At 64.8% G+C, this 43,329-nt stretch carries 42 protein-coding genes; 32 read left to right on the top strand and 10 right to left on the bottom strand.

Annotated elements, in window-relative coordinates:
• The first annotated feature begins 210 nt into the window (after positions 1-210).
• Positions 211-1,398 carry a TPM domain-containing protein gene (locus ACTNBU_RS06660; RefSeq protein ID WP_441031982.1) on the top strand — a complete coding sequence of 396 codons (1,188 nt, stop codon included), beginning with the start codon at positions 211-213 and terminating at the stop codon, positions 1,396-1,398.
• 1,025 nt (positions 1,399-2,423) lie between these two features.
• Here ACTNBU_RS06660 and ACTNBU_RS06655 read toward each other — a convergent pair.
• From ACTNBU_RS06655 to ACTNBU_RS06640, 4 genes are all read right to left on the bottom strand, one after another.
• On the bottom strand, positions 2,424-2,666 hold the full coding sequence (locus ACTNBU_RS06655; protein WP_441031980.1) for a hypothetical protein: 243 nt from the start codon (positions 2,664-2,666) through the stop codon (positions 2,424-2,426).
• Entirely contained in the window at positions 2,656-3,057 is a 402-nt protein-coding gene (cdd, locus tag ACTNBU_RS06650) for a cytidine deaminase (protein ID WP_441031979.1), read from the bottom strand. The genes ACTNBU_RS06655 and cdd overlap by 11 nt, the downstream gene beginning before the upstream one ends.
• A gap of 46 nt (positions 3,058-3,103) precedes the next feature.
• Entirely contained in the window at positions 3,104-4,339 is a 1,236-nt protein-coding gene (locus tag ACTNBU_RS06645; protein WP_441031978.1) for a polysaccharide deacetylase family protein, read from the bottom strand.
• Positions 4,340-4,414: 75 nt separating this feature from the next.
• The gene (locus ACTNBU_RS06640; RefSeq protein ID WP_441031976.1) at positions 4,415-4,801 is read right to left on the bottom strand and encodes a hypothetical protein; all 387 of its coding nucleotides are present in this window, start codon (positions 4,799-4,801) and stop codon (positions 4,415-4,417) included.
• Between ACTNBU_RS06640 and ACTNBU_RS06635 the strand changes: the two genes are divergently transcribed.
• The 5 genes from ACTNBU_RS06635 to ACTNBU_RS06615 all read left to right on the top strand — a co-directional run bounded on the left by ACTNBU_RS06635 (position 4,800) and on the right by ACTNBU_RS06615 (position 8,083).
• Entirely contained in the window at positions 4,800-5,351 is a 552-nt protein-coding gene (locus ACTNBU_RS06635; protein ID WP_441031975.1) for a DUF2975 domain-containing protein, read from the top strand. The two genes, ACTNBU_RS06640 and ACTNBU_RS06635, sit on opposite strands and share 2 nt — an antisense overlap.
• Positions 5,352-5,361: 10 nt before the next feature.
• Positions 5,362-5,589, top strand: coding sequence for a helix-turn-helix domain-containing protein (locus tag ACTNBU_RS06630; RefSeq protein WP_441031973.1), 228 nt, complete (start codon positions 5,362-5,364; stop codon positions 5,587-5,589).
• Position 5,590: 1 nt separating this feature from the next.
• Positions 5,591-5,881: a hypothetical protein gene (locus tag ACTNBU_RS06625; RefSeq protein ID WP_441031971.1), complete on the top strand. Its 291-nt coding sequence runs from the start codon at positions 5,591-5,593 to the stop codon at positions 5,879-5,881.
• A 61-nt stretch (positions 5,882-5,942) separates the two neighbouring features.
• Positions 5,943-7,496 (top strand): DUF4153 domain-containing protein, encoded by a 1,554-nt coding sequence (locus tag ACTNBU_RS06620; RefSeq protein WP_441031969.1) that lies wholly within the window; start codon positions 5,943-5,945, stop codon positions 7,494-7,496.
• Between the two features lie 134 nt (positions 7,497-7,630).
• Complete coding sequence (locus ACTNBU_RS06615; RefSeq protein ID WP_441031967.1) at positions 7,631-8,083, top strand: hypothetical protein; 453 nt, start codon at positions 7,631-7,633, stop codon at positions 8,081-8,083.
• Positions 8,084-8,377: 294 nt separating this feature from the next.
• On the opposite strand, the gene ACTNBU_RS06610 is transcribed toward ACTNBU_RS06615, so the two are convergent.
• Entirely contained in the window at positions 8,378-9,100 is a 723-nt protein-coding gene (locus ACTNBU_RS06610) for a hypothetical protein (protein WP_441031966.1), read from the bottom strand.
• Between the two features lie 114 nt (positions 9,101-9,214).
• The gene (locus ACTNBU_RS06605) at positions 9,215-10,489 is read right to left on the bottom strand and encodes a glycosyl hydrolase family 18 protein (protein WP_441031965.1); all 1,275 of its coding nucleotides are present in this window, start codon (positions 10,487-10,489) and stop codon (positions 9,215-9,217) included.
• A gap of 389 nt (positions 10,490-10,878) precedes the next feature.
• Here ACTNBU_RS06605 and ACTNBU_RS06600 point away from each other — a divergent pair, with 389 nt between their 5' ends.
• The 13 genes from ACTNBU_RS06600 to ACTNBU_RS06540 all read left to right on the top strand — a co-directional run bounded on the left by ACTNBU_RS06600 (position 10,879) and on the right by ACTNBU_RS06540 (position 23,974).
• Positions 10,879-11,349, top strand: coding sequence for a Na+/H+ antiporter subunit E (locus ACTNBU_RS06600; protein ID WP_441031963.1), 471 nt, complete (start codon positions 10,879-10,881; stop codon positions 11,347-11,349).
• Between the two features lie 31 nt (positions 11,350-11,380).
• Positions 11,381-11,698: a monovalent cation/H+ antiporter complex subunit F gene (locus ACTNBU_RS06595; RefSeq protein WP_441031961.1), complete on the top strand. Its 318-nt coding sequence runs from the start codon at positions 11,381-11,383 to the stop codon at positions 11,696-11,698.
• Positions 11,688-12,011, top strand: a complete 324-nt coding sequence (locus ACTNBU_RS06590) for a cation:proton antiporter (protein ID WP_441031959.1) — start codon at positions 11,688-11,690, stop codon at positions 12,009-12,011. The genes ACTNBU_RS06595 and ACTNBU_RS06590 overlap by 11 nt, the downstream gene beginning before the upstream one ends.
• Positions 12,008-12,259: a hydrogenase subunit MbhD domain-containing protein gene (locus ACTNBU_RS06585; RefSeq protein WP_441031957.1), complete on the top strand. Its 252-nt coding sequence runs from the start codon at positions 12,008-12,010 to the stop codon at positions 12,257-12,259. The genes ACTNBU_RS06590 and ACTNBU_RS06585 overlap by 4 nt, the downstream gene beginning before the upstream one ends.
• On the top strand, positions 12,252-13,145 hold the full coding sequence (gene mbhE / locus ACTNBU_RS06580; RefSeq protein ID WP_441031955.1) for a hydrogen gas-evolving membrane-bound hydrogenase subunit E: 894 nt from the start codon (positions 12,252-12,254) through the stop codon (positions 13,143-13,145). Before ACTNBU_RS06585 ends, mbhE begins: the two co-directional genes overlap by 8 nt.
• 46 nt (positions 13,146-13,191) lie before the next feature.
• Positions 13,192-13,563 carry a sodium:proton antiporter gene (locus ACTNBU_RS06575; protein ID WP_441031953.1) on the top strand — a complete coding sequence of 124 codons (372 nt, stop codon included), beginning with the start codon at positions 13,192-13,194 and terminating at the stop codon, positions 13,561-13,563.
• A complete protein-coding gene (locus ACTNBU_RS06570) occupies positions 13,563-15,080 on the top strand; it encodes a complex I subunit 5 family protein (RefSeq protein ID WP_441031951.1) in 1,518 nt (505 codons plus the stop codon). Before ACTNBU_RS06575 ends, ACTNBU_RS06570 begins: the two co-directional genes overlap by 1 nt.
• A 36-nt stretch (positions 15,081-15,116) precedes the next feature.
• On the top strand, positions 15,117-16,568 hold the full coding sequence (locus tag ACTNBU_RS06565) for a complex I subunit 5 family protein (RefSeq protein ID WP_441031949.1): 1,452 nt from the start codon (positions 15,117-15,119) through the stop codon (positions 16,566-16,568).
• A gap of 45 nt (positions 16,569-16,613) precedes the next feature.
• Positions 16,614-18,101, top strand: a complete 1,488-nt coding sequence (locus ACTNBU_RS06560) for a complex I subunit 5 family protein (protein ID WP_441031947.1) — start codon at positions 16,614-16,616, stop codon at positions 18,099-18,101.
• A gap of 12 nt (positions 18,102-18,113) precedes the next feature.
• Complete coding sequence (locus ACTNBU_RS06555; protein WP_441031945.1) at positions 18,114-20,066, top strand: complex I subunit 5 family protein; 1,953 nt, start codon at positions 18,114-18,116, stop codon at positions 20,064-20,066.
• 141 nt (positions 20,067-20,207) lie between these two features.
• Positions 20,208-20,978 carry a ZIP family metal transporter gene (locus ACTNBU_RS06550; RefSeq protein WP_441031944.1) on the top strand — a complete coding sequence of 257 codons (771 nt, stop codon included), beginning with the start codon at positions 20,208-20,210 and terminating at the stop codon, positions 20,976-20,978.
• Between the two features lie 230 nt (positions 20,979-21,208).
• Entirely contained in the window at positions 21,209-22,018 is an 810-nt protein-coding gene (locus ACTNBU_RS06545) for a transketolase (RefSeq protein ID WP_441031942.1), read from the top strand.
• Between the two features lie 1,029 nt (positions 22,019-23,047).
• Positions 23,048-23,974 carry a transketolase family protein gene (locus ACTNBU_RS06540; RefSeq protein ID WP_441031940.1) on the top strand — a complete coding sequence of 309 codons (927 nt, stop codon included), beginning with the start codon at positions 23,048-23,050 and terminating at the stop codon, positions 23,972-23,974.
• Positions 23,975-24,216: 242 nt separating this feature from the next.
• Here the strand turns inward: ACTNBU_RS06540 and ACTNBU_RS06535 are convergent, their stop codons facing one another.
• The 4 genes from ACTNBU_RS06535 to ACTNBU_RS06520 form a co-directional block, all read right to left on the bottom strand.
• Complete coding sequence (locus tag ACTNBU_RS06535; RefSeq protein ID WP_441031938.1) at positions 24,217-25,845, bottom strand: gamma-glutamyltransferase family protein; 1,629 nt, start codon at positions 25,843-25,845, stop codon at positions 24,217-24,219.
• 344 nt (positions 25,846-26,189) lie between these two features.
• The gene (locus ACTNBU_RS06530) at positions 26,190-28,193 is read right to left on the bottom strand and encodes a TRAP transporter permease (RefSeq protein ID WP_441031936.1); all 2,004 of its coding nucleotides are present in this window, start codon (positions 28,191-28,193) and stop codon (positions 26,190-26,192) included.
• Positions 28,186-28,692 (bottom strand): DUF1850 domain-containing protein, encoded by a 507-nt coding sequence (locus ACTNBU_RS06525; RefSeq protein WP_441031934.1) that lies wholly within the window; start codon positions 28,690-28,692, stop codon positions 28,186-28,188. Before ACTNBU_RS06525 ends, ACTNBU_RS06530 begins: the two co-directional genes overlap by 8 nt.
• Positions 28,693-28,783: 91 nt before the next feature.
• The gene (locus ACTNBU_RS06520) at positions 28,784-29,842 is read right to left on the bottom strand and encodes a TAXI family TRAP transporter solute-binding subunit (protein ID WP_441031932.1); all 1,059 of its coding nucleotides are present in this window, start codon (positions 29,840-29,842) and stop codon (positions 28,784-28,786) included.
• A 273-nt stretch (positions 29,843-30,115) separates the two neighbouring features.
• Here ACTNBU_RS06520 and ACTNBU_RS06515 point away from each other — a divergent pair, with 273 nt between their 5' ends.
• The 13 genes from ACTNBU_RS06515 (at position 30,116) to ACTNBU_RS06455 (ending at position 42,972) form a co-directional block, all read left to right on the top strand.
• Positions 30,116-31,819 (top strand): LytS/YhcK type 5TM receptor domain-containing protein, encoded by a 1,704-nt coding sequence (locus ACTNBU_RS06515; protein ID WP_441031930.1) that lies wholly within the window; start codon positions 30,116-30,118, stop codon positions 31,817-31,819.
• 3 nt (positions 31,820-31,822) lie between these two features.
• Positions 31,823-32,542: a LytR/AlgR family response regulator transcription factor gene (locus ACTNBU_RS06510; RefSeq protein ID WP_441031928.1), complete on the top strand. Its 720-nt coding sequence runs from the start codon at positions 31,823-31,825 to the stop codon at positions 32,540-32,542.
• 214 nt (positions 32,543-32,756) lie between these two features.
• Positions 32,757-34,070: a circularly permuted type 2 ATP-grasp protein gene (locus tag ACTNBU_RS06505; RefSeq protein ID WP_441031926.1), complete on the top strand. Its 1,314-nt coding sequence runs from the start codon at positions 32,757-32,759 to the stop codon at positions 34,068-34,070.
• Positions 34,052-34,723 (top strand): alpha-E domain-containing protein, encoded by a 672-nt coding sequence (locus ACTNBU_RS06500; RefSeq protein WP_441031925.1) that lies wholly within the window; start codon positions 34,052-34,054, stop codon positions 34,721-34,723. Before ACTNBU_RS06505 ends, ACTNBU_RS06500 begins: the two co-directional genes overlap by 19 nt.
• Positions 34,720-35,493, top strand: a complete 774-nt coding sequence (locus tag ACTNBU_RS06495) for a transglutaminase family protein (protein WP_441031923.1) — start codon at positions 34,720-34,722, stop codon at positions 35,491-35,493. The genes ACTNBU_RS06500 and ACTNBU_RS06495 overlap by 4 nt, the downstream gene beginning before the upstream one ends.
• 79 nt (positions 35,494-35,572) lie before the next feature.
• Positions 35,573-36,493: a M14 family metallopeptidase gene (locus tag ACTNBU_RS06490; protein ID WP_441031921.1), complete on the top strand. Its 921-nt coding sequence runs from the start codon at positions 35,573-35,575 to the stop codon at positions 36,491-36,493.
• A complete protein-coding gene (locus ACTNBU_RS06485) occupies positions 36,490-37,425 on the top strand; it encodes a M14 family metallopeptidase (protein ID WP_441031919.1) in 936 nt (311 codons plus the stop codon). The genes ACTNBU_RS06490 and ACTNBU_RS06485 overlap by 4 nt, the downstream gene beginning before the upstream one ends.
• 248 nt (positions 37,426-37,673) lie before the next feature.
• Positions 37,674-37,919, top strand: coding sequence for a hypothetical protein (locus tag ACTNBU_RS06480; RefSeq protein WP_441031917.1), 246 nt, complete (start codon positions 37,674-37,676; stop codon positions 37,917-37,919).
• 93 nt (positions 37,920-38,012) lie between these two features.
• Positions 38,013-39,224: an ABC transporter substrate-binding protein gene (locus ACTNBU_RS06475; protein WP_441031915.1), complete on the top strand. Its 1,212-nt coding sequence runs from the start codon at positions 38,013-38,015 to the stop codon at positions 39,222-39,224.
• A 195-nt stretch (positions 39,225-39,419) separates the two neighbouring features.
• Positions 39,420-40,346, top strand: coding sequence for a branched-chain amino acid ABC transporter permease (locus tag ACTNBU_RS06470; protein ID WP_441031913.1), 927 nt, complete (start codon positions 39,420-39,422; stop codon positions 40,344-40,346).
• Between the two features lie 10 nt (positions 40,347-40,356).
• Positions 40,357-41,424 (top strand): branched-chain amino acid ABC transporter permease, encoded by a 1,068-nt coding sequence (locus tag ACTNBU_RS06465; protein ID WP_441031911.1) that lies wholly within the window; start codon positions 40,357-40,359, stop codon positions 41,422-41,424.
• A 1-nt stretch (position 41,425) separates the two neighbouring features.
• A complete protein-coding gene (locus ACTNBU_RS06460) occupies positions 41,426-42,259 on the top strand; it encodes an ABC transporter ATP-binding protein (protein WP_441031909.1) in 834 nt (277 codons plus the stop codon).
• 11 nt (positions 42,260-42,270) lie between these two features.
• A complete protein-coding gene (locus tag ACTNBU_RS06455; protein WP_441031983.1) occupies positions 42,271-42,972 on the top strand; it encodes an ABC transporter ATP-binding protein in 702 nt (233 codons plus the stop codon).
• The last annotated feature ends 357 nt before the right edge of the window (positions 42,973-43,329 follow it).

Genomic DNA, 43,329 nt, shown 5'->3' with positions numbered 1-43,329 from the left:
CGGAATGCCGCCGCCAAGCCTTTTTCTCTTGACACCATCAAAAAGCGCTTTCTCTTTTTCCACGGAAAAAGAGAAAGGGGGTTTTGAAGCTGCCGGGCTTCCCCGGCACCCGCCCGCGCCCCGGGACGGGGCGCACCCCCGCACTCCCGCAAGGGACCCAAAAAAGCCCGTCCCGCCAGGGACATCCCCATCCTCCCGGAGGTATCCAACATGAAAATCTTCCAAAAGCGCCCTGTGGCGGCCGTGGTCCTGATCCTGGCCATTGTGGTCAGCATCGGCATCGGCCAGGCGAAGAAACCGGCGGACACCGGCCCCGCCTCCACCGCCATCCAGGGCAGCTATACGTATGTCTACGACGACCAGGGCGTCCTGTCGGACAAGACCTGTTCCCACATCGACGCCATCAACGAATCCCTCTTCGTCCAGACCGGCGCCCAGATCGCCGTGGAGGTCATCTCCAACACCGGCAGTCAGGACATCGCCACTTACGCGGACAACGAGTTCAACCGCCTGGGCGTTGGCTCGGCGGAGCGGAACAACGGCGTCCTGCTGTTCCTGGCCCTGGACAACTACTACAACGGCCAGCCCGGCGGCGACTACTACATCATCTGGGGCGCCGGCTTCTCCGACAGCGAGGGCCGCTCCATCAACACCATCGTCAACAACAACCTGGAGGATGACTTCGTGGCCGGGGAATACGACGCCGGCGTCCGGGCCGCTTTCGACGCGGTGACGGACTATCTGGCCGACGGCTACGGCGTCACGGTGAAGGAGGGCTACATCCCCGCCATGCGGGAGAATTACTCCACGCCCAATGGCCAGTACTCCACCTACACCACCGGCACGGTGGAACTGGCCGCTGGGGCCATCTTCTCCCGGTTCCTGACGCTGCTGATCGTCCTGCTGGTGATCTGGGTGATCCTGGACGCCATGCGCTGGTCCCGGTACCGGCGGCGGTATCTCCGCCCCGGCATGGGCATCCCCACCCGGCGGTACTATCCCATCTTCTGGGGCCGCAGCTGGTGGCGGCCCCGGCCCCCCAGAAGACCGCCCCCGCCTCCCGGCGGTCCCGGCGGCACCCCCAGAGGCAGAGGACCCGGCAGCACGCCGCCCCGTCCCCCCAGAAGCGGCGGCTTCGGAGGTTCCAGCGGCGGCGGACGTTCCGGCGGCTTCGGCGGCTCCTTCGGCGGCGGCCGCTCCGGTGGCGGCGGCGGACGTTCCGGCGGCAGTTTCGGCAGTTCCTTTGGCGGCGGCTTCTCCGGTGGCGGCGGCGGTCGCTCCGGCGGCTTCGGCGGCTCTTTCGGCGGCGGCTTCTCCGGCAGAGGCGGCGGTCGTTCCAGCGGCTTCGGCGGCTCTTTCGGCGGCGGACGCTCCGGTGGCGGCGGCGGTCGCCGGTAAAAGCAGATCCATACGAACAACATCCCCCGGCGGGCGGCAGTGCCCAGTCGGGGGATGCTTTTTTTGCCGGCGGGTTTTGTGAGGGGCCCCTTTGCAGGGGACTGGGGGGTGCGCCCCGTCCCGGGGCGCGGGGAAGTGCGGCGAAGGCTGCGGGGCTTCCCCCCCCCTTTCGTCGTCGGGTCAAACTGCGCTATATTCGGGACGCCCCGCGGGAGAGGGCATCCCTCATACCGCTCCGTTGCCCCCTTGCACACCGTCGCGGCATTGCGATTCCCGGCCCCTTCGGGTCCGCCAATCGCGCCGCTTCCTCGAAACCGGCTCGCTTTTTCCGCCGCTGGCGGCGCTTCGCCGCTTTCCTCTTCCCCACAAAACCCGCTTCGCTGGGCTTTTGTGGGGGCCCCTATCGGTTGCGCCGAAAAGAGAAAGCGCTTTTTGATGGTGTCAAGAGAAAAGACGCTGGCGGCGGCATTCCGGGCTTCGCCCGGAACGCCTTTTTCCGCCTTTTACGGGGGGTATTGGGGTGCGGACCTGTCGGCTTGCGTCCACTCAACCGTGCATAGCGGTCCCGTAAGTTGGGGGCGCTCCCGGATACTTCCTGCTTCTGTTTTCGCTGCCGCAGTCCGGTGGTTGCGGAAGATTGACAAAGGCGTTTCCGGAGACTTCCGCAACTGCCAGGGTGCGGCAGCGAAAAGAGAACGGCAGAGCATCCCTGAATTCCCCCAGCTTTCGCAGCTGCCATATTCAGTTGAGTGGGCAAAACCATCGAGTCCCACCAGGCCAAACCCCCGTAACAGGCGGAAAAAGGCGTTCCGGACGAAGTCCGGAATGCCGCCGCCCAAGCCTTTTTCTCTTACACCATCAAAAGGCGCATTCTCTTTTTCCTCGGAAAAAGAGAATGGGGGTTTTGAAGCCGCCGGGCTTCCCCGGCACCCCCGTCCTGACGGGAAAAAGTCCCGCCCCGCGAGGGACCTCGCAAAGCCCCCGGCCTTCGCCGCACCCCCGCACTCCCGCGGGGGGTGGAACCCCTATCCCCCCAATTCCTCCATGCGGAACAGCACGCCCTCCGCCAGCCCCAGCCGGTCCGCCGCGTCCGCAGGGACCTCCAGGGACTTCTCCCGTCCGTCGGCGGTGACGGCCAGCAGCCACACCATCTCCGGCGCGTCGTCGGGGCGCTCCTCGCAGCCGTAGTCCGCCTCCCCCATCCGGAGGACGGCGGCGTCATGTCGTTCATCGGCCCGCAGACGGGCCAGCAGCGCCTCAGTGTTCATCCGGCAGCCACCTCCCGTCGAAGCCGTAGGGCAGCAGCTCCTTCAGGGTGAAGGTCTTCGCCTCCCCCGCGCCGTTGAGACAGATGACCTCCAGCTCCGGCGCGAATTCCTGCATCACCTGACGGCAGATGCCGCAGGGCACGCAGTAGTCCTTACTCCGCCCGGCGATGACGATGCGGACGAAGTCCGTGTGGCCCTCCGCCGCGGCGTGGAACATGGCGTTCCGCTCGGCGCAGATGCCCGCCGGATACACCGCGTTCTCCACGTTGCAGCCGGTGTACACGGAGCCGTCGGCGCACTCCACCGCCGCCCCCACCGGGAAGTGGGAGTAGGGACAGTAGGCCCGGTCCAGCATGGCCACGGCCGCCTGCTTCAGTTCCTCCAATGTCATGGAAAGACCTCCTTTTACCGTCTCATGGTATCCATATGTATGCCCGTCAGGTCCATTTGATCTCCCGCTGGGGCCGGACGTCCACGTCCATGATATCCTTCGCGTCGTAGAACTGCAAGTACCGGTCCCGGGAATAGCGCAGGGTGGTGCCGTCGGGATGGAGCCGGTCGCAGATGACGGCGCAGATGTCCTTCTTGATATAGCTGAAGCTCTCGATGCCCACAGAGCAGAACACCCGGAAGCCCTGGCTCTGGAGGTACTGGAACACGGGGCCGGTCTGCTTCCAGTCGTTGCCGTCGGGCCGCTCGCCGTGGGGATAGAACAGGATGCTGGTCTCCCCCACCAGACTGCCCACCTCGTCCAGCCACCGCTGGGTGTCGGCCTGGATGTCCTCCAGGGGCTTGGAGCCCAGGCGGATGTGGCCCCAGGTGTGGGACCCGAAGGTCCATCCGGTGCGCTTCAGCTCCGCCACGATGGGCCGCACCGCCTCCCGCTCCTGCTGCCGGACAGTCTCCTGCTCCGCCGTCCAGCCGGTGGTGGTGGTCTGGGTGCGGTAGCCCAGGATGCCCTCATACCCCGTCAGGGACAGACAGCCCTTGGCCCCGAAGGGGGAGAAGTCCGGATGCTCCTCCACGAACTTGTCCAGAATGGGGATGGCGTCCAGATCCCGGCTGGTGACCTCGTTCCCCTGTGGGTCCAATCCCCAGGACCAGATCTTTCCGTCCTCGCCGATGATCAGCTTGTAGGTAAAGCCGTTGTCCAGCATGTAGGGATAGTAGTTGGTGTCGTCGTAGGACAGGATCAGGGGTTTCTTTCCCTCCGGGAGGTACAGGGTGTTTCGGACCATTTTGGGCTGGCCGTCCTCGCCGGTGGTCTCGCTCCACACGTCGCCGATGTCCACCAGCACGTAGCCCTTGTCGTAGACGCTCTGCAAAATTTTCCGGTACTCGTCCGCGGTGACCATGTAGTCGTCGATGCCGTTGGCCTGCTTGTCGCCGTCGAAGGCCAACTCCGGATAGGCCACCACCGGGTGGAAGAACAGATGCTCCACCACGCCGTCATACGCGGCGTAGGGCACGCCGTCCCGCGCGCCGCCCTCGGGCATCACCGTGGGATCGGAGATCTCATAGGGCTCCGGCTCCGGCGGCGTCTCCGTCTCCGGTTCCGGCTCCTGTGAGGACCCGGCGGAGGAGGATGCGGAAACGCCGGCCAAATTGCCGTCTCCGTCTTTGGGCGGGCCGCCGGAGGGCTGATGCCCGCAGGCGGCGAGGGATGCGGCCATCAAAACGGCCAGAAAAAGCGCGGTGAATTTATGCATGATAACAGACCCTTTCTGTCGGTTTTTGTCTGACAGGCATTATACCGCATTCCATTCCGGAAATAGAAACAAAAGAGTGACAAAGCGGCAAAATTTTAATAAAGCGTGAACGAAATCCGAACGGTTGTAAACAAATTGTGAAGGTTCCGGAAAAGCCGTTGACTTTTTTTCAGCCTCCCGGTATATTGAACTCACCAAGCAGCGATGCTTGTTTGCAACAGATACATGATTTTCCCTCTCCTTTCTCTCATTTACAGGAAAGCGGGGGGCGGTACAGGCCGCCGCGTTGCTGGGGTTTTCCCCCCCTGCCCCCGTCCCGCGCGCCGCATCGTCCCTCAATATGATTTTATTGTTTTTCGATAAATTATCGTTGACAAACGATATTCCCTGTGATACGATGCGGATAGATAAAGGAGGAACTGCCATGCAAGAGACATCCGTACAAAAGATCGCGGGGCTTCTGAAGGTGCTGGTGAACATCACCCTCGTGTGCAACCTCGTTGCCCTGCCCGTCGTGCCGCCGCTGGTGTACTGGCGGGAGAATCCCTTTCTGCTGGCGGGAAAGCTGAGCCTGACCGGGGACCTGTTCTCCTTCTGGCTGGAGGGCGTCAGCAAGGTCTGGAGCGCGCCGTACACGCTGATGCTGGCCCTGTTTCTGCTGTTCTCCGGCTGCTGCACCGCCGTGGTGCTGTGGCAGGGACGGCGGGTGCTGAACACCATTCTCCGGGGAGAGCCCTTCTCCATGGAAAACGCCGTCAGCCTGAAGCGGGCCGCCGTCTGCGCCTTCTGCATTGCGGCCGCCGCGCTGGTGCGGGTGGTGTTCAGCGTCTGCCTCTCCGGCTCCCCCGCGCCCCTGCTGACCTACAACGCCCTGTTCGTGCCCATCTTCGCCATGGCGGGACTGCTGTGCCTCATCATGTCGGCCCTGTTCCGTCAGGCGGCGGAGATCAAGGCCGAGAACGACCTGACCATTTGAGGAGGCCGCCATGATCGTCGTGAATCTGGATGTGATGATGGCAAAGCGGAAGATGACCCTCAGCGAGCTGGCGGCGAAGGTGGACATCACCCTGGCCAACCTGTCCATTCTGAAGAACAACAAGGCCCGGGCCGTCCGGTTCTCCACCCTGGAGGCCATCTGCGCCGCCCTGGACTGCCAGCCCGGGGACATTCTGGAGTTCGTCCCGGACGGTGTCGAATCGGAAGGAGGCCGCTGAGATGTACAGCCTGCTGAACCTGGCCAGTCTGCTCCTGGGCCTGACGGCGTGGGGACTGCCCGTCTGGCTCCTGGCCCGCCCGGAGCGGCGGAAGCGCCGCCTGGGCCCCGTCCTGACGGCCAGCGGTCTGACCTGCGGGCTGGCCCTGCTGTGCCAGCTGGCCTACGGGTCCCATCTGGTGGCCGCGGGAGACTGGACGGCCCTGATGGACACCGCCCCGGCGGTGACGGCGGCGGCCGCCGTGCTGGTGGCGGTGACGGCCCTGCTGAACGCTCTGGCCTCCGCCGTCTGACCGCCCCCACCTCAACCATTTCTGTCCGCGTTTGACGGACAGTTCGTAAGGAGAATCGCATATGGAGAACGTGAAAAACGCCCCGCAGGCGCCGGGGCTGGTTCAGTGCGCCAAAAATCCGGAGAAGACCTGGGAGACCGCCCCCCGGGACCGGGTCTTCCTGCTGCTGACGTTTGGATTTTGTCTTCTGATGGTGGACAGCGTGCTGTTTCACCAGCCGGGACTGGGGGTCACGCTGCTGGTGTTCTGCTGGCACGGTCTGTCCCTGGCCTACGGGGGCCGGGGCCTGCTGCGCACCCGGGAGAGCCGGGTCCTGCTGGGGGCGGACCTGTTTCTGGCCCTGACCTTCGCCCTGACCTCCAACTGGTGGTTCCGGCTGTGGGATCTGGGGGCGCTGCTGGTGCTGACGCCCCTCCAGGCCCTGTCCGCCCAGGGGACGCTGCCCTGGTGGCGGCCCGCCATGCTCCGGGAGCGGCTGGCCCTGCTGCTCCGGGGACTGCTGGGCAGTCTGGGGGCCGCCCCCGCCGCCCTGCGCCGGAGGGACGGACAGGGCGGCGGCAGAGTCGCCGCCGTGCTGGCGGGGACGGCGGTGTCCCTGGGACTGCTGGCGGTGCTGCTGCCGGTGCTGGCGGACGCCGACGCGCTGTTCGCCGCCGTGACGTGGGACTTCCTGACCTTCTTCCGGGACCACTTTACCACAGGACTGTGGAAGCTGTGTCTGGCCCTGGCGGCGACGCCCTTCGTCTTCGGCTTTCTGTACCGGCTGGGCCGTCCGGAGCCGCTGAACAAACTCCCGGCGGACCGGTCCGGCAACCGGGACGGTCTGGGGTACGCCCTTGTGCTGTGGAGCCTGTGCGGGCTGTATCTGCTGTTCCTGGCGGTCCAGCTCCGGGGACTGGCCGGCGGGGCGGCGTATCTGGCGGAGAAGGGCATCTCCTACGCGGAGTGGGCCCGCAGCGGCTTTTTCCAGATGGTGGGCGTCACGGCGGTGAATCTGGCGGCGGCGCTGACCGCCCTGACCCGCAGCCGCCGGACGGGACGGTGCTGGCGCCTGGTGCGGGGACTGTGCGTCCTGCTGGCGGCGGAGAGTCTGGCGCTTCTGGCCTCCGCCTGCTGCCGGATGACGCTGTACGTGTCCGTCTACGGCCTCAGCTTCAAGCGGCTGATGACCTACTGGGGCATGGGGATGATGGCGGTGTTTCTGGCGCTGGCCCTGTGGAAGTCCCTGCGCCCGGACTTCCGGTTCTGCCGGACGGCCTTCCCGGCGGCGCTGGCGGGCTGGCTGGCCGTCAACTGCGTCCCGGCGGACTACCTGGTGGCGAAGGACCAGGTGGACCGGTATCTCAGCGGACAGAGCGCCGCCATGGACGTGGAGTATCTGGCCTTTGGCCTGTCCTTCGACGCCCTGGGCCAGCTGGAGCGGCTGGACCCGGCCATGGGCAGCGGCCGCTGGGTGCCGGAGCTGACGGAGGACGTGGGCTACACCCTCCGGGAGGAGACGGTGGGCGAGATCCTGGCAAACCGGCGGCAGGACGCGGCCCGGGCGTGCGGACAGTGGGAGAGCTGGAACCTGTCCGCCCGACTGGCCGCCGGAGGGACCGGTTCCCCCGGTTGACAAATTCCCAGCCGCCCCATCGGTTTTCCACATTATTCACCAAGTTTTCCACAATTCTGTTCACATAATCCACACAGTGCCCAACCGGACGGCCCTGCCGCCCCCAAACGGCCCGGAAACGGGAGGTTATACCCATGAAAAAGCGAATCCGATGGCTCCCGGCAGTGCTAGCCGTCCTGCTTCTGCTGCTTCTGACGGACCCGGCATACCGGCTCAATGTCCGGCGGCTGGACCGGGCGGTGGAAAGTGCGGAGGGCGATACCGTGTCCCTCAGCCAGTTGGTCCCCTTCCGGTGGGACACGGCGTACACCTTCTCCCCATACGCCAGCCGGAAGGAGATGGCCGCCGCCATGGGCGTCCTGGAAAGCCGCCGCATCCCGGAGACGGTCAGTGAGGGCATGACCCAGCTCATCTTTCTCCGGGACGGCCGGGTGGTCTGTGCCGTCTGCGGCTATCCCGATTCTCTGGGCTGGCGGATGGAGTTCACCCATTGGGACGGCGGCGCCGCCTGCGTCACTTACCGGGAAAACGCGCGGTTCTCTGTAAAGCGGGACGGCGGCGTGGTGACGCTGACGCAGCTGGAATAACAGCGGAAATACGGACCGGGCCGGACTTTCGTCCGGCCCGCAGGCTGTCGGAAAAGTCAGAGACTTTTCCGACAGCCTGCCTAATGTCTCGATTTTCGGACCGCGCAGCGGACCGAAAATCTGCCGCTGCGCGGCGCAAACGCCTGCTGGCGCAGGCTTTTTGCAGACATTCGATTCCATACGAAGGGGCTCCCGCCCCCTCGTACTCCCCCTGCAAAAAAGAACTTCTTTCCTTCAAACAGGGGATTTTCGACAAGCTGCGGGCCGGACTTTCGTCCGGCCCGGTTTTTCGCATCATTCCTTCTTCTCTGGCTTCTCACCCCAGAGGTACTTCACCACCAGCCAGCCCAGGCCCAGCACGATGAAGCAGAAGACGTACACGGCGTTGATCTCGGCGGAGCCGATGCCGGGAGAGGGGTAGTCCTGATCCACCGCCAGATAGTCCGCCGCATCCAGCTGCTCCCCCCGGGCGTCAAAGAGCCAGAGGGCCGGAAAATAGTCCTTGTCCGTCTCATGGACGTGGAAGAACCGGGGCCCCGTCACGTCCCCCTCCGCCATGAGGCTGCCGGGGTTCCGCAGGTCGGCCTGCACCTTGTAATGGGCGATCTCCGGCGGACAGTCCACGGCGTACACCACCCGGATGTCCCGGTCCCTCACCGATGCGCTCCGGATCACCGGCCCCACGGCGTAGGACGCGCTGAGGGGCTGCCAGCCGCCCAGGACCCCCCGGCGGAACTGGATCTCCCCCAGCAATCCCTCTATCTCGCTGTCGCTGAACACCAGAATGCGGCGGTCCCGGATGGTCTCGTCGAACTCCACCACCGGATGGAGGACGGCCCGCAGGGAGTCCGTGTCCTCCGGATCGGCGGAGGCGTAGTCCACGATGGCCCGCACCCGCTGTTCGCCGGTGCCCAGGGGGATGAAATCCTGCCGGTACACCAGATACGCCAGCGCGGCGAACAGCAGGGCCACGCCCACGGCGGCCGCCCGCCGGGCGCTCCATTTCACGGTCTTCACAGGCATTCTCCTTTCGGCGCTGCGGTTTGGTCTTTTACCCTATCATACAACACCGAACCGGAAAACCCACGAAAAATTTTTCAGAGACCGCGCTCCGCCGGGGCCTCCCGGCTTCTACAGGATGTCGTACAGGCTGGCCAGGGTCAGCCAGGTCTGGGAGAAGGGCCGCATGAGGTTCCAGAACCCGGCCCCCAGGAAGCCGTACTCCGCCACAAGGGACAGCTTGGCCCGCATGCTCCGGGCGTCCTCGAACCAGACCTCGTGAATAACGCCGTCCTCCCCGGTGTAGCGGAAGAAGGGAGACTGGGCAGTCTCGTCGTACTGGATGTCCGCACCGTAGTGAACGGCCAGCCGGATGGCCTCCTGGTTGGAGATGGACTGTGCCCGGGTGGTGCCCTGGACGAAGGGCAGGGGCCAGTCGTAGCCGTAGTTGGGCACGCCCAGCAGGATCTTGGCGGCGGGGATCTCGGTGACGGCGTAGTCCAGCACCGCCCGGACGTTGGGCAGCGGCGCCACCGCCATGGGCGGGCCGTAGGTATAGCCCCACTCATAGGTCATCAGCAGCACGGCGTCCACGGCGGCGCCCACCTTGGCGTAATTGTGGCCCTCGTAGAGCAGCCCCGGCTGGCCAGCGGAGGTCTTGGGGGCCAGCGCCGCCCAGACGAACCAGCCCTGGGCCCCCAGCAGCCGCCGGAGCCGTCCCAGGAAGGCGGCGTAGGCGTCCGCCAGCGTCCCCGGCAGATACTCGAAGTCCACGTCCAGCCCGGCGAAGCCCTTCCGGGCCATGGTGGCCTGGATCTCCCCGATGAGGGCGGTCTGGACCGCCTGGTCCGTCAGCACCAGCTCCGCCCGCTCCACGTCGAACCGGTCGTCCTCCGTGTAGGTGGACAGGTGCATCACCGGCTTCGCGCCGTGGGCCCGGGCGGCGGCCAGCAGGGCGTCATCGTCCAGGGGCAGCAGGCCGCCGGAGGCGCTGATGCCGTAGGTGAAGGGCGTCAGGGCGCTCTGATAGGGCGCCACCGCGTTCAGCAGCGCCCGGTCGATGAAGGGATAGGCGTAGCCGTTGAAGACCCCCTGTCCCAGTTTTTCGTCAAAATAGGAGATCACCAGCACCTGCCTCGGCTCCAGCGACGTGCCGCCGCCCAGCGCCCAGTTGTTCTGCCACAGCTGCCGCACCGGGATCCCGTAGTCCCGGGCGATGGTGTACAGCGTCTCCCCCGGCTCCACGGCGTGGACCTGCCGTGGGAACCGGATCACCAGCGTCTGGCCCACCGCCAGAGCGCCGTCCGGCGGCACGTCGTTGTCGCTCATCACTCTCGCCGGGTCCACGCCGTATCCCGCGGCGATGGCGGACACGGTCTCCCCTCTCTGCACAACATGGATGGTCATTGCGCGTCCCCTCCTGTCATCGGTTTGGAATTTGGAATTCACAGCCGGGACCCGGCCCGCGGCGGACAGGGCCCCGGCTGTATCGTGAAAACTTATGCAGAAAAGGCGGCGTTCAGAACACCGGAAAACGGCGTTTTTCCCCCTGCGAACCCCCTGTATTTCCAGTATTTTTCCGTGTAAATATGGCATATTACACGAAAATTATCTGGAAATTTTGTATTAATTTACTTTCTCTGCGGAGCCGTTTTTATTTTTGGAACGGTTGACATCTTTTTTTGAATTCTTTACAATATCTTTACGAGGTTGCCGGCGGAGATGGACGCGCGGATGTCCGTCCACGGCGCCTTTTCTTTTTTCATTTTTATCCGCCGCGTGGGAGGGAGACCGCCTTGTTTCTGCTGTTCTTTCTGATCTGGATCCTGCTGTCCGGCGAGCTGACCGGATGGGTCTGCCTGTCCGGCGCTGTGGTCTCCCTGGCGCTGTACGCCTTCGGCGTGAAGCTGCTGGGCTACGCCCCCCGGTATGACCTGCTGGCCCTCCGGAAGCTGGGGAAGGGCCTGCGCTATCTGAGCTATCTCATCGCGGAGATGCTGAAGGCGGGCTTTGTGGTGATGAAGCTGATCTACACCCGGGGCCGCCGGATGGAGCCGCTGCTGGTGCGGTTCGACACGGGGCTGACAAGTCCCGCCGCCCGGGCCATCCTGGGGGATTCCATCACCCTCACCGCCGGCACCATCACCGTGGAGGACCAGGACGGACATCTGTACGTCCACGCCCTGGACCGCTCCCTGGCGGAGGGCATTGAAAACAGTGAGTTCCAGCGGCTTCTGCTGGAGCTGGAGGAGCCGGACGCCCCCTGAGAGAGGCGCGGACAGAAGGGAGGGATCGCCCATGGAACAAGTGAAACACGTGGTCCTGATGGCCGGCGCCGTGGTGCTGGTCCTGCTGCTCTTCGCGGCGCTGGTGCGGGCGGTGCTGGGCCCCCGGTTCACGGACCGCATCATTGCCATCAACGTGGTGAACACCATCGTGGTGGCCATCATCACGCTGCTGTCGGTGTATCTGGAGGAGGACTTTCTGGTGGACGTGGCCCTGGTCTACGCCCTGCTGAGCTTCCTGACGGTGGTGGTCCTGTCCCGGATGGTGACGTTCCGCCAGAAACGGCGGAAGCTGAAGTCCGGAGAGAGGAGCGAACGGCATGGTACATAACATCGTCACGGCCCTGGGCCTGGCCTTTTTCCTGTTCGGCCTGTTCGTGTTCTTCACGGCGGTGCTGGGCCTGTTCCACTTCGACTACGTGCTGAACCGGATGCACGCCGCCGCCGTGGGCGACGCCCTGGGCATCTTCTGCATCCTCATCGGGCTGATCCTGTTCCACGGCTGGTCCCTGTCCGCCGCCAAGACGCTGCTGATCCTGGTGTTTCTGTGGCTGACCAGCCCCGTGGCCAGCCATCTCATCGCGGAGATGGAGATCTGGACCATTTCCGACATCCATTCTGAGTGCAGGGAGGAGAGACGATGATCATTCTGGAGGGCATCCTGCTGGCGGGCCTCATCGTCACCGCCGTGGCGGCGGCGCTGTGTAAGCGGCTGCTGAACACGGTGATCGTCTACATGGCCTTCTCCCTGATCATGGCGGTGCTGTGGAGCCTGCTGCAAAGCCCCGATCTGGCCATCACGGAGGCCGCCGTGGGCGCCGGCATCAGCAGCATTCTGTTTTTCCTGACGCTGAAGAAGATCCATGGCCTGAAGGGGACGCGGGATGAATAAGACAGAAAAAAACTGGAAGAGCCAGTTCGTCTCCTGGGTCAACGGCGAGCGGGAGCCCAAGGACCGGACGCTGTTCGTCATGGAGCGGCGTCACATCGCTCCGCCCCGGCCCACACCGGAGGAGCAGGACCGCCGTGAGCGGCACCGCCTGTACCGTTTTCTCCACGGCTATCCCCTGGCGGCGCTGATCATCTGCGCCGTGCTGGTGTGCGTCCTGCTGACGGCGGTGGCCGCCATGCCGGACTTCGGCGACCCGGACAACCCCACCAACAACGAGGTGGCGGAGCACTATCTGGAGTACTCCTACGAGGAGACCGGCGCGGCCAACGTGGTCACCGGCATGATCCTCAGCTACCGCGGCTTCGACACTCTGGGCGAGAGCTGCGTGCTGTTCCTGGCGGTGTCCTGCGTGACGCTGCTGCTCCGCCGGGAGCCGGGCTGTGACGAGGAGGACCCGGATGAACTGCGCCGCCGCCGTCAGGAGGACGAGCTGCGCCGCCGGAATCCCGACGTGATCCTGACCCAGGCGGCCAAGCTGCTGATCCCCTGCATCTTCCTGTTCGCCGTCTACGTACTGCTCCACGGCGAGGAGTCGCCGGGCGGCGGCTTCTCCGGCGGCACCATCCTGGGCTGCGGCCTGATCCTCTGCTCCTCCGCCTACGGCCCGGAGAACGTCCGCCGCTTTTTCAACAGCCGGGTGTTCAGCGCCGTGCGGACCTTCGGCCTGCTGCTCTACGCCGGGCTGTACGGCTTCTACATCTTCATGGGCGCCAACGGCCTGGAGTACGGCGCGTCCTTCACCATGGCCATCGATCTGGCGGTGGGCCTGGTGGTGGCCTGCACCGTCTACGGCTTTTTCGCCCTGTTCTCCCGCGGGGAGATCTGATCCCCTTTTCCACAAATCATGTTCTGACCGCAGAGAGGAGGCCGCCATGCTGGATCTCATCGTCACCAACCGCTTCGCCATCACCGCCGTGGTCCTGTTCGGCATCGGCCTTCTGAACGTGATGGTCCAGAAGAATCTCATCAAAAAAGTGGTGGGCTTCAACATCATGGACTCCGCCGTGTTCCTGCTGCTGGCCTCCCTGGGCTACGTGGACGGCGGCACCGCCCCCATCGTGGGGGATGTGGGCTTCCACCCCCTGTACATCAACCCCATCCCCAGCGGCCTGGTGCTCACCGGCATCGTGGTGTCCGTCAGCATCACCGCCTTCGCCCTGGCGCTGATCCAGCGGGTCTACCGGCGCTACGGCACCATCGAGCTGGACGAGCTGCTGGAGCGGGCGAAGAAGGAGGCGGACTGATGCGGCCCATTGCTGAGAACTTTCCCTTTTTCTGCATCTTCCTGGCTCTGACGGCGGGCATCGTTTCCGCCGTGCTGCCCAGCGGACGGGCCGCCTGGCGGCTGACGCTGGGGGTCTGCGCCGCCAGCTTCCTGCTGTCCATGGGCGTGCTGGCCTACACCTTCGGCGGCAACCTGAGCTTCACCTATACCATGGGCCGGTTCCCGGCCCCCTACGGCAACGCCCTTCAGGCCGGCCCCTGGCAGGCGCTGATGGCCGTTGTCTTTTCCGGTGTCATGGGACTGTCGCTGCTGGGCGGCGCCCGGGATCTGTTCCGGGATGTAAAGCCCTCCCGGCAGCCCCTGTACTTCACCATGGCGGACATGACCCTGGCGTCCCTGCTGGCCCTGACCTACACCACCGACGTGTTCACCGGCTACGTGTTCATCGAGATCAGCACCATCGCCGCCTGCGCCCTGGTGATGGCCAAGGACTCCGGCCCCAACCTCATCGCCACGCTGCGGTATCTCTTCATGAGCCTTCTGGGCTCCGGCATGTTCCTGCTGGGCCTGGTGTTCCTCAACAGCATCACCGGCCACCTGCTGATGACGCCCCTGTCCGGGGCCGTGGCCGCGCTGTGCGCCAGCGGCGGCTATCACACCACGCTGGTCATCGCCATGGGCCTGATGACCGTGGGCCTGGGCGTGAAAAGCGCCATGTTCCCCTTCCACATGTGGCTGCCGGACGCCCACGGCGGCGCCACCACCGCCTCCTCCGCCATCCTCTCGGGCCTGGTGCTGAAGGGCTACATCGCCCTGATGATCGTGCTGATGGTGCGGGTGTTCTCCCTGGAGCTGACCATGGAGGTGGGCATCTCCAACATTCTGCTGCTGTTCGGCCTGCTGGGCATGGTGATGGGGTCCCTGTCCGCCATGCGGGAGCACCACGTCAAGCGGATGCTGGCCTACTCCTCCGTGGCCCAGATCGGCTACATCTTCATGGGCCTGGGCCTGGGCACCACGGCGGGACTGAAGGCCTCCTGCTTCCACATTCTGGTCCACGCCTGCTGCAAGCCCCTGCTGTTCCTCTGCGCCGGACGGCTCAGCACCGTCAGCGCCCATCACCACAGCCTGCGGAACCTCCGGGGCAGCGGCTACCGGGACGTGGTGGCCGGCGTGGGCTTTACGGTAGGCGCCCTGTCCATGATCGGCATTCCCCTGTTCGGTGGCTTCGTGTCCAAGCTGTACTTCGCCACCGCCTCCCTCTACACGGGACAGATGGCTGCGGTGCTGGTGGTCATCGCCCTGTCCACCCTGCTGAACGCCCTGTACTACGTCCCGGCGGTGCTGTCCATTTGGGGCATCGCCCCGGACGAGCTGAAGGAGGACGTCCGGCTCCACACCGCCCCGGAGGACCGTGCCTTCGATGGCCGCTTCACCCTGGCCGCGGCGGCGCTGGTCCTGGGCGTGCTGGCCCTGGGCACGCTGTACCACCCCGTCATGGACGTGCTGGACGCCGGCCTCAATCTGCTGAAATAACCACCTGCTGAAATCCCCACAGGAAGGAGGGCCGTCATGCTTCTGCTGCTGCCCGTTCTGGTGCCCATCGCCGGCGGTCTCACCCTGACCCGCCTGAAAACTGAACAGGACCGGAACCGGACCGCCCTGTGGACCGCCATCGTCACCGCCGCGCTGGCGCTGATCGTCTGCCTGCTGCCGGAGAGGACGGTGAACCTGCTGACCATCCAGGGCTCCCTGCGCCTGTGCCTCCAGAACGACGGTCTGGCCCGGTTCTTCATGGTGCTGATCGCCGTCATCTGGATCCCCGTGTGCGTGTTCTCCTTCCCCTATCTGAAGCACGCCGGGGAGGAACGGCGGTTCCTCTCCGTGTTCACCATGACCCAGGGCATTCTGATGGGTCTGGTGCTGTCCCGGAACTTCGTCACCATGTACATGTTCTTCGAGATGATGTCCATGCTGACCATGCTGCTGGTGCTGCACAACAGCACCACCGCCGCCCGGCGGGCCAGCTTCCAGTACCTGGGCTACTCCGTCTTCGGCGCGGGCATGGCCCTGGCGGGCTTCTTCGTCCTGTCCCGGTTCCAGGCGCTGCCCAACTTCACTCCCGGCGGCGCGCTGAATCCGGCGCTGGCCGCCCAGCACCGTCCCCTGCTGGTGGCGGTGTGGTTTTTGATGGTGGTGGGCTTCGGCGCCAAGGCGGGCATGATGCCCATGCAGGCCTGGCTCCCCGCCGCCCATCCCGTGGCCCCGGCCCCCGCCTCGGCGGTGCTGTCCGGCGTCATCACCAAGGGCGGCGTGCTGGCCATCATCCGGGTGACGTACTACATGTTCGGCGCGGACTTCGTGGCCGGGTCCTGGGCCCAGAAGGCCCTGATGATCCTGGCCCTGTGCACCATCTTCACCGGTTCCATGCTGGCGCTGCGGGAGCGGCAGCTGAAAAAGCGGCTGGCCTACTCCACGGTGAGCCAGGTGTCCTATGTGCTGTTCGGCCTGCTGCTGCTGACGCCGGAGGGCGTCCAGGGCGCCCTGATGCAGCTGGTGTTCCACGCCGTGGCCAAGGACACGCTGTTCCTGGCCGCCGGCGCCATCATCATGTCCACCAGCTTCAGTCAGGTGGACCAGCTCCGGGGCATCGGCCGCCGGATGCCCCGCACCGCCTGGTGCTTCACCCTGGCGTCATTGTCCCTTATCGGCATCCCGCCCATGAGCGGCTTTGTCAGCAAGTGGTTCCTGGCCTCCGCCGCCCTGGAGAGCACCGTCCCCTGGGCGGGCGCCGCCGGTGTGACGGCCCTGATCGTCTCCGCCCTGCTGACGGCGGGCTATCTGCTGCCCATCGTGGCGGACGGCTTCTTCCCCGGCGCGGACTTCATCGCCGAGGTGAAGGAGGTGGGCCGGGGCATGACCGGGCCCATGCTGTTCCTGGCCGTGCTGTCCCTGGTGCTGGGACTGTTCCCCGGCCCGCTGATGGCCGTCACGGAGGCGCTGAGCCGCGCCCTGTTCCTCTGACCGTCCCCCCGTCCAACGCCATTCCGCTGTAGAGGAGGTGCCGCCGTGCATCAAATTCTGTCCCTGCCCATTCTGTTTCCCATTCTGGCCGGTGCGGTTATGCTGATCCTCCGGCCCACTAGCCGGCGGCTGCGCAATCTGCTGCTGATGGCGTCGGTGCTGCTGACCACCGCCTTTGCTCTGACGGGCATCCTCCTGTCCTACCGTCTGGGCGGCGATGCCCTGTCCTGCGTGCTGGTGAGCTTCAGCACGTGGCTGTCCATCTCCCTGAAGATCGACGGCCTGTCCATGATCTACGGCACCATCGTGGCGGTGCTGTGGCCCCTGATCACCGTGTACTCCATCAAGTACATGGAGCATGAGGGACAGGAGAGCCGGTTCTTCGGCTTCTGGCTCATCGCCTTCGGCGTGGTGAACGGCATCGCCTTCTCCCAGGACTTTCTGTCGCTGTACTTCTTCTACGAGCTGCTGACCCTGTCCACCCTGCCCCTGGTGATGCACGCCATGGACGAGAAGGCCCAGTACGCCGGACGGAAGTATCTGATCTACTCCATCTCCGGCGCGGCCTGCGCCTTCATCGGCATCGTGTTCCTGCTGTACTACTCCAGCTCTCTGGACTTCACCTACGGCGGCCTGTTACAGGACGTCACCGGCGACCGGGCCAGGACCACGCTGCTGGCGGCCTTCGTCTGCGCCTTCTTCGGCTTCGGCGTCAAGGCGGCCATCTTCCCCTTCCACGGCTGGCTGCCCGACGCCTCCGTGGCCCCCACGCCGGTCAGCGCCCTGCTCCACGCCGTGGCGGTGGTGAAGGCGGGCGCCTTCGCCGTGGCCCGGCTGATCTACTACGGCTTCGGCGCCGGGTTCCTCCGGGGCACCCACGCCCAGACCATCGTCATGGCGGCCACCATCGTCACCATCGTCTACGGCTCCGCCCGGGCGCTGCGGACGCCCCATCTGAAGCGCCGTCTGGCCTTCTCCACCGTCAGCAACCTGTCCTACATCCTGTTCTCCCTGACGCTGATGACCTCCGGCGGCCTCACCGGTGCCCTGACCCACATGGTCTACCACGCCGTGGTGAAGATCACCCTGTTCGCCTGCGCCGGCGCCATCATCGTCCACAGCCACCGGGAGTACGTCTACGAGCTGGAGGGCATGGGCAGCCGGATGCCGGTGGTGTTCGGCACGTTCACCATCTCCTCCCTGGCCCTCATCGGCCTGCCGCCCCTGGGGGGCTTTGCCGGAAAGTGGATGATCTCCGGCGCCGCCGTGGACACGGGCGATCCCCTGGCCTACGTGGGCATCGCCGCCCTGATCCTGTCCACGCTGCTGACCACCCTGTATCTCATGACCGTCATCGTCCGGGCCTACTTCCCGGTGGGCCAGCCGGACCAGGAGGCCCTGGCCGCCGTCCATGAACCGGGCCGGATGATGACCGTGCCGCTGATCCTGCTGACCGTCCTGGGCGTCGTTCTGGCGCTGTGCTCCGACCCCATCATCCGGTTCCTGGAGCTGGTGGGCGGCGGCTATCTGTAAGGGAGGGACCGCATGAGTCAATTTCTGATCCTGCTGCTGGTGTTTCTCCCCATTCTGGGCAGCTATCCCATCTATCCCCTCCGCGCCCGGGACCGGGACTGGCGGGACGTCTACATCCGGACGCTGCCCGCCGTGGAGCTGGCGGCGGCGGTGCTGCTGACGGTCTTTCCCGGCCATCTGACGCTGCCGGGCCTGTGCGGCCTGGGGCTGTCCTTCTCCGCCGGCAGCTTCCACAGTCTGCTGGCCCTCATCGCCGCCTTCCTGTGGATGATGACGGCCCTGCCCTCCCCGGTGTACTTCTCCGGCACGGAGCACGTCAACCGGTTCTACTTCTTTTGGCTGCTGACCCTGGGGGCCCTCATGGGCGTCTTCCTGGCGGACGACTTCTTCACCCTGTTCGTCTTCTTCGAGATCATGAGCTTCACCTCCTACGTGTGGGTGGCCTGGCCGGAGACTCCCGGCGCCCTGCGGGCGTCCCAGACGTATCTGGCCGTGGCGGTCTTCGGCGGCATGATCCTGCTGGTGGGCCTGTTCCTGCTGTGGCAGATGTTCGGCACCCTGCAATTCGACGCCCTGGCCGCCCTGGCATCGGCCCTGCCGGAGGGATCCCGTCCCCGGCTGCTGGCGGCGGGACTGTGCTGTCTCACCGGCTTCGGTGCCAAGGCGGGCATGTTCCCCCTCCACATCTGGCTGCCCAAGGCCCATCCCGTGGCCCCCGCCCCCGCCTCTGCCCTGCTGTCCGGCATCCTGACCAAGAGCGGCGTGTTCGGCGTGCTGGCGGTGTCCCGGTATCTGCTGTGGGCCGACGGGGACTGGAACGCCGTGATCCTGACCCTGGGCACCGTCACCATGGTGCTGGGCGCGGTGCTGGCGGTGTTCTCCATCGACCTGAAGCGGACCCTGGCCTGCTCCTCCATGTCCCAGATCGGCTTCATCCTCATCGGCGCGGCCATGCAGGGCTATCTGGGGGAGGAGAACGCCCTGGCCGCCTGGGGCACGGTGCTGCACATGCTGAACCACTCCCTCATCAAGCTGGTGCTGTTCGTGTCCGCCGGCGTGGTGTACCTGGGCAACCACCACTCCCTGGATCTCAACGAGATCCGCGGCTGGGGCCGGAACAAGCCCTGGCTGAAGATCGTGTTCTTCATCGGCGCGGCCTCCATCGCCGGTGTGCCGGGCTTCTCCGGCTACGTCAGCAAGACCCTGCTCCACGAGGGCATCGTGGAGTACACCCACGAGCTGGAGCATCTGGGCGTCTCCGCCGCCCCCTTCCGGGCGGTGGAATGGCTGTTCCTGATCTCCGGCGGCCTGACGGCGGCGTACATGACCAAGCTCTTCGTGTGCATCTTCATGGAGCCCCGTCCGGCGGGCCATCTCATCGGCGTTCAGGAGTACATGTCCCGCCCCACCCGGACGGCCCTGACCATCACCGCCATCGTCATGGCCCTGCTGGGCGTGACCCCCAACCTGACCATGGAGCCGCTGGCCGCCTGGGCCGGGGAGTTCCTCCGGGCGGGCCACGGCCACGCCGTCCACTACTTCGCCTGGGCCAATCTGAAGGGCTCCTGCATCTCCCTGTCCATCGGCGCCGCCGTGTACCTGCTGGTGATCCGCACCGCCCTGCGGCGGTACACCCCCGAGGAGGGCATCGTGTATCCCGACCGCTGGCCCCGCCGCCTGGATCTGGAGGATCTGGTCTACCGCCCCGCCCTGCGGGCCCTGTCCTTCCTGGGGGCCATGTGCGCCCGGTTCGCCGCCTCCCTGGGGGAGTGGCTGATCCTGCTGGGGGAAAAGATCCTCTTCACCCGGGCCCCGGGCATCTTCGAGCCCAAGCGGGCGGAGAACTTCGGCGACTACGCCCGGGAGCCCCGGCGTCTGCTGGTGATGGAGACCTTCTCCTTCGACCTGCTGGTGGCGGGCGTGGGACTGCTGGTGATGCTGCTGTACATCCTGTCCAACACCTGAGCGTCCTGAAAAGCCAAGCCGGCGCGCCTTCGCGGCGCGCCGGCTTTTCACATGTGCTTTTTCAGGACGCCGCCGCATACACTTTCCCAGTATGGCGCGCCCGTGGCTTTCCGGCGGGCCGGGAGAGGACGGTGGACGCCTTTGCTCTGGAGAGCCGTATTCATCACCGCCCTGGCCGGGGTGGGCGGCACGGGAATGGGGGGCGCCCTGTCCTGCCTGTTCCGCCGGGACTCGGGCAAGACCGTCAGCCTTCTGCTGAGCTTCGCCGCGGGGGTCATGACCGGCGTGGTGTGCTTCGACCTGCTCAGCGACGCCGTCCGCCCGGAAAACGCCGCGGTCCGGATCTCTCCCCTGCTGGTGGCCGCCGGGGTCCTGTTGGGCTACGGCGTCATCGCCGTGCTGAACGCCCTCATCGACCGGGGCGGCGTCCGCGGTCCGGGCCGCGCCCGCCGCAGCAGTCTGTTTGTGGCGGGGCTGGTGATGGCCGCCGCCATCGCCCTCCACAATGTGCCGGAGGGCATGGTCATCGGGGCCTCCTTCGCCCGGTCCGCCGGAACCGGCGTCCTGGACCGCAGCGGTCTGGTGATGGCCGCCGTCATCGGCCTTCACGACATCCCGGAGGGCATGGCCGTGGCGGTTCCCCTGATCTCCGGCGGCATGAGCCGGGGAAGGGCCGTCCTCGTCACTCTCTCCACCGGTGTCCCCACCGCCCTGGGCGGCCTGCTGGGCTACTGTCTGGGGGTCATGGGGCCGCTGTCATTGTCCCTGAGTCTCAGCTTCGCCTCCGGCGCCATGCTGTACGTGGTGTTCGGGGAGCTGCTGCCGGAGGCCGCCCGGATGTGGCGCTCCAGACTGCCCGCCCTGGCGGCCATCGCGGGCATTCTGACGGGCCTCCTCATCGTCTACTGGTGACGTTCCCGCCCTCTCCGGACAGTCCGGGGAGGGCGTCTTTTTACCCCCCGGGCGACCGCCGTCCGGGGGGTGTTTTTCCGTTTCCTCATAGAGAACTCTTTTTCTGATTTTTCGTACAATCGGTTTCTTGACAGTAAACGGCGGCTATGATACCTTTTGTAAAGAATAGCAGACCTTCCCCAACAGGAGCCATGCTTTCACCTGAAACTGAACGATATGGAGGAAACGATATGACGATACAAGAGCTTGCCGGCGTCTGCAAAGAAGTCCGCCGTGATATCATCAACATGACGGCCAACGCAGGCAGCGGCCATCCCGGCGGTTCCCTGTCCGCCGTGGAGATGATGACCGGTATCTTTTACACCCAGATGCGGGTGGACCCCAAGAACCCCAAGTGGGAGGACCGGGACCGCTTTGTCCTGTCCAAGGGCCACGCCGCCCCCTGCTACTACGCGGTCCTGGCGGAAAAGGGCTTCTTCTCCAAGGATGAGTTCCAGAACTTCCGTCAGCTCCACAGCATCCTGCAGGGCCACCCCGACGCCAAGAAGGTGCCCGGCGTGGACGCCTCCACCGGTTCTCTGGGTCAGGGCGTCTCCATCGCCGTGGGCATGGCGCTGGGTGCCAAGCAGCTGAAGAAGGACACGAAGGTGTTCGTCATGTGCGGCGACGGCGAGTGCCAGGAGGGTCAGATCTGGGAGGCGCTGATGTCCGCCGCCCACTACAAGCTGGACAACCTGACGGTGGTCATCGACAACAACGGCCTGCAGATCGACGGCTCCAACGACGAGGTCATGTCTCTGGGCGATCTGGCCGCCAAGACCCGGGCCTTCGGTCTGGAGACCATCGAGGTGGCGGACGGCAACGACCTGGAGCAGGTCCTGGCCGCTCTGAACGCCGAGACCCCCGCCGGTAAGCCCAAATGCATCATCTCCCACACCGTCAAGGGCAAGGGCGTCTCCTTCATGGAGAACCAGGTGGGCTGGCACGGCAAGGCCCCCAATGCCGAGCAGCGGGAGCAGGCGCTGAAGGAACTGGCGTAAAATTTGGGTTCTTTTCCCGTAAGGACGGGGGTGCCGGGGAAGCCCGGCGGCTTTGCGGCTCCGCCGCGGGGCAAAACCCCCTTTCTCTTTTTCCGTGGAAAAAGAGAAAGCGCTTTTTGATGGTGTCAAGAGAAAAAGGCTTGGCGGCGGCATTCCGGGCTTCGCCCAGAACGCTCGCAGCGCCTGTTACGGGGGTTTTGGCCCGGCTGTCGTCGGGAGCTTTGCCTCCTGTACTTTCTCTTGACCGAAACGATAGTCCGGGTCCCGCCCGGATGCTCTGCCCTCCTCTTTTTGCTGCCGCACCCTGGCAGTTTGAGAGGGCCTGGCGGCGGGTCCCGCCCGGATGCTCCGCCCTTCTCTTTTCGCTGCCGCACCCTGGCAGTTTGAGAGGGCCTGGCGCCCACATTTCCGGTCTTCCGCAGCCACCAAACTGCGTCAGCAAAACAGAAGCAGGGGGCATCCGGGAGCGCCCCCAACTTCCGAAACCGCCATGCGTGGTTGAGTGGTCCAAGCCCTCGAATCAGCACCCAAACAACCCCCGTAAAAGGCGGGAAAAGGCATTTCAAACAGAGTTTGAAATGCCGCCGCCAGCGTCTTTTCTCTTGACACCATCAAAAGGCGCTTTCTCTTTTCGGCGAAACCAAATGGGGCACCCCACAAAAGCCCAGCGAAGCGGGTTTTGTGGGGAAGAGGAAAGCGGCGAAGCGCCGCCAGCGGCGGAAAAAGCGAGCCGGTTTCGAGGAAGCGGCGCGATTGGCGGACCCGAAGGGGCCGGGAATCGCAATGCCGCGGCGGTGTGCAAGGGGGCAACGGAGCGGTATGAGGGATGCCCTCTCCCGCGGGGCGTCCCGAATATAGCGCAGTTTGCCCCGACGACGGATGGGGGTTTTGAAGCTGCCGGGCTTCCCCGGCACCCCGTGCCAACGGGAAAAGGTTCTGAACCCGCCGGGCGCACCCCGGCACCACCCCCGCGCCCGGGAAACAATAAACATCTCGCGGAGCCGCGGGCTCCGCTGAAAGGACGATATTATGGCAGATAAAATTGCGACCCGTGAAGCCTACGGCAAAGCGCTGGTAGAGCTGGGTGAAAAGAACGACAAGGTAGTGGTGCTGGACGCCGACCTGGCGGGCGCCACCATGACCAAATACTTCAAGGCGGCCTATCCCGACCGCTTCTACGACATGGGCATCGCCGAGGCCAACATGGTGGATACCGCCGCGGGCCTGTCCACCATGGGCCTGATCCCCTTCTGCTCCACCTTCGCCATGTTCGGCGCGGGCCGCGCCTATGAGCAGGTGCGCAACTCCATCGCCTATCCCAAGTTCAACGTGAAGCTGTGCATGTCCCACGCCGGCGTGTCCGTGGGCGAGGACGGCGGCAGCCATCAGGCCATCGAGGACATCGCCCTCATGCGGGTCATCCCCGGCATGACCGTCATCGTCCCCGCCGACGCCAACGAGACCCGGAAGGCCGTGTTCGCCCTGGCGGATTTCCAGGGCCCCGCCTATCTGCGTCTGGCCCGTCTGGCCACCCCCGTCTTTGAGGAGGACCAGCCCTTCGAGATCGGCAAGGCCAACGTCCTGCGGGACGGCACCGACGTGGCCATCTTCGCCTGCGGCCTGATGGTCAACGAGTCCCTGGAGGCCGCCAAGCTGCTGGCCGCCGACGGTATCGACGCCGCCGTCATCAACATCCACACCATCAAGCCCATCGACCGGGAGTGCGTCATCCACTATGCCCAGCGGTGCAGCAAGGTCTTCACCGTGGAGGAGCACAGCACCATCGGCGGCCTGGGCGACGCCGTGGCGGACGTCCTCATGGGCGTTGTGAACTGCGGCTTCCACAAGATCGGCGTGCCCGACCAGTTCGGCCAGTCCGGCAAGGCCGCCGACGTTCTGAAGGAGTACGGCCTCACCGCCCCCCAGATCGCCGCCAACATCAAGGCCAAGCTGTAATACTGTTCTTGATAAAAAGGTTTGAAAAACCTTTTTATTGCGGCGTTACACGCCGCTGCGCCCATAGCGCCAAGAAAAGTATTGACAACATTCTTGCGGCTACGCCGCCGGGCCACATTCTGTGGCCCCGATAAAACGGATAAACCGTTTTATTAAGAATTCGTATAATCCTGATTTTCCCCATAAAACGCACTCCCCCGGACGCCGCGAAGCGTCCGGGGGAGTTTTTTCGGTATCCGGCGTCACCACGCCGCCGCCATGCCGTCGCAGCGGGGCTCGGTGCCGCCCACCAGCAGGCCGTTTTCCGTCCGCCAGATGATCTGGCCCCGGCCCATGCTGAGGTTGGAGTTCAGCACCTCCACCTCGTGGCCCATGGCCGCCAGGGCCTGTCCGGCGTGGGCGGGGATCTCCCGCTCCAGCTGGATGTGCTTGCCGCCTGTCCACTGGACCCGGGGGGCGTCCAGGGCCTCCTGGGGGTTCATGTGGTAGTCGATGGTGTTCACCAGCACCTGGACGTGGCCCTGGGGCTGCATGAAAGCGCCCATGACGCCGAAGGGCCCCACGGCCTCGCCGTCCTTCAGCAAAAAGCCGGGGATGATGGTGTGGTAGGACTTCTTCCCTCCCGCCAGACAGTTGTCGCTGGCGGGGTCCAGGGAGAAGTTGGCGCCCCGGTTCTGAAGGGAGATGCCGGTGCCGGGGATGGCCACCCCTGCGCCGAAGGTGGTGTAGTTGCTCTGGATGAAGGACACCATGTTCCCCTCCGGGTCGGCGGTGCAGAGATAGATGGTGCCGCCGCAGGAGGGATCTCCCGCCTCCGGCGTCAGGGCCCTGTCCGAGATCAGCGCCCGCCGCCGGGCAGCGTACTCCTCGCTGAGCAGGTCCTCCACTTTCGTCCGCATGTACCGGGGGTCCGCCACGTAGGTCTTGGTGTCGGCAAAGGCCAGCTTGATGGACTCCAGGATCTTGTGATAGACCTCCGCGCAGTCCCGCTCCGCCGGCAGGTCCAGGCCCTTTAGGATATTCAGGGCCATCAGCACGGTGATGCCGTGGCCGTTGGGCGGGATCTCGCAGACGGTGTAGCCCTTGTAGTCCGTGGTGATGGGCTCCACCCAGGCAGGCTGATAGTTCCGGAAATCGTCCTCGGAGAAGTACCCGCCGGTCTCCCGGCTGAAGGAGACGATCTTCTCCATCAGGCCGCCCCGGTAATAGCTCTCGCAGTCCGTGGCCGCCAGCTCCTCCATGGTTTGGGCGTACTCTTCCCACCGGAAGATGTCCCCCGCCCGGTAGGGGGTGCCGTCGGGCTTCATGAAGGACTTCCACCAGTAGTCGTGGGGCGCGGGGTTTTTCGCCCGGGCGGCGGCCACGCGGCGGGAGTCCCTCTCCCACTGGATGGCCACGTTCACCGGCACGGGACAGCCCTCCCGGGCGTAGGCGATGGCCGGGGCGAACAGCTCTGTCAGGGGCCTGGTTCCGAAGCGGCGGTTCAGCGCCGCCCAGCCGGCGGGGGCGCCGGGGACCATGGTGGGCAGCCAGCCCTCCTTGGGCATCGCGTCATGGCCCAGGTTCCGGACGGTCTCAGCGGACAGAGCCATGGGGGCCACGCCGCTGGCGTTGAGGCCGTAGAGCTTCTTCTCCTTCTCCACCCAGATCAGGGCGAAGCAGTCGGAGCCGAGGCCGTTGCCGGTGGGCTCCAGCAGAGGCATGGCGGCGGCCATGGCCACGGCGGCGTCCATGGCGTTGCCGCCCCGCTTCATGATATCCAGACCGATCTGGGCCCCCAGGGGCACGGAGGTGCAGGCCATGGCATGGCGGGCGTAGACCACGTTCCGCCGGGAGGAATAGGCGTATTTCATGGGATCGAACTGAGGCATGGGGAACACTCCTTTTCGATGGTTCTCTGCCGGGCCGGAAAGCGGCCCTTCCGCTGTGGATGATACCACATTTTCCGCCGTTTTTCCAGTCCTGACGGCGCCGGCCCCCGCCGCGGCGTGGCGGGGGCCTCAGGCTGTCTAGAAACCCGTATATCCTGTGCGACGGGAAGGAAGATAGTTGCGAAAGAAACCCAGGAAGGGTGTCTTTCGTTTGAAATCATAAGTTTTTTGAACTTTCTAAAGGTCAAAAAACTTGCCTCAGCTTGTCGAAAAGACTTTTTCGACAAGCTGAGGCCCCCGGCGCGGATGTCCGTGCCGGGGGCCGTCATGTTCACCGAACGGGGTCAGGCTGTTGCCGCGGGCGCGGCGGGGGTCTTCTTGTTCTTGGCGGTGGCCTTCTGCAGGACCAGGATCACCGCCAGAATGGCGATGCCGATGAGATCGGTCATAAGGCGGCTGTCGATGAGCAGCAGGGCGCCGGCCATGGAGATGATCCGCAGCACCCAGTTCATCCGGCCGAACAGGTAGCCCTCCACGGCGGCGGCGATGAGCACCACGCCCACGCAGGAGGTGAGGACCACCTGGATGCCGCTGAGGATGGTGACGTTCTCCAGCAGCAGCTGGGGATTGTACACGAACATGAAGGGCACGATGAAGCCCGCCAATGCCAGCTTCACCGACTGCCAGCCCGTCTTCATGGGACTGCCGCCGGAGAGGCCCGCCGCCGCGAAGGAGGCCAGGGCCACGGGCGGCGTCAGGTTGGCGAACATGGCGAAGTAGAAGCAGAACATGTGGGCCGCGATCTCGGGCTGGCCCAGCTCCACCAGGGCGGGAGCCGCGATGGTGGCGGTGATCAGGTAGGAGGGGATGGAGGGCAGGCCCATGCCCAGGATCATGCAGGTGACCATGGTGAACAGCAGGGTCAGCATCAGGCTCTGCTGGCCGATGCTGATGATGGTGTGGGCCACGTTCAGGGCGAAGCCGGTGAGGCCGCAGATGCCCACGATGATGCCCACGCAGGCGCAGGCGATGGCCACGGAGACGGTGGACTTGGCACCGGCCACGAAGGCGTCCAGGATGTCCTTGACGCTCATGCGGCTGATGGGCCGCAGCTCCGCCACCACGATGGTGACCACGATGGTCCAGAAGGCGCTGAAGATGACGGTCTTGCCGCTCCAGATCAGCATGTACAGCAGGAACACAATGGGGATCAGCAGATGGCCCCGGTCACGCATGACCTGGCCGGCCTTGGGCATCTGGTCCTTGGGCAGGCCGTTGAGGCCGTCCTTGGTGGCCCGCATCTGGACCTGGATGATGATGCCCAGATAGTAGATCAGGGCGGGGATGACGGCGGCCTTGATAATGACGCCGTACTGAACGCCCAGGGTCTCCGCCATGACGAAGGCGGCGGCGCCCATGATGGGGGGCAGCAGCTGGCCGCCCACGGAGGCGGTGGCCTCCACGGCGCCGGCGAACTCCTTGGTGTAGCCGGTCTTCTTCATCAGGGGAATGGTGAAGGTGCCGGTGGTGACCACGTTGGCCACGGCGGAGCCGTTGATGGAGCCCAGGAAGCCGGAGGCCAGAACGGCCACCTTGGCGGGGCCGCCCTTGGTGTGGCCGGCCAGGGCGTTGGCGATGTCGTTGAAGAACTGGCCCATGCCGCACTTGTTCATGACCTCGCCGAAGATGATGAACAGCACGATGTAGGTGGCGGCCACCTTGACGGAGGTGCCGTAGATGCCGTAGATATCGGTGGTCAGATAGGTGACGATGCGGTGCCAGGTGTAGCCCCGGTGCATGAACACGCCGGGGAAGCACCGGCCGAACACGCCGTACAGCAGGAAGATGATGGACAGGATGGTCAGGGCCGGGCCGCTGATCCGGCGGGAACACTCCAGCACCAGCAGGATCAGGATGGTGCCCATGATGATGTCGATGGTCTCACCCTGGAAGCCGGTGGAGATGAAGGTGGGATACCGCAGGAACACGTACACGGGCATGATGGCGGACAGCGCCACCAGGACCCAGTCGTACCAGACCATCTTTTTCCGGCTGGTCTTCTTGAACGCGGGATACAGCAGGAATCCCAGCACCAGGATCAGGCCCACGTGGATGGCGTGGTGCTTGATGTTGACCATCTGCAGCGCCCGCAGGCCGGAGGCGTAGGCCAGGTGATAGATGGTGAAGGCCAGGCACAGGGCGTAGACCAGCTTCTTCATCCAATCACTCTCGAATTTGCGGGTACGGGATTCTTTTTCATATTTCTCAATGATCTCCGCGCCTTTGGCGGCGTCCACAGGCGCCGTGTTCTCCTGGGCGGGAGCGGTTGTCTTATTCAGATCAGACACTGGAGAGGTACCCCCTTCTCGTGATAATTTCTCCCCGGATCCTGCTGGCGTCGGGCAGGGACCGGAAATCGAATACCTCCACCCCGTTGAGGGAGAGGCCCTTCATATATTTGGCGGATGTGATCCAGCTGAACTGGGGAAAGAGACTGTTGATGTCCTCCATCCACACCAGGCCGCCCTCCACACGGGTGGGGACGTCCATCTCAGCGGGAATGCCTGCGCCATAGCCCGCCACGGCAATGGCGTCCAGATTGAACTGCAAGTCGTCTGTGACCGTGTAGAACTCGTACCACGGGATATGCTCGAAGGAGTGCTCGATCTCCAGCTTCAGCTGATCTCCTGCGCGGATGTCCGTGGAGAAGACCACCTGATGCCGGTCCCGGTCGTAGAGCTGGAACACGGTCCCGTGGGGGACCAGGAAGGCCCACCAGAAAAAGGCGGCTGCTGCCGCCAGAAAAACCAGCGCCTGAAGGGCGTGGCGTTTAGCCTCTGTTTTCATTGCGCAGTCTCCGAACGAAAAGAGCCGAGCGGTGCGTGCGGACTGTCCGCCCGCACCGCTCCATCGGGATCTCAGAAATGCCGGGATGTGCTTACTTGATGTAGCCGTTGTCCTTCCAGAACGCCTCGGCGCCGGGATGCAGGGGCAGCTGGATATCGTCCACGCCGAAGGTGATGTCGATGTTCTTGTCAGCGGCGTTGTGGGAGGCCTTGATGGTGCTGATGTTGGCGAAGATGCCCTCCAGCATGTCATAGACCATGGCGTCGCTCAGGTCCTTATTGACCAGCATGATATTGTACACGAAAACGCCCTCGACGTCCTCGGTGTTGTTGTAGGTGCCCGCGGGGATGACGGACTTGGCGTAGTAGGGATACTCGCTGACCAGCTTGTCGCGGCCATCACCGTCGATGGGGACGATGACCATGTCGTACTGGACGCCCAGATCCATGACGGTGGCGTTGGGCAGGCCGGAGGTGACGAACACGGCGTCGCACTGGCCGTTCTTCATGTTGTCGATGGCCTCGCCGTAAGCCAGGTAGTCGGGAGTAATGTCGTCATAGCTCAGGCCGAAGGCGTTGAGGATCATACGGGCGTTGATCTCCACGCCGGAGTTGGCGGCGCCGACGCCCACGCGCTTGCCCTTCAGGTCGGAGACGGACTTGATGCCGGTGTCGGCGGTGGTGACCAGCTGCACGTAGTTGGGCCACAGGCGCATCAGGGCGCACAGGTCGGTGGCGGGATCCTTGCCCTCGTAGGCGCCGGTGCCGGTGTAGGCCTGCATGACGGCGTCCTGCATGGCGATGGCGATCTCAGCGTCGCCGTTGAGGATATTCTGGATGTTCTGTCCGGTGGCGTTGGTGGCCTCGGCGGAGGTCTGGTAGCCCCACTCCTTCAGAGCGGTGGCGAAGGCGCCGCCGATGGGGAAGTAGATGCCGGAGGTCGGGCCGGTGCCGACAGTGATGAACTCCTTGGCGCGCTCGGCTTCCGTCAGGCCCTTGCTCTCCGTCTGGGCGGAGGCGGCGGCGCTGGAGGCGGCGGAGGCGGCGGGTTTGGAGGCGGCGGCGCTGGAACCGGAGCTGCCGGAGCCGCAGGCGGCCAGGGACAGCGTCATGCCCAAAGCCAGAGTCAGAGCGAGGATCTTCTTCATCATTCGAATCTCTCCTTTTCGTGATTTTCCCGACGGCGGAGCCGCCGGACGCGGGTCCTGTTGGTGAATCCATACAGATTTCCCCTTTGTTTGTGAATAATATGTTAAAATTCAGACATTGTCAATCAAATTGGGGCCTACAGTCGTCTGCGGCGGGAGAACAGTCGAATTTTATGCGTGAACGGAAACGCCGTCTTGCATTCAAATCCGGATGGTGATACACTGTCTACGTTGTCAGAAAAGCTGGAAATAAATTGCTGGAAACGGAGGGAGCCCGTGGAAAACAATCTGCTGATCCATCTGCTGCTGAATATCAGTCTGCTGCTTCTGGTGGCTATGGTGCTGACGGAGGTGCGGCCCCTGCGGGCCATTCTGAAGCGTCAGGTCCGCTCCGTCTCCAATCAGCTGTGCTTGGGCATCATCTTCGGCCTGCTGTCCATCAGCGGCACCTACACGGGACTGAATTTTCAGGGCGCGGTGGTGAACACCCGGGTGGTCAGCACGGTGGCCGCCGGACTGGTGGGCGGTCCCCTGTCCGGCCTCTGCGCCGGCGCTATGGGCGGCCTCCACCGCTTTCTCTATGCCCCCGCCGGCTTCACCTCTCTGGCCTGCGGCGTGGGCACCTTCTTCTTCGGCATCATCGGTGCTGCCTGCTACCGCTGGTTTCCCCGGCAGAAGCGGCGGTATCTGTCCCTGGTGGGACTGGTGATCTTCTCGGAGCTTCTCCAGTGCGGCTTTCTGTTTCTGTTGTCCCGGCCCATTCAGGCGGTGGCGGAGCTGGAGAAGGCCATCCTCCTGCCCAAAATGGCCGTCAACTCCCTGGGCCTGGTGCTGTTCATCTATATGCTGGACCGACTGAACCGGGACCTGACCATTCAGCTGGCGGAGCAGCAGTCCATGGCGCTGTTCATCGCCCAGAAGTGTCTACCCTACCTGCGGGAGGGCATGGCCCACCGCCGTGGCCTCCAGCAGGCGGTGGACATCGTCCGGGAGAATCTGCCGGAATTCCAGGTCATCCTGACGGACCGGGAGCAGGTGCTGGCCGCCGCCGGCATTGACCTGACGGACCACCCCCTGCCCGCCCCCGCCCGGCAGGCCCTGGAGCAGGGAGAGCTCATCGACGTGCAGGACTATCCCGGCGAGAACGGCATCGCCGTCCCCCGGGACAGCGCCGCCATCGCCGCCCCCTTGATCTGGGACAGCCGCGTGGTGGGCACGCTGATGCTGGTGGTGCCCCTGGGCCCCAACCTGATCCTGGAGGCCGACGCCCGCACCGCCGACAGTCTGGCCCAGTTCTTCTCCTCCATGCTGGAGCTGGGGGAGCTGCAGCACCAGATCGACCTGCGCCAGCAGGCGGAGTTCCGGGCATTGCAGTCCCAGATCAACCCCCACTTCCTGTTCAACGCCCTGAACACCATCTCCGCCCTGTGCCTGACGGACCCGGACCGGGCCAGGGAGACCATTCTGGTGCTGGCCAACTACTTCCGCCAGACGCTGTCCATCAACGAGTCCTTCGTGACGCTGGAGCAGGAGCTGGCCAACGTGAAAAACTACCTGATCCTGACAGAGGCCCGGTTCGAGGACGCCATCCACGTCACCTGGGAGCTGCCGGAGGACCTGACGGCCCTGCGCCTGCCGCCGCTGATCCTCCAGCCGGTGGTGGAGAACGCCGTGCGCCACGGCGGCATCGCCGTGGACGACCGCCGGGTCCACATCCAGATCCGCCAGGACGGAGAGCGGGCCTACATCCGGGTCTCCGACCAGGGCCACGGCTTCCCGCCGGAGGTGCTGGAAAAGCTGAACGACCCGGACGATCCCACTTACACGGGCCTGTTCAACGTCCGCAAGCGCCTGCGCAGCATCTACGGTGCCCTGTGCGTCTTCACCATCGACAGCACGGAGCACGGCTCCACCGTGGCCTTTTCCATTCCCCTGATCCCGCCGTCCGCGGCGGACAGCATTTCCACAAAGGAGGGGTGATCCTTGCGTATTGCCGTCATTGATGATGAAAAATACTCCCGAGTGGAGCTGATCCACCAGATCCGCCAGCTCCTGCCCCAGGCGGAGATCGTGGAGGCGGGCAACGGCGCCCAGGCCATGGGCCTGCTGGAGTCGGAGAGCTTCGACATCCTGTTCATCGACGTCCACCTGGGAGACATGGAGGGCACCACTGTGGCCGCCCTGGCCCGGCGGCTGATGCCCCAGGCCCGCATCGTCTTCGCCACCGCCTACTCGGACTACGCCGTCCGGGCCTTTGAATTACAGGTGGACGACTACATCCTGAAACCCTTCGATCCCCAGCGCATCCGGCAGGTGCTGGACCGCTGCGTCCCCGCCCGGTCCGCCCCGGCCCCGGCCCCCGGCACGGGACGGCTGGCCATCAGCAGCAACCGCCACACCACCCTGCTGGACGTCAGCGACGTGACCTACATCGAGACCGACGGCTCCGGCCGGGGCTGCGTTCTCCACACCCTGACCGGCGAGGCGTACAACGACAGCACCCCCATGTCGGACTACGAGAGCCGCCTGGCGGACCAGGGCTTCTACCGCACCCACAAGACCTGTCTGGTGCAGCTGAAATACATCCAGGACATCTTCCCCTGGAACAACAGCAGCTTCGCCCTCCGGGTCCGGGGCTCCTCCACGGTGCTGCCCATCGGCCGGGACCGGGTGAAGGAGCTGCGCCGCCGGCTGAATATCTGACAGTCCCCCGCCGGAATGGCCCATAAGGAGCGCCCCTCCGGCCAGCCGGATTTTCGGCAATTTCCATCAATTTCCGCTGTCCGTCTCACAGCGACAGCTCCCCGCCCTTGACAGACAGGTCCGTTTCCGCTATAATCCACTCAACACGAAAGCAGGGCAGCGGCGCCACAAGGCAGCCGCTGCCCTGCTTTTTTCACTAAGGAAGGTGATGGATATGGATGCGCTGATCCGGCATGAGCGGCAGATCAACCAGCAGCTGGCCCGCTACGGCGTCAAATTCGGAATTTACAAGAACGGCACGTTCCAGGAGCGGCTGTTCCCCTTCGACGCGATCCCCCGCGTCATCACCGCCCAGGAGTGGGCGGAGCTGGAAAAGGGTCTGATCCAGCGGGTGCGGGCGCTGAATCTGTTTCTGGCGGACGTGTACGGCGAAAAGCAGATCATCGCCGACGGCACGCTGCCGGAGGACTTCGTGTTCCGCTCCCCCGGCTACCTGCCCCAGTGCGAGAGCATCCGGCCGGTGAAGGGGGTGTACAGCCACATCTCCGGCATCGACCTAGTGAAGGGCAAGGACGGCGTGTGGTACATTCTGGAGGACAATCTCCGCATCCCCTCCGGCGCGTCCTATCCCCTCATCGCCCGGGACCTGTGCCGCCGGTGCAGCCCGGAGACCTTCCGCAGCAACGACATTCTGGACAACCGGAACTACGGCGATCTGCTGCGGAAAACCATGGACAGCGTCAGCACCGGCGGCATCAACGTGGTGTTCACGCCGGGCCGGTACAACGCCGCCTACTTCGAGCACTCCTATCTGGCGGAGAAGACCGGGGCCGTGCTGGCGGAGGCCGGGGACCTGTACGTCCGGGACAGCGTCCTCTACTACCGCTCCACCCAGGGGGACCAGCGGGTGGGTGCCCTGTACCGCCGGGTGTCCGACGAGTACATGGACCCCCTGGCCTTTGAGCCGGAGTCCCTCATCGGCATCCCCAATCTCATGTCCGCCTACCGGGCGGGGAACGTGGCGGTACTGAACGCCTTCGGCAACGGCGCGGCGGACGACAAGGGCATCTACTACTTCGTGCCCAAGATGATCCGGTACTATCTGGGGGAGGAGCCCATTCTGAACAACGCCCCCACCTATCTGCCCTTCTACGACGAGGACCGGAAGTACGTGCTGGACCATCTGGACCGGCTGGTCATCAAGGACGTGGCGGAGGCCGGCGGCTACGGCGTGGTCTTCGGCAGCAAGCTGACGAAGGAACAGCTGGCGTCCATCCGGGACACCATCCTGGCGGAGCCCCGGCGGTTCATCGCCCAGGAGGTCATCGACTTCCAGGACCTGCCCATCATGGATGAGGGACAGCAGGTGGACCGCAAGGCGGACCTGCGGGCCTTCGTTCTCTCCGGGGCAGAGGACACGGTGGTCTGGCCCAGCGGCCTGACCCGGTTCTCCCGGAACCCGGACAGCTTTATCGTCAATTCTTCTCAGGGAGTAGGCTTCAAGGACACATGGGTACTGTCACGCTGAGCAAACAGAACCGCCTGTTCTGGCTGGGCCGGTACACGGAGCGGGTCTATTCCACCATTCAGTTCATGAGCAAGCTGTACGACCAGGTCATCGACGGCGGGGAGGCGGACTATGCCGGCGTCTGCCGCCGGCTGGGCGTCCCCTGCCCCTACACCAGCGCGGAGGACTTCTGCCGCCGGTATCTCTTTGATCCCCAGGACCCCAGCTCCGTCATCTCCAGCGTGGAGAACATGCTGGGCAACGGCATGGTCCTGCGGGAGACCATCTCCACCCCCACCCTGGCCTACGTGCAGATAGCCCACAGCGCCATGGAGCTGGCCGCCAAAAGCGACAGCCCCCAGGTGGAATTACAGTGGGTCATGGACGACATCATGGCCTTCCAGGGCAGCTTCGACGACTCCGTGGAGGCGGAGTCCGCCCGGAACATCACCAAATCCGGCGGCAGCGTGGAGCGCATCAGCATGATGCTCCGCCTGGGCACGGAGGACGCCCCCCTCCGCCGGGAGCTGCGGAAGCTGCTGAACCGGCTGTACAAGACGGATCTGCCGGTGGACCAGACGGCGCTGGAGACCGTCACCCAGATGGCGGTGTACGGCGCGGACGTGCCCCTCCCCCAGCTGCTGGCCAGCGTGGAGGGCCTGTTCTGCGTATGAGCCGGACGCTTTCATTCTACTATGACATTCTGCTGACCTTCGGGGACGCGGTGCGCAGCCACGCCTTTGTGCTGCGGTGCGTGCCGCCCTCCTTCCCCGGCCAGGAGATCCTGGACGCCTCGCTGGCCCTGGACTCGCCGGTGCCCTTCTCCCTCCAGCACGACGGCTTCGGCAATCTGCTGGAGGCGGGGCGGGTAGAGGCCCCCCACGACCGCTTCCGCTACACCGTCCGGGGCACCGCCCGGCTGGACCTCAGCCGCCGTGTGCCGGAGACGCCCCACCCCGTCTTCCGCTATCCGTCTCCCTTCACCGGGACGGACGGGGCCATGGCCGGATATCTGTCTGGCCTTGCATTGCCGGAGAAACCCCGGGCCCGGGCCTGGGCGCTGGCGGAGGCGGTGCGGGAGCGGATGACCTATCTCCCGGGCGTCACCGGCGTCCACACCACGGCGGCGGAGGCTTTCGCCGCCGGACAGGGCGTGTGTCAGGACTTCGCCCACGTCTATCTGGCCCTGGCCCGTCGGGCGGGCCTCACCGCCCGGTACGTCAACGGCCTGCCGGAGGGGGAAGGCGCCAGCCATGCCTGGTGCGAGGTGTGGCTGGACGGCGTCTGGACCGGCATCGACCCCACCCGGGGCCGCTGGACCGACGAGGGCTACATCCGCTTCGGCGTGGGCCGGGACTTCGGGGACTGCCCCATGGAGCGGGGCGTCTTCCTGGGGCTCACCGGCCAGACCCAGACGGTGTTCATGCGGGTCCAGCAGCAGTAAAGAAAACAAAAACACAATGCCCGCAACGGCGCGGAGACCAACGCCTTTCCCGCCGGCGCGGCAGGAAAGGCGTTTCACTATGATACAGGAAGTCGTCCGGGTCCCCCTCGCCGTGGGGGAGGACCTTGTGATCCCGAAAAACCGGATGGGCAGCGGCGAAAAGCGGCTGTGCGTCGTCACCGGCACCCACGGCGACGAGCTGGAGGGCCAGTACGTGGCCTGGAAGCTGGCCCGCCTGCTGAAGGAGCATCCGGAGCATCTCCACGGCACGGTGGACATCTATCCGGCCCTGAACCCCCTGGGCATCAGCACCATGACCCGGGGCATCCCCCTGTGCGATCTGGACATGAACCGCACCTTCCCCGGCAGCGAGGGCGGCTCCATGTCCGAGTTCGTGGCCGTCCGGCTGACCCGGGACATGCAGGGGGCCGACGTCTGCGTGGACATCCACGCCAGCAACATCTTCCTCTGGGAGATCCCCCAGGTGCGCATCAACGAGAACACGGCGGAGCGTCTGGTGCCCCTGGCCAAGCGCCTGGGCATGGACCTCATCTGGATCCACGCGGCGGCCACGGTGCTGGAGTCCACCCTGGCCCACAGTCTCAACGCCCTGGACACCCCCACGCTGGTGGTGGAGATGGGGGTGGGCATGCGGCTGACCCGGTCCTACGGCGACCGTCTGGTCAGCGGCCTCCTCTCCCTGATGGCCCATCTGGGTATGTGGGACGCCCCGGTGGTGCCGGTGGCGCCGCCCATGGTCAGCACCGACGGAAGCGTCTCCTTCGTCAACGCCGCCTGCGCCGGCATCTTCGTCCCCGCCGTGGCCCACGACGCCCGGGTGGAGGAGGGCCAGCCCATCGGCGACATCGTGGAGCCGCTGACGGGGGAGATCCGGGAGACCCTGCGCAGTCCCGCCACCGGACTGCTGTTCACCCTGCGGGAGTACCCGGTGGTCTACGAGGGCTCCCTGATCGCCCGCATTCTGGGAGGTGCGCTATGAGAGAACTGGAGCTTTTCACGGTGGATACCCCCTACCGCCGTCCCCTGCCTGTCCGGGGCTGGGCCTTCGGCGCGCCGGACAAAAAAAGTCTGGCGGTGATGGGCGCCCTTCGGGGCAACGAGATCCAGCAGATGTACGTCTGCTCCCTGCTGATTCAGTCCTTGGCGGAGCTAGAGCGGGAGGGCCTGCTGGCCCCGGAGACGGGCATTCTGGTGGTGCCCTGCGCCAATCAGTTCTCCATGAACGTGGGACGGCGGTTCTGGGCCGCGGACAACACGGACATCAACCGCATGTTCCCGGGCTACGACGAAGGCGAGACCACCCAGCGCATCGCCGGACGCATCTTCGCCGCCCTGCAGGACTACCAGTACGGCGTCCACCTCACCAGCTTCTACCTGCCCGGGGACCATCTGCCCCACGTCCGCATCATGGACACGGGCTATGAGCGGGCGGAGGAGGGACTGGCCTTCGGCCTGCCCTACGTGGTGGTTCGCCGTCCCCAGCCCTACGACACCACTACCTTAAATTATAACTGGCAGCTGTGGAACACCACCGCCTTCTCCCTCTACACCACGGAGACGGAGGACATCGACCCCGGCGCCGCCCGGCAGGCGGTGCAGGCGGTGCTGCGGTTCCTGCGGGCCAAGGAGCTGTCCCGCCGGGACGTGCCCCCCTCCGGCTTCACGCCGGAGACCTTCCAGGAGTCCGGCCTCCACAACATTCTCTCCTCCGCCGGCGGACTGCTGCTGCGCAGCCGGGAGCCGGGGGATCTGGTGAAGCCCGGCCAGATCCTGGCGGACATTCTGGGCCCCTGCACCGGGGAGATTCTGGAGCATCTGCGGTCCGACTGCGTGGGCCGGGTGTTTTTCGCCCGGAAGTCCCGGCTCATCGACGGCCACGAGGTCGCCTTCCGCATCCTGCCGGAGACCTGATTCGCCCCCGCCCGGCGTTGTCTGCCGTGAAAAGCAGACAGCGTTGGGCGGTCCCGCTGTGCACATTTTCCCAGGATACCAATGGGCTTTTCTGTAGTTTTCCCCAATTATCCCCGGTATTTTTCTGACTTTTTATTCAAAAAAAACCGTCTCGTGGGTTGACTTTTCCAGACGGAGTCTTTACAATAGTCAACATACAGCCGCTGTGAAGCGGGCCTGTATCGTTTTTCAGAAAGGAGCCGTGGACCATGTTCCATACCTGCCATGCCCAGAATATGATGTCCGCTTCTGCGTCCCATGCAGAGGCTTCTTTCTCCTGCGCCAATATCGCTCTGACCATGGACGCCATTCTGCTGGCGTCCATTTTGATTATTCTGGGCATTCTGGTCTGCCTGTGCCTGTCCGTATCCCTGATTCTGGCTGTACTGGCTGTACTGGCGGTTCTGGTGATTACCTGCCAACTGAATAGACGCAAGAGCGACCGGCCCGCGTAAGACTGTGATACAGCAAAGCGGCTGTGCTCTTGAAGCACAGCCGCTTTTTTGTATAATTCCAAGCGACCCAAACATCGAAAGGAAGTATTTGTCATGAACAAGAAGAAACTCGTAAGCCTCGTGATGGCCTGCGCACTGGCCGTCTCCATGCTGGCCGGCTGCGGCGACAGCGGCAGCTCCGCCCCCGCCGCCTCCGGCGCGTCCTCCGCTTCCGGCAGCACCGCCGCGGCCTCCGGCGCGGCCTTCAAGCTGGGCGGCACCGGCCCCCTGACCGGCGGCGCCGCCATCTACGGCAATGCGGCCAAGAACGGCGCCCAGATCGCCGTGGATGAGATCAACGCCGAGGGCGGCGCCATCCAGTTCGAGCTGCGCTATGAGGACGACACCCACGACGCCGAGAAGGCCGTCAACGCCTACAACGCCCTGAAGAGCTGGGGCATGCAGCTGTCCCTGGGCTCCGTGACCTCCAAGCCCTGCGAGGCCACCTCCACCATGAACAATGAGGACCGCATCTTCGCCCTGACGCCCTCCGCCTCCTCCGTGGCCGTCACCGAGGGCAAGGACAACGTGTTCCAGATGTGCTTCACCGACCCCGGCCAGGGCGCCAAGTCCGCTGAGTACATCGCCACCAAGGGCCTGGCCTCCAAGGTCGCCATCATCTGGAAGAACGACGACGTGTACTCCAAGGGCATCCACGACACCTTCGTGGAGGAGGCCGCCGCCCGGAACCTAGCCATCGTCTCCGACACCACCTTCGCCGACGGTAACGACACCGACTTCTCCGTCCAGCTGAACAACGCCAAGGACGCCGGCGCGGATCTGGTGTTCCTGCCCATGTACTATCAGCCTGCCTCCCTGATCTTCGCCCAGGCCAAGGCCATGGGCTACGCCCCCACCTGGTTCGGCGTGGACGGCATGGACGGCATCCTGACCATGGACGGCTTCGACACCTCCCTGGCCGAGGGCGTCATCCTGCTGACTCCCTTCTCCGCCGACGCTTCTGATGAGAAGACTCAGAACTTCGTCAAGAAGTATCAGGACCAGTTCGGCGAGACCCCCAACCAGTTCGCCGCCGACGCCTATGACTGCGTCTACGCCATCAAGCAGGCTCTGGAGAACGCCGGCTGCACCCCCGACATGAGCAACGAGGAGCTGTGCGCCGCCATGGTGGAGCAGTTCACCACCATGACCTTCGAAGGCCTCACCGGCGACGGCGCGGGCATCACCTGGACCGCCGACGGCGCGGTGTCCAAGAGCCCCAAGGGCATGGTCATCCAGGACGGCGCCTACGTCGGTCTGGACTGATCCCATCCATTCCATGTGACCCACCGGGGAAACGGGCCGCCGCCGCGGCCCGTCTCCCCCGGGAAGACCAGAGCATATCTGAAAGGTCCCCGTCGGATGGGTCCGCGGCGTCTTTTCAGATATGCTCCGGCTGTCTCCGGAACCCTGTTCCCACAGACCATTTGTCTCCAAAACCATTTAAAGAGGTGTGTGCAAATGACGTTTCTCAACTATCTCATCAGCGGGATCAGTCTGGGCAGCATTTACGCCATCATCGCCCTGGGCTACACCATGGTGTACGGCATCGCCAAGATGCTGAACTTCGCCCACGGCGACGTCATCATGGTTGGCGCCTACATCTGCTTCTTCGCTGTCTCCCGCTTCGACCTGCCGCCGGTGGTGGGCGTCCTGCTGGCCATGGCCGTCTGCACCGTGCTGGGCATGGTGGTGGAGCGGCTGGCCTACAAGCCCCTGCGGCAGGCCCCCTCCCTGGCGGTGCTGATCACCGCCATCGGCGTCAGCTACTTCCTCCAGAACGCGGCGCTGCTGCTGTGGTCCTCCAACCCCAAGGTGTTCCCCAACTTCTTCACCGCCGGCGCCGGAGACGCCGCCAAGACCGGCGCCGGAGTCGCCGCCAAGACCGGCGTGGAGCTGTTCGGCGGCGAGCTGAAGATCTCCTTCGTCACCATCTCCGCCATTGTGGCCTGCGTGGTGATCATGGTGGTCCTGACCTGGTTCACCGGCCGCACCAAGATGGGAAAGGCCATGCGGGCCTGCTCCGAGGACAAGGGCGCGGCCCAGCTCATGGGCATCAACGTGGACGGCACCATCTCCATGACCTTCGCCATCGGCTCCGGCCTGGCCGCCATCGCCGGTGTGCTGCTGTGCTCCGCCTATCCCACCCTGGTGCCCACCACCGGCTCCATGCCGGGCATCAAGGCCTTCACCGCCGCCGTGTTCGGCGGCATCGGCTCCATCCCCGGAGCCTTCCTGGGCGGCATCCTGCTGGGCATCATCGAGATCTTTGCCAAGGCGTACATCTCCACCCAGATGTCCGACGCGGTGGTGTTCGCGGTGCTGATCATCGTGCTGCTGGTGAAACCCGCCGGCCTTCTGGGCAGGCCCGTCCGTGAGAAAGTGTGAGGTGGGAAACATGGCAGAGAAAATGAAACGGCTGAACCGGACCTCCCGCCGGAACTTCACCACCTACGGCGTGGTGATCCTGGCCTATGTGATCCTCCAGTTCCTGGGCAGCGACGTCCTGAAGCAGGGCGGCGTGCTGTCCTTCACCATCCAGGGCATGCTGGTGCCCATCTGCGCCTACGTGGTCATGGCCATCTCCCTGAACCTGACGGTGGGCATCCTGGGCGAGCTGTCCCTGGGCCATGCGGGCTTCATGTCCATGGGTGCCTTCACCGGCACCGCCGCGGCCATGGCCTTGCAGGACGCCATCCCCTCCGCGCCCCTGCGGCTGGCGGTGGCCATGGTCATCGGCGCGGCCTTCGCCGCCCTGGCAGGCTTCCTCATCGGCATCCCGGTGCTGCGGCTCAACGGCGACTATCTGGCCATCGTGACCCTGGCCTTCGGCGAGATCATCAAGAGTATCTTCAACAACCTCTACGTGGGCGTGGACTCCAGCGGCCTCCACATGAGCCTCCTCAGTGACAAGACGGATCTGGCGGAGGGCGGCAAGCTGCTGATCTCCGGCCCCATGGGCATCGGCGGCATCCAGAAGATCTCCACCTTCACCGCCGGCTTCCTCCTGATCCTGCTGACCCTGGTCGTGGTGTTCAATCTGGTGAACAGCCGGGCGGGCCGGGCCATCATGGCCATCCGGGACAACCGCATCGCGGCGGAGAGCCTGGGCCTGAACATCACCAAGTACAAGATGATGGCCTTCGTGGTATCCGCCGCCCTGGCGGGCGCCGCCGGAAGCCTGTTCGCCATGAACTACTCCACCATCGTGGCCAACAAGTTCGACTTCAACACCTCCATTCTGGTGCTGGTGTTCGTGGTGCTGGGCGGCCTGGGCAACATGCTGGGCTCCATCGTGGCGGCCTCGGCCCTGACCATCCTGCCGGAGGCCCTGCGCCAGTTCTCCGACTACCGGATGCTGGTGTACGCCATCGTGCTGATCCTGGTGATGCTGGCCACCAACAATCCCAGCCTGCGGAATCTGTGGACCCGGTTCGCAGGCAGACAGAAGAAGGAGGCGGCCTGATATGTTCGGAAAACTGATCCCCGTCCCCTCCAGTGCTCTGCTGACGGAGCGGGACATTGACAAGCAGCCCATTCTGGAGTGCATCAATCTGGGCATCACCTTCGGCGGCCTGAAGGCCGTGGAGAACTTCAACCTGACCATCGGCCGGACGGAGATCGCCGGTCTCATCGGCCCCAACGGCGCGGGCAAGACCACGGTGTTCAACCTGCTGACCAAGGTGTACCAGCCCACCGCCGGCACCATCCTGCTGGACGGCAAGGACACCCACGGCATGAATACCATGCAGGTGAACCGTGCGGGCATCGCCCGGACCTTCCAGAACATCCGCCTGTTCAACAACCTGACCGTGGAGGACAACGTGAAGGCGGGCATGAACAACGAGATGAAGTACGGCATGTGGAGCGGCATCTTCCGCCTCCCCTCCTACTGGAAGGAGGAAAAGATTGCCCACGACCGTGCCATGGAGCTGCTGAGCCTGTTCGGCATGGAGGGCATCGCGAACGTCAAGGCGGGAGCCCTGCCCTACGGCGCCCAGCGCCGTCTGGAGATCGTCCGGGCCCTGGCCACCAACCCGTCCCTGCTGCTGCTGGACGAACCGGCGGCGGGCATGAACCCCTCGGAGACGGCGGAGCTGATGGAGAACATCCGCAAGATCCGGGACACTTTCCAGATCGCCGTTCTGCTCATCGAGCATGACATGAATCTGGTCATGAACATCTGCGAGGGCATCTGCGTGCTGAACTTCGGCCACATCATCGCCAAGGGCACCCCTGAAGAGATCCAGGCCAATCCCCGGGTCATCGAGGCATACCTGGGCAAGCAAAAGGAGGCGTGAGCATGGGCACCATTCTGAAAGTGGACGACATCAACGTCTGGTACGGCAGCATTCACGCCATCAAGGGCGTCTCCTTCGAGGTGAACGAGGGGGAGATCGTCACCCTCATCGGCGCCAACGGCGCGGGCAAATCCACCACTCTGAACACCGTCTCCGGCCTGCTCCGCAGCAAGACCGGCTCCATCACCTTCGCCGGTGAGAATCTGGCCAAGGTGCCGCCCCACAAGATCGTGGAAAAAGGGCTGGCCCAGGTGCCGGAGGGCCGCCGGGTCTTCCTCCAGATGACGGTGCAGGAGAATCTGGAGATGGGGGCCTACACCCAGCCGGGCAGCGGCGTGTCCAAGGACCTGGAGATGGTCTACGACTTGTTCCCCCGTCTGAAGGAGCGCTGCCGCCAGACGGCGGGCACCCTCTCCGGCGGCGAGCAGCAGATGCTGGCCATGGGCCGGGCGCTCATGTCCCATCCCAAGCTGCTGATGCTGGACGAACCCTCCATGGGTCTGGCGCCCATTCTGGTGGAGCAGATCTTCGACATCATCCAGAGCCTCCACAAGAACGGCTCCACCATTCTGCTGGTGGAACAGAACGCCCAGGCGGCGCTGTCCATCGCGGACCGTGGCTACGTGCTGGAGACCGGCAAGATCGTCACCTCCGGCACCGGTGCGGAGTTGCTGGCGTCTCCGGCGATCAAGAAGGCATACTTGGGCGGATGACCGCCTTAAAGAGGGGACTTGCGTCCCCCCTTTAGATTCCCCCTCACCAGTGACGTCGGTCACTGGTGTGTGCGCCCCCGGGGCGCCCGGGTCGGGGTATTTTTGCCACCTACACGCCGCGGCAAAAATGATTCCGGCAGATTCTTTTGTCCTCCGGGCAAAAGAACCGGGGAAACCAAAGGTTTCCCCCCAGGCTGTCGAAAAAGTCCATAGACTTTTCCGACAGCCTGACAATAGACCCTTTTTGCGGACCGCAATGCGGCCCGAAAATCTGCCGCTGTGCGGCGCAAACGCCTGCTAACGCAGGCTTTTTGCAGACATTCGATTCAATACGAAGGGGCTCCCGCCCCCTCGTAC

Source organism: Dysosmobacter sp. HCP28S3_G4, from assembly GCF_052065175.1.
Classification (GTDB): Bacteria; Bacillota; Clostridia; order Oscillospirales; family Oscillospiraceae; genus Oscillibacter.
Note: the sequence above shows the minus strand (reverse complement) of the source record. Positions and strands in the feature narration are given on the sequence as shown.

Excerpts from the sequence above, each read along its gene's own strand:
- ACTNBU_RS06485 (WP_441031919.1), top strand. The coding sequence starts at position 36,490 with ATGAGAGAACTGGAGCTTTTCACGGTGGATACCCCCTACCGCCGTCCC.
- ACTNBU_RS06585 (WP_441031957.1), top strand. The coding sequence starts at position 12,008 with ATGATCATTCTGGAGGGCATCCTGCTGGCGGGCCTCATCGTCACCGCC.
- ACTNBU_RS06490 (WP_441031921.1), top strand. The coding sequence starts at position 35,573 with ATGATACAGGAAGTCGTCCGGGTCCCCCTCGCCGTGGGGGAGGACCTT.
- ACTNBU_RS06575 (WP_441031953.1), top strand. The coding sequence starts at position 13,192 with ATGCTGGATCTCATCGTCACCAACCGCTTCGCCATCACCGCCGTGGTC.
- ACTNBU_RS06615 (WP_441031967.1), top strand. The coding sequence starts at position 7,631 with ATGAAAAAGCGAATCCGATGGCTCCCGGCAGTGCTAGCCGTCCTGCTT.
- ACTNBU_RS06590 (WP_441031959.1), top strand. The coding sequence starts at position 11,688 with ATGGTACATAACATCGTCACGGCCCTGGGCCTGGCCTTTTTCCTGTTC.
- ACTNBU_RS06565 (WP_441031949.1), top strand. The coding sequence starts at position 15,117 with ATGCTTCTGCTGCTGCCCGTTCTGGTGCCCATCGCCGGCGGTCTCACC.
- cdd (WP_441031979.1), bottom strand. The coding sequence starts at position 3,057 with ATGACATTGGAGGAACTGAAGCAGGCGGCCGTGGCCATGCTGGACCGG.
- ACTNBU_RS06465 (WP_441031911.1), top strand. The coding sequence starts at position 40,357 with ATGGCAGAGAAAATGAAACGGCTGAACCGGACCTCCCGCCGGAACTTC.
- ACTNBU_RS06525 (WP_441031934.1), bottom strand. The coding sequence starts at position 28,692 with ATGAAAACAGAGGCTAAACGCCACGCCCTTCAGGCGCTGGTTTTTCTG.
- ACTNBU_RS06660 (WP_441031982.1), top strand. The coding sequence starts at position 211 with ATGAAAATCTTCCAAAAGCGCCCTGTGGCGGCCGTGGTCCTGATCCTG.
- ACTNBU_RS06495 (WP_441031923.1), top strand. The coding sequence starts at position 34,720 with ATGAGCCGGACGCTTTCATTCTACTATGACATTCTGCTGACCTTCGGG.
- ACTNBU_RS06545 (WP_441031942.1), top strand. The coding sequence starts at position 21,209 with ATGACGATACAAGAGCTTGCCGGCGTCTGCAAAGAAGTCCGCCGTGAT.
- ACTNBU_RS06540 (WP_441031940.1), top strand. The coding sequence starts at position 23,048 with ATGGCAGATAAAATTGCGACCCGTGAAGCCTACGGCAAAGCGCTGGTA.
- ACTNBU_RS06595 (WP_441031961.1), top strand. The coding sequence starts at position 11,381 with ATGGAACAAGTGAAACACGTGGTCCTGATGGCCGGCGCCGTGGTGCTG.
- ACTNBU_RS06505 (WP_441031926.1), top strand. The coding sequence starts at position 32,757 with ATGGATGCGCTGATCCGGCATGAGCGGCAGATCAACCAGCAGCTGGCC.
- ACTNBU_RS06605 (WP_441031965.1), bottom strand. The coding sequence starts at position 10,489 with ATGACCATCCATGTTGTGCAGAGAGGGGAGACCGTGTCCGCCATCGCC.
- ACTNBU_RS06570 (WP_441031951.1), top strand. The coding sequence starts at position 13,563 with ATGCGGCCCATTGCTGAGAACTTTCCCTTTTTCTGCATCTTCCTGGCT.
- ACTNBU_RS06620 (WP_441031969.1), top strand. The coding sequence starts at position 5,943 with ATGGAGAACGTGAAAAACGCCCCGCAGGCGCCGGGGCTGGTTCAGTGC.
- mbhE (WP_441031955.1), top strand. The coding sequence starts at position 12,252 with ATGAATAAGACAGAAAAAAACTGGAAGAGCCAGTTCGTCTCCTGGGTC.
- ACTNBU_RS06630 (WP_441031973.1), top strand. The coding sequence starts at position 5,362 with ATGATCGTCGTGAATCTGGATGTGATGATGGCAAAGCGGAAGATGACC.
- ACTNBU_RS06535 (WP_441031938.1), bottom strand. The coding sequence starts at position 25,845 with ATGCCTCAGTTCGATCCCATGAAATACGCCTATTCCTCCCGGCGGAAC.
- ACTNBU_RS06635 (WP_441031975.1), top strand. The coding sequence starts at position 4,800 with ATGCAAGAGACATCCGTACAAAAGATCGCGGGGCTTCTGAAGGTGCTG.
- ACTNBU_RS06475 (WP_441031915.1), top strand. The coding sequence starts at position 38,013 with ATGAACAAGAAGAAACTCGTAAGCCTCGTGATGGCCTGCGCACTGGCC.
- ACTNBU_RS06640 (WP_441031976.1), bottom strand. The coding sequence starts at position 4,801 with ATGGCAGTTCCTCCTTTATCTATCCGCATCGTATCACAGGGAATATCG.
- ACTNBU_RS06625 (WP_441031971.1), top strand. The coding sequence starts at position 5,591 with ATGTACAGCCTGCTGAACCTGGCCAGTCTGCTCCTGGGCCTGACGGCG.
- ACTNBU_RS06460 (WP_441031909.1), top strand. The coding sequence starts at position 41,426 with ATGTTCGGAAAACTGATCCCCGTCCCCTCCAGTGCTCTGCTGACGGAG.
- ACTNBU_RS06470 (WP_441031913.1), top strand. The coding sequence starts at position 39,420 with ATGACGTTTCTCAACTATCTCATCAGCGGGATCAGTCTGGGCAGCATT.
- ACTNBU_RS06645 (WP_441031978.1), bottom strand. The coding sequence starts at position 4,339 with ATGGCCGCATCCCTCGCCGCCTGCGGGCATCAGCCCTCCGGCGGCCCG.
- ACTNBU_RS06480 (WP_441031917.1), top strand. The coding sequence starts at position 37,674 with ATGTTCCATACCTGCCATGCCCAGAATATGATGTCCGCTTCTGCGTCC.
- ACTNBU_RS06520 (WP_441031932.1), bottom strand. The coding sequence starts at position 29,842 with ATGATGAAGAAGATCCTCGCTCTGACTCTGGCTTTGGGCATGACGCTG.
- ACTNBU_RS06655 (WP_441031980.1), bottom strand. The coding sequence starts at position 2,666 with ATGAACACTGAGGCGCTGCTGGCCCGTCTGCGGGCCGATGAACGACAT.
- ACTNBU_RS06555 (WP_441031945.1), top strand. The coding sequence starts at position 18,114 with ATGAGTCAATTTCTGATCCTGCTGCTGGTGTTTCTCCCCATTCTGGGC.
- ACTNBU_RS06500 (WP_441031925.1), top strand. The coding sequence starts at position 34,052 with ATGGGTACTGTCACGCTGAGCAAACAGAACCGCCTGTTCTGGCTGGGC.